This window comes from Achromobacter aegrifaciens, assembly GCF_902859965.1.
In the GTDB taxonomy this organism is placed as follows: domain Bacteria; phylum Pseudomonadota; class Gammaproteobacteria; order Burkholderiales; family Burkholderiaceae_B; genus Achromobacter; species Achromobacter aegrifaciens.
This window is the reverse complement of the sequence record NZ_CADIKO010000004.1, coordinates 1-57,671: the sequence shown is the minus strand read 5'-3', so window position 1 is coordinate 57,671 and position 57,671 is coordinate 1. Positions and strand designations below refer to the sequence as shown.

The window sequence follows — 57,671 nt, the reverse complement described above, 5'->3', positions numbered from 1 at the left end:
AATCGTCTGTGCCTGTTTGCACAGGCACTGCGCCAGCGGCTTGCGGCATTCGGGGCACATGCGGCCGCCGTCGGTGGAATAGACCAGGCCGCCTGTAGAACTGCTTTTCATGATGGACACGCGCAAAAGTCCCTATCTTAATCGCCGGCAGGCCAGCCAGTCCCGGCCTTACAGCAGACCGGCTTCGCGCGCCAGGGCCACGGCGCGGGTGCGGCTGTCGGCGCACAGTTTTACGTTCAGGTTGCGCAGATGGGTGCGCACGGTGCTTTCGGATACGAACAGGCGCTGGGCGATGGCGTTGTTGGAATGGCCGTCCGCGACCAGGCGCAGCACGTTCAGTTCCTTGGCCGTCAAGGCGTCGGCCGGCGCGCGCTCGGCGGCTGGCGCGGCCGGGCTGGCGTCCACGGGCATCCAGGCATGGCGTTGGAAACGGTTGAACCAGGCCTGGGCTGACGCGCAGCCATTCAACCATGCGCAGCCGACTGGCGAGGAGAAAAAGCGCGGCAATAGCGAGAGGAAGGCGCTGCCTTCGTCAGCCAGCACGCGGCATAGTCCCTCGCGCTGCGCCGTGTCCAGCAAGGTTGTCAGCTGCTGGTGGGCTTGCGCTTCATCGCCCGCGCGCGCCAGGGCGACGGCGCGGAATATCCCCAACTTGTAGGCGCGCCGGACGCGGCGGGCCGATACGGCGCGCGCAATGTCCGCATCCAGCTGGCGCAACGCATCCCCGGGCCTGCCCGTGTAGGACTGCACGCGCAGCATCCCCAGCCGCGGGTACAGCAAGTCGTTGGAAGGCAGGCGCAGCGTTTCGATGCGAGCCCACAGATCGTCGTCTTCCGCGCGCCTGAGCTCGTCGTGCGCGGCCTGCGGGTGTCCTTGCAGCAGCAGCACGCGCGCGCGCTCCACGCGGGCGCTGCCTGCAATCCGGGGCAGGCGGCGTTGATGGCCGAGGTACTCCAGTTCGCCCAGCAGATAAAAGGTCTGCACGATGTCGCCCGACAGAAAGGCGATGCGCGCCAGCATCACATAACCGAGTATCAGATGGTCCGGGTGTCCCGTGTCCCGCCCCAGCGGCACGTAGACGCGCAACAGCCGGGCAGCCTGCTCCAGATCGCCGGCTTCGTAGACCCCGGCCGCGTACAGCACGCCGGCCCAGGCGTTGCCGTTGGCCTGGCCGTACGCGCCTTTGCGGGTGGAGTGGACCGCCATGCGGAAATGCGCGCCAGCCTGACGCATGCGGCCCTCCTGCAGGTCGATGATGCCCTCCACCGCTTCGGAGTACATCTGATTGAAGGCGCTGGCGGCCAGGCTCTGCGCGCGGCGGGCGGCATCCAGCAGTTGTTGCGCTTCCTGGTAGCGGCCAAGCACGGCTGCGACGTTGGCCATGGCATTGGCCAAGGCAGTCGCGGCGAAGGTGGATGCGTTTGCCGCGGCGGCGATGCCGGGCATGCCGAGCGCGTAGGCCTCTTCGTGGCGATCGGTCATGGAGAGCAGCAAGGGCCGCAGGGCCTGCACGTGCGCGCGGACGTCGGGATCGGGGCTGCAAGCCAGCCTAAGCTCGTCCATCTGCAGCGATGCCTCGCTGGCGCCCCGCGTAAAACAGGTTGCCCACACCTGCACCGCCTGCAGCGACGGGCGGCGGGCCAGGACGGCCGCGGGCAATTGCGTGAACCAGCGGGAGAGCAGCCGCATGCGCCCCTCGGCCAGCAGCGCTTCCGCGTGTGTCGCCAGCAAGGCGAGGGCCTGATCGAAGTCGCCGCCTTCGATGGCATGATCGATGGCAGGAACAGGACGGCCCTGCTCGGCGTACCAGCGGGAGGCCGCCAGATGCAGCGCGGGAATGTCCGCTGGATCCTGCTGCCGCAGTCTGGATTGCAGATAGCTCGCGAACAGGCCGTGGTAACGGTATTGAGCCGCATCCGCGGAGGAGCGCGACAGCAGGATCTGCCCGTCTTCCAGTTCGCGCAGGATGCTGCCGCAGTCCAGGTCCGGCAGCAAAGCCTGGCATAGCGCCGCGTTCAGTTGCTTCAGGATGCTGGTGCGCAACAGAAAGCGCCGCAACTCGGGCGTCTGTCCGGCGAGCACATCCTGGGCCAGATAGTCGGAGACGGACTGGTCGCTGCCCGAAAAGCGTTCGATGAACGCCGAGGCGGAGTCCTGTCGCGCCAGCGAGGCGCAGGCCAGCCAGAGCGCGGCGATCCAGCCTTCGGTCTTGTGATGAAGCTGGCCGATTTCGGCGCGCGTGATCGCAGGGTTGCGCCGGGCGAAGAACAGGGTGGTCTCGTCCAGCGAAAAGCAAAGCTGGGCGGCGTCGATTTCCAGCAGCCGGCCGTCGGCCCGCAAGCGTCCCAGTTCCAGGCCGGTGGCGTGACGCGACCCGATCAGCAGCCGGCCCTGTGGCGGCAGGCGGTTGATCAGGTTCTGCACGAAGTCCAGCACGCCTGGCGCGACGATGGACTCGAACTCGTCCAGCACCAGCGCAAAGGGGGCGGTTTGCGTAGCGATGGCTTCGATGAGGGCGAGCGCCAGCGCGTCGTCGGCCTCCATGTTCGCCAGCGCCCCGGGCGGTGCGGCCAAGGGTTCCAGCGCGGCGGTCAGGCATCGCAGAAAGCGCGGCAGATCGTTATCGCCGCGGTCCAGCGTCAGCCACGCACCGCGCACGGATTGCGCGCTCAAGCGGGCCAGGCACTGGGCTAGCAGCGTGGTCTTGCCATAGCCGGCGGGGCCGCGCGCGAGGACGATCTTGGGACTGCCGGGCGCACAGACCAGCGCGCACAGCGATTCACGCGGGATGTGGTCGGCGTGGGCAGCGGGGATGCCGAGCTTGCCGCTGGCCAGCGCATGTCCGGGCGAAAACAGAGGGCGCATGATCTGCCTGTTGGGTGAGGAACGACTGCGCGCCGGCTCGGGGGAAACCCGCAAGCAACACGAAAATCGTCGCTTTGGACGAAGCTGAAAAATGCGTGCCTACGATACAAAAGGACTCGGGCCGGGGCAATAGGCCAGTTGCTGCGCAAATGGCGTTTACTCATAACGGAGACATATCGATGGCAATCGTGAAAACGGTGTACGCGTTGGCGGGCGCCGCTATCGTTGCGGCAGGCGCACAAGCGCAGCCAGCCGGCGGCCCAGTGAAGATCGGCGTAATGGCGGACATGAGCTCGGCGTATTCCGACATCGGCGGCAAGGGACTGGTAGAGGCCGCGCGCATGGCGGTGCAGGATTTCGGCGGCAGCGTGTTGGGCCAGCCGGTCGAGCTGGTGTACACCGATGGCCAGAACAAGGTCGACGTCGCCAGCGCGGCGACGCGGCGCTGGTTCGACCAGGATGGCGTGGACATGGTCACCGACTTGCCCACGTCGGCGCTGGCGCTGGCCATCAGCGAACTCGGCCGCGAAAAGAAAAAGATCGTCATGGTGACGAGCGCGTCGACCTCGGAATTGACCGCCAAGGCGTGTTCGCCCTACACCGTCCATTGGACCTACGATACCTACGCGCTGGCCAACGGCACGGGCGCGGCGGTGTCCGCTCAGGGCGGCAAGGAATGGTATTTCATGACCGCGGATTACTCGTTCGGCTACGCGTTGCAGGCCGACGCCTCCGCGGTCATCGAGAAGAACGGCGGCAAGGTGCTGGGGGCTGTGCGTTCGCCCCTGAATACGCCGGACTTCAGTTCCTATCTGCTGCAGGCGCAGACTTCCAAAGCGGGCATCATCGGCCTGGCGCTGGGCGGCAACGACGTGATCAGCGCGATCAAGCAGGCGGCGGACTTCGGTATCGGCCGGCCGGGCGGCCAGCAGAAGCTGGTGGCGCTGCTGGCGTTCCTCTCGGACGTGAAGTCCATCGGACTGCCCCTGGGCCAGGGGCTGCTGTTGACCGAGGCGTTCTATTGGGACCAGAACGACGCCACGCGGGCCTGGTCGCAACGCTTCCAGGACAAGGTCGGGCGCAAGCCGACCATGACCCAGGCCGGTACCTACGGCGCGGTGCTGCATTATTTGAACGCGGTCAAGGCGGCCGGCACCAAGGACGCCGACGCCGTGATGGCCAAGATGCGGGAGACGCCCATCAACGATTTCATGACGCGCAACGGACGACTGCGCGCGGACGGGCGGGTGGTGCGCGACATGTATCTGTTCGAAGTGAAGAAGCCGGAGGAATCCCGCGGCGAGTGGGATCTGTACAAACAGGTGGCGGTCATCCCGGGCGACGTCGCATTCCGGCCCGAAGACCGCGGCGGCTGCCCATTGATCAAGCAGGCGATGCGATGATCAGCTATGACGTAACCGACTTTGGTCAGCCGCTGGTTCCCATCGAGCGCCCGGCGCCCGAACCGCAAGGCGCGCAGGTGTTGCTGCGGGTGCTTGCCGCGGGCGTATGCCATACCGACGTGCATACGTGGGAGGGCTACTACGATCTGGGCGGCGACAAGCGCCTGCGCGTGGAGCAGCGCGGCGTCACGCTGCCGTTGACTCTGGGCCATGAGACAGCGGGCGTGGTGGTCGCCGCCGGGCCAGATGCAAATGGGGTTGTCGCGGGACAGCGCTTTCTGGTGTATCCATGGATCGGTTGCGGCGACTGCAAGGTCTGCCGGCGCGGTCGCGAAAACCTGTGCGCCGCACCGCGCTTCCTGGGGATCTTTCGGCCGGGCGGCTATAGCGACCATATTCTGGTGCCGGACGCCCGCTACCTGATCGATATCGGCGACCTGCGACCAGAGCAGGCCGCGCCCTACGCATGCTCGGGCCTGACGTCCTACAGCGCCATCCGCAAGATTGCGCCGGAGGTGCTGCAGGCGGAAACGGTCGTAGTGGTCGGCGCAGGCGGCCTGGGCCTCATGTGCGTGAGCTTGCTGCGCGCCTTGGGGTGTCCGCAGGTGATCGTGCTGGAACCCGATGGCGCGCGCCGGGGCGCCGCGCTGGCCGCCGGCGCCAGCCTTGCCGTGGACGCGCATGCCGCAAACGCGCTGGACGAGGTTCGACGCGCCGCTGGCGAGATCTGGGCGGTGATCGATTGCGTGGGCGCGGCGGGCACGGTGAAGCAGGGCATGGATCTGCTGGCCAAAGGCGGGCAATTGATTTTGATCGGGCTGTTCGGCGGGGAATTGCCGCTGTCGCCGGCCTTGGTGCCCATGCGTGCCATCAGCATCGAAGGGTCCTACATCGGCACGCTGGCCGAATTGCAGGAACTCATGACCTTGGTGCGGGAACGCGGGCCGCGCGCCATTCCGCTTTCCTGCCGCTGCCTGCAGGACGCCCAGGCAGCGCTACTCGATCTGGCGGCTGGCCGCGTGGTGGGGCGCCAGGTCCTTTGTCCCGAACAACCCAACGCGAAACAGGCATAGAACCATGCAGCTGAATCTGGATTCCGGTTACACCATGACGGTGGATGGCCGCGCGGAAACGTCGGTGCAAACCTTCGATGTGCTCAATCCCGCCACGGAGGAACGCATTGCCACCGTGCCGGACGCGTCGCTGGCGCAGTTGAACGAAGCAGTCGCGGCCGCGACGCGCGCATTTGCGCAATGGAGCGAGACGCCCTTGGAACGGCGCCAGGCAGCGCTTCTTGCCATGGCTGACAGACTGGAGGAATACACCGAAGGCTTCATGCGCCTGCTCACGCGCGAGCAGGGCAAGCCTCACGCCGACGCGCGTGCCGAGGTCGGCCGTTGCGTCGCCTGGCTGCGCGCGACCGCAGCGCGCGATCTGCCCGCCACGCGGCTGGACGACGGCGCCGGCCGCGTGTTCGAGACTCGCCATGTGCCTATCGGCGTGGTGGCGGCGATCGCGCCTTGGAATTTTCCGATGACGCTGGCCATCTGGAAGATCGCCCCGGCCTTGCTGGCGGGCAACACCGTCGTGTTGAAGCCGTCGCCATTCACGCCGCTGACTTCGCTCAAGATGGGCGAACTGTTTCGCGATCTGCTGCCGCCAGGCGTGCTGAACGTGGTGTGCGGCGGAGACCGGCTGGGGCCCTGGCTGACCGAGCATCCGGGCATCGACAAGATCGCCTTTACCGGCTCGACCGCGACGGGCAGGCGCGTCATGCAGAGCGCATCCGGCAGGCTCAAACGCATCACGCTGGAACTGGGCGGCAACGATGCCGCCATCGTGCTGCCGGACGTGGACGTGCGCGAGACGGCTGCCAAGCTGTTCTGGGGAGCGTTCCGAAATTCCTCGCAGTTTTGCCTGGCCACCAAACGGCTGTATGTGCATGAATCCATCTATGACGAGTTCGCCGCGGCGTTGGTGGAACACGCACGGGGCGTGGTCATGGGAGATGGCGCGCAGCCGGGGACAGGGCTGGGGCCGATCCAGAACCGCCCGCAGTACGAGCGGGTCAAGGATCTCATCGCGGATGCGCATCGCAACGGCGTGCGCTTTCTGGCCGGTGGCGACATTCCGCAAGGCAAGGGCTATTTCGTGCCGGTCGCCATCCTGGACAATCCGCCGGACGATGCGCGCAGCGTGGTGGAAGAGGCGTTCGGACCGGTGCTGCCCTTGCTGAAATACCGGGACATCGACGAGGTCGTCCAACGCGCCAATGACACAGACTATGGACTGGGCGGGTCGGTGTGGTCCAAGGACCTGGCGCTGGCGCGGTCCATCGCGCGGCGCCTGGAAACCGGCACGGTATGGATCAACCATATCCACGCCATGTCGCCGGACGTGCCGTTCGGCGGGCGCAAGCAGTCCGGGTTGGGCGTGGAGAATGGGCTGGAAGGGCTGCTGGAGTACACCAGCGTGCAGACAGTGGCGGTGTTGGGGGACGAGGCTGCTTGAGCGCCGTGGAAGACGGCCGGGACATGCGTACGCGTTCCGGCGGCGCCCGGGGACTTACTTGCCCCGCATCTGGTCTATCAGCCGCCGGTCGCGCTTGGTCGGGCGTCCGGCTTCTATGCCCAGCGCGGGCTCGGGCGCCAGGCGGCGCATTTCCGCTGCGCGCTCACGCGCCGACACGCTTTCGGGCGTTTCCTCGTAGAGCTGGCGCGCGACGGGGGCGGGGCCGCGCACGCCGCTGACGGCCATCACCCGTACATGCAGCGCCGGGTCCTCCTTGCGCACTGTGACCAGATCGCCTGGCGCGACTTCGCGCGCGGGCTTGGCGGGCTGATCGTTCACCAACACCCGGCCCTTGCCGATTTCCTGCACGGCCAGGCTGCGCGTCTTGTAGAAGCGCGCGGCCCATAGCCACTTGTCTAGCCGGATCTTGTCCATGGTTCCTTACCTGCCGGTATTGCTGCTCAGGCGCTCATGATAGCCGCCGTGGCCCGTCTTGCTGTCAGACGGCTTTCGATCGCCCCGCCGGAACGCTTAAGCCAGGCTTAAAACGGCTCCTGCGCCGGAACTCGATGCGTGCGTCTCGTCTAACCAGAAACGCGTATCGGAGGGCAATCGACTCATGGACCTGAACTGGCAGCAGCAACTGGCGGAAAGCGGGCTCTGGTTGGCGCGCGCGTTCGGCATTTCGGCCGTCGCGCTGGTGCTGGTCGGGGGCTTGCTTGCGCGCTACACGGACTGGGGACGCAAGTTCTGGCGGTTGGCGCGTCCGTATCTCGATCCCAGGCGCAGCTGGCGGCCCTTGTTGACGCTGGCGCTACTGTTGTTCCTGGCGATGTTCGCCGTGCGCATGACGGTGTTGTTTTCGTTTTGGTACAACGGCTTTTACAGCGCGTTGCAGGCATTGGATCAGAGCGCATTCTGGCGCTTTTTGGGCATCTTCTCGGTGCTGGCCTGTGTGCACGTGATGCGCACCCTGGCCGACAGTTATGCCGGGCAGGCTTTCGACATCCGTTGGCGCGTGTGGCTCAACGACAGGCTGACCCGCGACTGGCTGGGCGCGGGCGCCTACTACCGCGGCCATTTCGTCGACTCTCCGGTCGACAACCCCGATCAGCGCATCGAACAGGACATCGCCATGTTCGTGACGGGGTCGCGCACGCTGGCGATCGGCGCGCTGAGCGCGGTCGTCTCGCTGGTGGCGTTCACGTCCATCCTGTGGGGCCTGTCCGGCGCCTTGACGGTGGCGGGCGTGGAGATCCCGCGCGCCATGGTGTTCATGGTGTACCTGTATGTGATCGTGGCGACGCTGTTCGCGTTCAAGATCGGGCGTCCGTTGATCAAGCTGAATTTCCTGTCCGAGCGCCTGACGGCGAACTTCCGCTACGCGCTGGTGCGCCTGCGCGAGAACGCCGAGAACGTGGCGTTCTATCAGGGTGAGAACGTGGAGCGTGCCACCTTGTGGACGCGTTTCTCGGCCTACATCGCCAACTTGTGGGCGCGCGTGTACCGGGGGCTGAAGTTCGACGGCTTCAACCTGTCGGTGAGCCAGGTGGCCGTGGTGTTCCCATTCATCCTGCAGGCGCCGCGCTTTTTCAGCGGCGCGATCAAGCTGGGCGACGTGATCCAGACTTCGCAGGCCTTCGGGCAGGTGCAGGATTCCTTGTCGTTCTTCCGCACCTCCTACGACACCTTCGCGCAGTACCGCGCGACGCTGGACCGGTTGAACGGTTTTCTGGACGCCAACGAAGCTGCGCGCGTGTTGCCTTCGGTGCGGACGGAGAGCCTGCCGGACGGCCTGGATATCGAATCCGTCCAAGTGTCGCGCCCCGACGGCACGGTGCTGTTGCGCGACCTGAACCTGAACTTGCGGCCGGGCCAGGCCCTGCTGATCAAGGGACCGTCGGGCAGCGGCAAGACCACCTTGCTGCGCGCGCTGGCGGGCCTGTGGCCCTATGCGCAGGGTGCGGTGCGCCGGCCGCAGGGCGCCTCTGCCTTGTTCCTGTCGCAGCGGCCCTATCTGCCCCTGGGCGACTTGCGCGGCGCGGTCGCGTATCCGGGATTGGCGCAGCCCGAGGACGATGCGCGCCTGGCCGACGCGCTGCGGCTGGTCAACCTTGGACATCTGGCCGGGCGCCTGGATGAAGTCGCGGATTGGTCGCGCATGCTTTCCATCGGCGAACAGCAGCGCGTGGCGTTCGCGCGCGTGCTCTACAACCGGCCCGCCATCGTGTTCCTGGACGAGGCCACGTCCGCTACCGACGAAGGGTTGGAGCATGCGCTGTACAGTCTGCTGCGCGAGGCGCTGCCCTCATGCATGCTGGTCAGCGTGGGACATCGCAGCACGCTGGACGTGTTCCATACGCACAGGCTGGACCTGGATGGCGCCGGGAACTGGCGGGCGGGACCGATGGCGCGGGCGGGCGCTCCGGTAGAGCGCTTGCGCCCGGTGGACGGGCCGCGGCGGGCGGCGGCCTAGCGCGGCGCCCGCCGCGATTCAGGTACCCACGCGCAGCGGACCGGTCAGCTTGCGCAGCGCGGCGACCACGCTTTGCGCGGTGATGCGGCCGGTCTTGGGATTGGCCGAGGGGATGTTCTGGATTTCCATCGAGAACGAGGCCGAGTCGGACACGACTTCGACGCGGTGCAGATTGCGTTCCAGCGAGGGATCGGCCCAGATTTCCAGGGTGGTCTTGTCCGGGCCGATGCCGGCCAGCGACACGCTGACCGCCACGTTCAGGTTGGCCGGAAAGCCCACCGCCGCTTCCCGTGGCGAGCCGCGGAAGATCAGGCGCGGTTCGGTGATGTCCGCGATGTCGATGTTGTTGTCCGTCAGGTAGGGCGCGCCCAGCAGGCCGCGCACCGGCTTGCGGGTGATCATGGTGACGGAATGGATGACGCCTTCGGCGGCGGCCGTGATGGCATCCAGGCCCAGGATGGCGCCCGAAGGCACCAGGATCTGGCCGTGGTGCTGGCGGGCCAGTTCGATCAGGTCGTCATGGCGCAGCAGCGCGCCCGAGCTCAGCACCACCATCTTCTTGCCGGCGCGCAGCACGGGTTCGGCGATGTTGCGGAACACGGCGGCGGGGGCGCATTCCACGACCACGTCGCAGTGTTCGTGCAGCGCGTCGATGGTGGTGTAGGCGGGCGCGGCCTGGGTCCAGGCGAAGGCCGGCGGGGCCTTGGGATCGCGCACTGCGATGGCGGTGAGCGTCAGGCCGGGCACGCCGGCATCCAGGGATTGCGCCACGGCCTGGCCGATGGCGCCGAAGCCGGCGATGCCGACACGGTAGCTGTTCATAGGGGTCCAGAGTAGGGCCGCGGCGCGCCGCGGGCGGTTCGGAAAGGGGCTGGGCGCCGATGCGATGACGCGGCGCCGGGCTGCCGGCCACTGTAGCCACCGTGCCGGCAGGCGTCAATGCGGAATGGCGACTATGCCCGGCTACACTTTGCGCTTGAGCCTACAGGAGTCGAGGCATGCACATCCTTCCCGAAACACCGGACGACCGCGAGGCGATCTTCACGCTGACGCAGGCCGCCTTCAAAGACAATCCCCACAGCCAGCAGACCGAGGGCCACATCACCAACGCGCTGCGCGAGGCCGGCGCGCTGACGCTGTCGCTGGTGGCGCGGGTGGACGGGCGTGTCGCGGGCCATGTCGCGTTTTCTCCGGTGACGATCAGCGACGGTTCGGCGGACTGGTACGGCCTGGGGCCGGTCGCGGTGCTCCCGGAACTGCAAGGCCGGGGCATAGGCGCGGCCTTGATCCGGGACGGTCTGGCGCGCTTGAAGGCATTGGGTGCGGCGGGCTGCGTGGTGATGGGCGATCCGGCGTACTACACGCGATTCGGTTTTGCGCAGACGCCCGCGCTGACGTATCCCGGCGTGCCGCCGGAGTACTTCATGGCGCAGGTCTACACGGGTGCGGCGCATGGGGACGTTTCCTATCACCAGGCGTTCGAAGCGACCGCGTAGCCGGCGCGGGCAGGGGGCGGCAGCGTGAATTCCGGCCCCGCGTAGTCGGATGCAATGTCCAGGGTTCCCGCTGCGAGCCGGCCCGCCCACTCATCCAAAATACGGCGTTCTTCCGCGCCGACTTTCGTGCCCAGCACCAGCCGCAGCGACGCGGCTTCCTCCAGGCCGTAACGGGTCACGCGGCTCACCGCCAGCGCGCCCGCGGCATGGTCGGCGGCGGCGCGCTGCACGCACAGTCCCGAATCGGCCAGCGCCGATGCCAGATAGACCTGTGGGTCGCGCGCCACCCAGTCCAGCACATTGCCGATCTGCCACACGCCCGTTTCGCGGCACACGCGCGTCACGCCATCGCGGCCGCCGTCCATCATGGCAAACAGTACGCGGGCGTCGCGGGCGGACAGCGCGCGGGCCCATGCCGCGCCCAGCGCCGGGTCGTGCTGGTTGCCGCAGAAGGCGGTCAGCGGATCCTGGCCCGTGACGCGCCGCACGCCATCGGCATAGGCGGCGCGGCCCTTCAGGCCGGGCCGCACTTTTTCGCCGGACAGATGGGCGGCCCGCCCGTTGGCCGCGCGCAGGCCCGCCAACACCCCGGCAAGAAAAGCCGAGTGCTCTTGCTGGATCTCGTATGACGCGACGTTGGCGGCGGTGTGGTGCCCCTGCGTGATGGCGAACTGCGTGCGCGGATAGCGTGGCGCCACCTCGGCCACGGGCGCATCGCCCTGGCCGCCATGCACGATGACCAGGTCGGGAGCGGTGGCGCAAAGCTGTGCGAGGCGCTCGGCGCGCGCGGCGGCGTCGTGGTCGGCGATCCATTCCAGCTGCAAGGGCTGGCCCGCCTGCGCGGCGCGTTCCGCGCCACGCACGGCCGCTTCGTTGAAGCCGCCGCGGCCCGGATGGCCGAACAGCACAAGCGTGCGGCGGGCGCTCACAGGCTGGCTCCCGTGGCGCGCACCACCGGTCCCCAGGCTGCGGCTTGGCGGCGGACGAAGTCGGTGAACTCGGCGGGGGATTTTTGCGCCAGCACGAAGCCCTGTCCCTCCAGCCTGGCGCGGATGTCCGCGCTGGCCAGCGTCTGCGCAATGGCGTCGTTCAAGCGCTGCGAGACCGCGGCCGGCAAGCCGGCGGGACCGGACAGGCCGACGAAGTTCTCGGCGATCAGGCCCGGATACCCCAGCTCGCCCACTGCGGGGATGTCGGGCGCCTGCGGCACCGGCTTGCTTGTGGTGACCGCCAACAGGCGCAGTTGGCCGGATCGCAGGAAGGGCAGGTTCTGCGGCAACGCGTCCACCGCGAAGCGAATCTGGCCGCCCAGCAGATCGTTGCGCATGGCGCCAGATCCCTTGTACGGAATGTGCTGCAGGCGCGCGCCGGTTTGCCGGGCATACAGCTCGCCCACGATCTGGCCCACCGACGCCAGTCCGCCGCTGCCGTACTGCACCGGCTGGTCCTGCGCGCGGATCCAGGCGGTCAGCTCCGCAAAGCTGGATACCGGCACGGAAGGATGGACGACGAACACGGTGGGCACCGCGCCCAGGTACGCGATATGGTCGAAGCTGGCGAGCGCGTCGTATCCGCCTTGGGGCATCAGGGCGGGAGAAATGGACAGCGGCGCCGAGTTCGACATCAGCAGCGTGTAGCCGTCGTTGGGCGCCTGCGCGACCAGGCTCGCGCCTATGGTCGAGCCCGCGCCGGGCTTGTTTTCGATGACGATGGGCTGGCCCAGCCGTTCGGCCAGCGTGGGCGCGATGAGGCGCGCGGCGATGTCGCTCGCGCCGCCGGGCGGGAAGGTGACGATGAGCCGGATCGGACGCTCGGGCCAGGCGGATGCGCGCGCGATGCGCGGCCGCGCCAGCGGCAGCGCCAGTGCGCCGGCAAGCATGAAGGTTCGACGGGAGATCGGCATGGCGTGGCTTCTACGTGACTGCCGCGCGGGGCGGCAAAGGGGCGTACTGTAGAAAGCCGGGCCGGGCCTGACAAAGAATTTGTAGCCGTTTGCTTATGCCCGCCGCATCGCGCGGCGGGCATTTTTCAAACGCGCGCGGGGCGCGCGGATCAGCTGCCTTTCTGCGCCTGCGCCATGTAGTCCACGGTCAGGTTCGACAGCGCGCGCACGCCGTTGATGAGGCCGGACTCATCGACGTAGAAGCGCGGCGAATGGTTCGGCGCAGCCTTCTCGACGTCGGTGCCCTTGGGCGTCACGCCCAGGTAGAAGAACATGCCCGGCACCTTCTCTTGATAGAACGAGAAGTCCTCCGACGCGGTGGACTTGGGCTGCAGGCCGTAGTTGCCTTCGCCCGCCACCCGCCGCAGCGTCGGGCCCATCTGCTCGGTCAGCGCGGGATTGTTGACGGTGGCGTTGTACAGCTCCACCACGCGCACGTCCGCCTTGGCGCCCGCGCTCTGCGCGATCATGTCCGCGGTGCGCGCGATGCGTTGGTGGATGTCCTTCTTCATGCCTTCGTCATACGTGCGGATGGTGCCGGTCATGGCCACGTTGTCCGGCACGATGTTCATGCGGTTGCCGCCATGGATGGCGCCCACGGTGATGACCGCCGGCTCCAGCATGCTGTTGATCTGGCGGCTGGGGATGGTCTGCAGGCCCAGGATGATCTGCGAGCTGACCACGATGGGGTCGATGCCGGACCAGGGCCGCGCGCCGTGCGTCTGCTTGCCGGTGACGTCGATCCAGAACTGGTCGGCGGCGGCCATGGCGGGGCCGCTGCGCCAGCTGAGCTTGCCCGCGGGATAGGCGCTGGACACGTGCAGGCCGAAGATGGCGTCCACCTTGGGATTCTCCAGCACGCCTTCCTGCACCATCATCTTGGCGCCCCAGATCTTCTTGCCGTCGGGCTCGAAGTCGGCGGGGCTTTCCTCGGCGGGCTGGAAGATGAACTTGACGCTGCCGGGGAGCTGGTCCTTCATGCCGGCCAGGACTTCGGCCGTGGCCATCAGGATGGCGGTGTGGGTGTCGTGGCCGCAGGCATGCATCACGTCCACTTCCTTGCCCAGGTAGGTGCCCTTGGCCTTGGACGCGAAGGGCAGGTCCACCTGTTCCTTGACGGGCAGCGCGTCCATGTCGGCGCGCAGCGCCACCACCGGCCCGGGCTTGCCACCCTTGAGCACGGCGACCACGCCGGTGCCGGCAACGCCGGTTTTCACTTCCATGCCGAGCGCGCGGAGATGGTCGGCGACCAGCTTGGCGGTGCGGTTTTCCTGGTTGCCCAGTTCGGGATGTTCGTGGATATCTCGGCGCCAGGCGATGAGCTTGTCTTCGATGGCCTTGGCGCGTTGATCGATCTGCGCGGCCAATGCCGGATTCGGCGCGGGGACCAGCGGGCCTTGCGTGCCGGGCGCGCTTTGCGCGGCGGCCGGACCCGCCATCAGCAGGTGGGCGGCGAGCGCCAGCGGGGCCAGGCGGAACAGGGGTTTGCGGTAAGGCATGCTTTGCTCTCCTCGTGGTTGTTAACCTGTTATTGGACGAGGATCTTACCGAAGCGCAAGACGGCGCGAGCGTTTGTTACCAACGCTTAAAAACGGGCTGTTTTGATTCCGGCCGATGGAATTCCGCGCGCCGGAATCCGCGAGTCATGCGGCGTGCAGGACGTTCTTTGCGCCGCGCGCGAGGAACAGCAGCAACAGTGCCGCCAGCAACGATGCGGCGCCCGCGAAAAGCATGGCGGCATGGAAGCCGCCGGCCAGCGCGGCCGCGGCCAGTTCGGCCGCATTGGCGGGTTGCGCCGGCAGTTCATGCAAAGTGATGGCGGCGCGCGCCAAGGCCTGCGCGTCGGGCGCGCCTTGTTGCGAGAACGAAGCCGTCAGCGCTACGATCGCACGCCCGCTCATCAGTGCGCCCAGCAGCGCGATGCCTATCGTCATGCCGGTCTGGCGCAGCGCGTTCATGGTGGCCGAGGCCATGCCGGAACGCTCGCGCGGCACCGTGGCCATCACGGCCATGCTGGTCGATGGCACGGCCAGGCCGGTGCCCAGGCCCAACAGGACCAGCAGGGAGCCGGACACGAGGTAAGGCGTGTGCGCTTCGAAGCGCGTCATGCCCAGCATGGCCAGGCCGATGAAGGCGAAGCCCGCGATCATCAGGCGCGGCAGGCCAAAGCGCAGGTTGAGCCGGCCGAACACCAGCGACACCAGCCCGGCCGCGGCGAACTGCGGCGCCAACTGCCAGCCAGTGGCCAGCGGCGACAACCCCTGAACGTGTTGCAGATAGAGCGAAAAGAAGAACAGGCTGCTGTAGGCGGAAAAGCCCAGCACGAAGGAGGCGAAGTTGGTGATGGCGAAGCCTGCGTCGCGGAACAGCCCCAGCGGCAGGATGGGCCGCGCGGCGCGGTGCTCGACCCACAGGAAGGCGAGCAGCCCGGCGGCGGCGATGGCGAGCGCGACCGTGGCTTGCGGTGCAGCCCAGCCGTGTTCGCCGGCGGCGATCAGCCCATAGGTCAGCGCGCCCAGCCACAGCACGCTAAGCGCCTGGCCCGCGGGATCGAAGGCTGCGTGTTCGGGATGGGCGCTTTCCGTGATGCTCCAGGCGCCCAGCGCGATGGCCAGCGCGCCCACCGGCAGGTTGATGAGGAAGATGCTCTGCCAGTTGAAGTGGGCGACCAGCACGCCGCCCAGCATGGGCCCCACGATGAGCGAAATTGCGTTGCACGAGGCCCAGATGCCGATGGCCTGGGCGCGTTCCTTGGGATCGGGAAAAGCCTGGGTCAGGAGCGACAGCGCGCCTGGAACCAGCAGGGCGCCGGCCACGCCCTGCACGGCGCGGCCGATCAGCAGCGCTGTAAGGTTGTCCGCCAGCCCGCAAAGCGCGGAGCCCGCCGTGAACAGCAGCACGCCCGCCAGCCAGGAACGCTTGCGGCCATAGCGGTCGCCCAGAGGTCCCGCCGACAGCATGAAGGCCGACAGGAACAGGGCGTAGGCGTCCACCACCCATTGCAGCCCCGCCATGTCGATGCGCAGGGCCGCCTGCATGGTGGGCAGCGCCACGTTGACGATGCTGATGTCCAGGATGGTGATGAAGCTGCCCAGGTTGACGGCAAGGACCAGGGCGCGGCGGCGTGCGGGATGCATGGCGGGACGCAGAGTGGGGGAAGGGGTATTCTATGCATCGACCGACCGTCGGTCAATGAAAAGAAGAACGATTCTCAGCTTTTGATTCCGGCCCAGTGCCTCCTCTACACTGGCGCCTTGCTGCTGACCTGACCCCTGGACGATATGCCCGCTGCTCCCGACGACCCGCTTTCCCTGCCTGGCCCGGACGCCGCTCCCAAGCCCCGCACCAAGCCGGCCGCCGTGCGGCTGGACGAGTTGATGGCGGCCGCGCAAGCGCTCTTCATCCAGAAGGGCGTCGAGGCCACGACCATCAACGAGATCGTGGAACGCGCCGGCGTGGCCAAGGGCACCTTCTATCACTACTTCACGTCCAAGAACGACATGCTGGCGGCGCTGCGGGCCAAGTTCTCGCAAGGGTTCCTGGACCATATCGACCGCGAAGTGCAGGCCTGTGCGCCGGAGGACGGCGTGGCGCGGCTGCGCGCCTGGACTCGCGCCGGCGTCGAGGCTTACTTCGACGGCTACGAACTGCATGATGTGGTGTTCCACGACGCCCAGCATCCCGACCGCGGCGTGGCCGAAAAGAGCGCCGTGCTGGAACAGCTGGAAGCCATACTCGAGGCCGGCGCGCGCGCCGGCTGCTGGAAGCTGGACGACGCGGCGCTGGCCGCCATTGTCCTGTACCACGGCATGCATGGCGCGGTGGACGCTTCCATCGCTCAGGGCCGGCGGGACGCGCAAGCGCTGTCCGGCCCCTTGTCGGCGATGTTCCTGCGCACGCTGGGAGCGGGCTGAGGGGCGCGGCTTCAGACCCGCGCCGCCGCATGCGCCGCTATTGCAGCTTGATGCCCAGCTCCTTGATCAGCGGTCCCATGTCGGCGCGGTCGGCTTCGATGGTCGCGGCCAGTTCCTCTGGCGTGCTGCCGATGGGAATCATGCCCAGGGTTTCCATCTGCGCGCGCATCGCGGGTTCCTTCAGTATGTCCGCCACTGATTTCTGGATCAGCGCCACGCGGTCGTCCGGAATGCCGGCGGGCGCCATCAGTCCGATCCAGGGCTGCGGCGCGTAGTCCTTCAATCCGGATTCCTTCAGCGTGGGCGTGTCGGGCAGGCCGCCGAAGCGCTCCGGGCTGGTGATCGCCAGCGCGCGCAGGCGGCCGCTGTCGATCAGGCCCTTGGAACTCGAAGGCGCGTCCAGGCCCACGTCGAGCTGGCCGCCGATCAGGTCGTTCTGCGTCTTGCCCGACGAAGACGAGGGTACGTACAAGGCCTTGATGCCGGCGCGCCGCGCCGTCTGTTCCCAGACCAGGTGGAACGCCGTGCCGATGGAGAACGAACCCACGCTGAGGTTGCGCGTCTTGCTTTCGCGCACGAAGTCTTCCCAGCTTTTGAGCGGACTGTCCTTGGGCACGATGAAGATGAAGGGCGTGCGCGCCACCACCGAGATCGGCTTGAGGTCCTTCTGCGTATCGAATGGCAGGCTGTCCACCGCGAAGGGCACGATGGTGACGGACGAGGCCACGACCATGCCCAAGGTGTAGCCGTCGGGCGCGGACTTGACCAATGCGCCGGTGCTGATGATGCCGGACGCGCCCGGCTTGTTCTCCACCACCACGGGCTGGCCCCAGGCAGCGCCCAGTTTGCTGGCCAGCACGCGCAGCATGACGTCCACGGGACCGCCGGGCGGGTTGGACACGATGATCTTGACGGGTTTGTCGGGATAGGCGGCGGCAGCCGCCAGCGGCGCCAGCAGCGCCAGCGCGAGCGCGGTTTGCTTGAACATGGAATTCCCCTTGTTTTGGTGTGTTTGATGCGCGGGCAGCGTCCGCCCGCGGCCCCGCACATGCCGTCCCGGTTCAGGCCAGGATCTGCATGTGCGGGGCCGGCGGCCAGCCTGGCGCGTCGCCGCGGATGAACGCGATCCACGCCTGCTGCGTGGCGTGAGCAAGCTGCCGCGCCTGTTCCGCCGGCAGGCCGGCAAGCATGGGCGCGCCGGCGAATGCCGCCAATGTGTCGAAGACGAAGGGCAGCTCGATGCAATGGCAGGCGCCGAAGGCCGCCGTGGGCGCCACGTCAAAGCGCGCCAGCCAGGCTTGGCGGCCTTGGGCCGCGGCGTCGGCGGCCCACTGGCGCGAGGGCGCGCCGAATACCTCGTCGCCCAGGTCCTGGTCGGCAGCTGTGCGGCCATTGCCGGGAAAGGCGGCCATTTCGTCGCGCGTGTAGCAGACCAGCACGTCCGCGCGGGACGAGGCCCGCTTGAGCGCGGGGGCGATATCGTGCGGCAGTATTGCGCCGTCGAGCACCGGCGCGAACTGGCTGCGGCTGCTGCCTTCGGCGCGCAGCGTTTCGGCGACGGCGGGCGCCTGCTGCGCCGCCAGCAATGCCGCCACGGGCAGTTCGCGCGCGGCATCCAGGGAATCGGCGCCCGCGGCCGCGAGGAAGGCCTGTCCCAGCGCATCGGCCTGCTTTGCGCTGCGAAACCCCCGGCCCAGCGCCGCGCTTTGCAGGATGGCGCGGGAGAAGCGCGGCTGGCGCGCCAGCATGGCGCAGATCGAGGATGCGCCCGCCGACTGGCCCATGACGGTGACTTGCTCGGGATCGCCGCCCAGGTCCTGGATGTTGTCCAGCACCCAATCGATGGCGGCTTCCTGGTCCAGCAGGCCCGCGTTGGCCGTCTGGCCAGGCACGTACAGCCAGCCCAGCGCGGCCAGCCGGTAGTTGACCGCGACCACCACCATGTCGCCGCGCTGCGCGAGGTTCGCGCCGTCATACCAGTCCAGCGCGCCGCCGCCGCTTTGCCAGGCGCCGCCATGCAGCCACACCACCACCGGCCGCCGCCTGCCGTCGGCGGCGGGGGTCCATACGGTCAGGTGCAGGCAGTCCTCGGATTGTTCGGCGTCGAAGTCGCCCATGGCGCCGCGCAGGCGCGAGGGCAGTTGCGGCGCGACCGGTCCCGGCCGGGTGGCGTCAAGCTTGCCGCGCCATGCTGCGGGCTGCGGCGGTGCGAAGCGCAGGCGGCCAACGGGCGCCTGCGCGTACGGAATGGCGCTGTAGCGGCACACGCCGCTCTCCTGCACGCCGGTCAGCGTGCCTGCCTGCAGCGACGCTTCCACGAACTGACTCATATCCTGCCCCTTGTTTCTGGTCTGTAGCCCGGCCGCGGCAGGCGCCGCGGCGGTCGGACTATGGTAGGGAGGAATGGGCCGCGCCAGGCATGCAGGTTTTGAACATTGCCATGCGCAATCCGCATGGCTGGGGCCGGAGCGCCGGCTACTTGAGGATGCGCGCGTCCAGGCTGTTGTCCGCCAGGGCCTGGGCCTGCGCCCGCGACATGCCCAGATGCTCGTACAGCGCGTGGAAGTTCTCGTTGACGTAGCCGCCGAAATACGCGGGATCGTCGGAGTTGACGGTGACCTTCACGCCCGCGTCCAGCAGCGACAGGATGTTGTGGTCGCGCATGTGCTGGAACACGCGCAGCCGGGTGTTGGACAGCGGACAGACCGTCAGCGGGATCTGCTCGTCGATCAGGCGCGCAATCAATTTCGGGTCTTCGGCGGCGCGCACGCCGTGGTCGATGCGCAGCACCTTCAGCAGGTCCAGCGCTTCCCAGATGTATTCCGGCGGGCCTTCCTCGCCGGCGTGCGCAACGCCCGGCAGTCCCTCGGCGCGGGCGCGGTCGAACACGCGCTGGAACAGACGCGGCGGAAAGCCCATTTCGCTGCTGTCCAGGCCGACGGCGATGAACGCGTCGCGGTGGGGCAGGGCGGCTTCCAGGGTGCGCATGGCCTGCTCTTCGGGCAGATGACGCAGAAAGCTCAGGATCAGTCCGCTGCTTACGCCCAGCTGCTTGCGGCCGTCTTCGAGGGCCTGGTTGATGCCGGTCAGCACTACGTCGAACGGCACGCCGCGATCGGTATGGGTCTGCGGGTCGAAGAAGGGTTCGGTATGAACGACGTTCTGCTCGCGGCACTTGAGCAGATAGGCCCAGGTCAGGTCGTAGAAATCCTGCTCGGTGCGCAGCACGTCCGCGCCGCGGTAATAGAGGTCCAGGAATTCCTGGAGATTGCCGTAGTCGTAGGCCGCGCGCAGGGACTCGATGTCCGGCCACGGCAGCGCCACGCCGTTGCGCTGCGCCAGCCGGAACAGCAGCTCGGGTTCGAGCGAACCTTCCAGGTGCAGGTGCAATTCCGCCTTGGGCAGTGCGTTGAGCCAGTCGTACATGGGTGCTCCGATCAAAAAGTGTTGCCTGTCCAGAATAACGCGCAACGCGCCGGCAGGCTCAGGCCGTCAATGCGACGGCGTCGGCCTGGATGGCGAGCTGGAGCTGGGCGGCGAAGGCGCGCGCCTGCCGCGTGCTGGGGCGGTCGCGGCGCCAGATGGCCGCCAGCGGCGACTTGCGCAGGACCGGCCGGTCGGCCAGGACCACCAGCTCGCCGCGCGCCTGCCGGATAGCGGCCACGCTGCCGGGCAGCATCCACAGATACAGGCCGTCCAGCAGCATTTCGCGGCCGAATTCCAGCGACAGGGCGCCGATCATATCCGGAATCGCCAGCCCCGCCTGGCGCAGCGACATTTCCAGTTCGCCGCGGATGCGGCTGCCGGGCAGGGCGGTGATCCAGGGATAGGCCACGTAGTCGGCCAGCGTGGCGCCGGGCTGGCCGGCCAGCGGATGATGCGTCGCGCAGGCCAGCACTACCGGATCTTCCAGCAGCGTGGTGGAGCGGTAGACCTGCGGATTGACGGTGGACGAGAAGCGGCTGATCAGCACGTCCAGCGCGCCGGCGTCCAGGTCTTCGATCAGCCGTTCATGCGTGCCGATTTCGATGGTGAGCGTGATGCGCGGATAAGCCTGGCGGTAGGCGCGCGCGGCCTCGGGCACCGGCCAGCCCGCGAACATCGAAAAACAGCCTACCGTCAGGCTGCCCTCGTCGCCGCGCGAGACCGCGGCGAGATCGATCTCGGCCTTGCGGAAGTCGGTGAGCAGCAGGCGGGCATGGCGGCACATGGTTTCGCCCAGCGGCGTGCAGGTGGTGCCGCGGGCGGTGCGTTCGAACAGCCGCGCGCCGACCAGCTCTTCGATCTCGGCGATGGCGCGCGACAGCCCCGACTGTGTGCTGTGCAATTGCGTGGCGGCCTTGGACAGGTTGCCCAATTCGGCGACGGTCAGCACGATTTCCAGATGCCGGATGCGGAGCTTGCCTCGGAACGGTGTCATGGCGCGGGTCGGAGGGGAGTAGCCGATTATTCTCTCCCGGCGCGCGCTTGGCAACGCGGTGCGGGATTCGGCCGGCCGGGATTCGGCCGGCCGGGATTCGGATATAGTTCGCGCCAGACCGATAGTCGGACGCGCGGCCTGGGCCAGCGCGGCGGCCGGCAAGAGCAGAGGGCAGGCATGAAGGCAGCGGTGTGCGGCGCGTGGAGAGTGAGCAGGCTTGCAGCGGCGGCGCTGGCTGCGCTGGCCTTGAGCGGCTGCGGCGCATCCCGGGTCGACGGGGTGTCGGTTGCCTGGCCTCCGTTCCGGGACGGGACTCTTGCGGCGCTGCCATCGGATCCGGCCCAATGCCCGGATCTGGCCGGCGTCTATCGGGCGCAAGGCGAGTTCGTGTCTGGCGACCGCGAGGCCGGCGTATCGATGGACCTGCGCAAGTTCCTGCAGTATCCCCTGGACCTTCCGGGCATGTCCGACAACCCGTTGCCGGAATGGCGTTCCGGACCCGAGGCCACTGTGGCTTTCACGGCCGCCGCGGACGGATGGGAGATATTGGCGCTGGACGGGCAGGGCGCGCGCGCCTTGGGCCGCCTGCCGCAGTTGAACGGCGAGCAGGATCCTGCCGCCCTGCCTGGCGCGGCCCAGCCTTCCAGGCCGGATGGCATCCGGCGCCTTGGCGGTTGCACGCAGGGCCGGCTGTGGATCAGCGTGCGGCACGACTGGCGCCAGTACGAGTCCATGGGTGTGCGGCGCCACGTGGCGCTGCTGCGGCCCGAGGCGGGAGGCCTGCTGGTGACGGTGGGGCGGGAATCCGACACCATCGGCCTGTTGCCCTGGTATTCGAATGAGGGCAGCGTGTACCAGTATTGGTTCGCGCCCGCGGGCCGCTGAACGCGGGCCTGGCAATTCACCGCGCGGTCTGACCGCGCTCCATCCACGAGCCTCATGACCTCTGAAAACCTGTCCACCGCCGCATCCGACCCGCGCGCCCGCTTCGTCTCCGGGCCGATGGGCCCGCATGTGCTGGAAATGGTCCTGACCGGCTGGGCCAGCATGCTGGCCGTGTTCGCGGTGGAGTTCCTGTCGCTGCTGTACCTGGGCACGCTCAAGGACGAGGCGGTGCTGGGCGCGGTGGGCTTCGGATCGATGACGCAGTTCACCATCATCTCGGTCTGCATCGGCGTGAGCGTGGGCGGCACGGCCCTGGTGTCGCGCGCGCTGGGGGCGGGCGATGCGCCGCGCGCCCGCGCGCTGGCGGGCGCCTCGCTGGTGCTGATGGTTGCCGCCGCGCTCGTGTCCGGCGCGTTGTTCCTGGCCGTGATCGGCCCCTACACGGCAGCCATCGACCTGGCGGAGGACGTGCGCGCGCATCTGCTGTCCTATGTGCTCATCACGACCCCGTTCGCGGTCGTGATGGGCGTGGGCATGATGCTGTCCAACCTGTTGCGCGCCGCCGGCCATGGCCGCCAGTCCATGTGGGTGCTGCTGGCGGGGACGGCGGCGGTCGCGGCGCTGGATCCGCTGGTCATCTTCGTGCTGGACGGTGGCATGGAGGGCGTGGCCTGGGCCGGCGGCATGAGCCGCCTGGTCACAGTGGCGCTGGGCGCCTGGCTGGTGTTCGGCAAGCATCGCCTGGTGACTTGGCCCGCCGGCGCCGCGCTGCGTGCGCACCTGGCCGCAATTGGGCGGATCGCCTTGCCTGCCGCGCTGACCACGCTGGCCACGCCCGCGGCAGTCATCTTCACCCTGTCCACATACGCCGGCTTCGGCTCCAGCGTGATGGCGGGCGCCACCGTGGTGGACCGGGTGCTGCAACTGGCCTACGCGCTGTTCTTCGTACTGCCCGGCGCCATCGGGCCCATCCTGGGGCAGAACCTGGGCGCAGGGCAATGGGACCGCGTACAGGAGACGGCGCGCCTGACCGCGCGCTGGTCCTTGACGTATGGCTTCGGCGTGGCGGTCCTGCTGGCCTTGCTGGCGCCCTGGATGCCGGATCTGTTCCAGGTGACCGGACCTGGGCGCGACCTGATCGTTTTTTTCTGCCGCTACGGCAGTTTCGCCTGGGCGCTCAACAGCCTGTACTTCGTCGCCGTCGCGGTGTTCAACAACCTGGGCTATGCCACGTACTCCACCGCCATCGGCTGGCTGCGCGCCACTGTGGGCACCTTGCCCTTCGTCTGGCTGGGCGCGCATTACGGCGGCCCGGAAGGCGTGTTGGCGGGGCAGACCGTGGGCTTTGCCCTGTTCAGCCTGATCGCCATGCTGCTGTGCCGGCGCGTGCTGCGCGCGCCGCCCGCGAGCGCGGCGGCGCAAGCGCGGCAGGCTGCCTAATGCACTGTTTTCGGATCCCCTTCATGGGTAGATGCCGTGAGCCGGTGACCGGGCGGAGGGATCCGAAGCGCAGCCCCACCGGGGCGAGCATCGGAATCCCGCAGTCCGGACGCCGGCGGCTCAAGAACCGTGCTTCCCAAAACCGAAGTGCGGGTGGCAGGGATTCGAGCTTGCGGATGTCAGAGTCCTTTAGCCGCCGAGGCCACCCTGCGCCATTCCGATGCTCGCCCCGGTGGGGCTGCGCTTCGGATGGCTCCGGGCAGCCTCGGCTGAGAGTCGCCTAGGGCGCCGCGAAGTTGCTTCCAGCCTGCAAGGCGTTTGGGCGGCAATGCGGGCGGGCCTGCCCAGGAGGCCGTTCGATTTTGACGGCCGGTCGCGGTACGATCCCGGCTGACTTCGATTTTTCAGGATTGCCATGCGTCAGCGTTCCGTACGCCTTCGAATCGACACCTTCTCCCGTGTGCTGCTGGCCGCGGCTTTTGCCGCCGCCGCAGCCGGCGCCGCTCAGGCGCAGGGGCCTGCTTCAGCCACTGGATCGCGCGCCCAGCCGTCGGTGCCGGTGCAGACCCTGCCGGCCCTGACGCCCAAACGCAGCTTCGACGACGCTCCCGCGCCAGCCGCCACCGCGCCGGCGGCTCCGGCCGATGACCGGGCCGGCCAGGTGTTGCCTCCCAGGTCGGCTGCGCCCGCGCCGGCAAGCTTGCCCGCGCCCGCGACCTTGCCTGCGCCCGCGGCGGCTCCGGCCGCTGCCGTCCCGGCGGCGACCGCTGCGCCTGCCGCAACGGCTGCGCCGGCTGCCACCGCGGCGCCCGCCGCCACCGCCACCCCCGCGCCCACGGTCATCATCCCGACCGAACTCGACACCAAGGCCTGCATCGCCAAGCTGCGCAAGGGCGCCACGGCCAACGGCCTGACCGTGGCCGATTGGGACAAATACACCGCCAACGCCAAGCTGCTGCCCACCACGGTCGCATCGGCCAAGGGCCAGCCCGAGGGGCGCGAGGCCTGGTGGGACTACATCGCCAAGACCGTGGACGAAGAGCGCGTGCGCGACGGCCTGGGGGTGCTCGCCAAGTATGGTCCGCAACTGTCGGCCATCAGCCAGCAATACCAGGTGGATCCGGCCACGTTGGTCGCGATCTTCGGCATCGAGACCAACTACGGCCGCCAGGTCGGCAGGACCAATGTGCTGGACGCCTGGCTGACGCGCGCCTGCACCGAGAACAAGTCGCTGTGGGAAAAGAACGCCTACGCCTCGGTGCGCCTGCTGCGCGACGGCGTGGTGCCGGCGGACAGCTTCGTCGGTTCCTGGAGCGGCGCCTTCGGCATGACGCAGTTCATCCCGACCTCGTTCTATGAACTGGCCGCCGATGGCGACGGCAACGGCAAGATCGATCTCTACAACTCGCTGCCCGACGCGTTGGCGTCGACCGCCAATCACCTGCGCAAGCGCCGCGCCAAGTGGACGCACAGCCTGCCCGCCGTGATCGAAGTGCGTGTGCCGGCCGAGCTGGCCTCTGCCATTCCGGCCTCGCCCGAAGCCGAATACGTGGGCTCGCAGGACCGCCGCACGATAGCCCAGTGGGCCCAGGCCGGCGTGAAGCAGGGCAACGGCTCGGCCTTGAAGTTGGCGTCGGGCAACGACGAGCAGGCCTATCTGTTCGCGCCCACGGGTTCCGCTGGCCCGGTGTTCCTGGCGACCGTGAATTTCGACGCCATCCTGCATTACAACCAGTCGCGCCGCTATGGCTTGGCGGTGTCGATGCTGCTCAATCGCCTGCAAGGCGGTCCGGATCTCGTCGCGGCCTGGCCCACGGACGACCCCGGCCTGTCGCGCGCGCAGATCAAGGAGCTCCAGGAGATGCTCTACGGCCTGGGCTATGACGTAGGCGTGGCCGACGGCATTCCGGGCAGCAAGACCCGCGATGCCGTGCGCGAAGAACAGGTCAAGCGCAAGCTGCCGGAAGACGGCCGCGTGGGCAAGCGCATCTACGACGCCATCAAGGCCACCTGGCCGCCCGCGGCGATCCAGGCTCGGCCGGCAGCCCAGCAATGACAGGGGCTTCCGGCACGCAGGGCTACGGTGAAAACGCCGCGGCCCTGGCGGACCAGTACGAGAGCATCGCGTTCGCGGACGTGCACCGCAGTTGAAAGCCACGCCCCGGGGCCGGCCTCGGCCCGGGGGATTCGTCCGTTGGACGATGGGCCGGCGGGCCGTCCGCCGGTATCATTTCCGTCACGCCATTCCTTCCGCCCGCCATGTCCGCCGCACTGCTCCCCGACACTTTCCAGACCGCCCGGCTGCAAGCCCGGCGCATGGACGAAACTGATTTTTCCTTCATTGCCGCGATGCATGCGGACGAGCGCCTCATGGCCACCATGGGCGGCACCCGGACGGACTCGGCCAGCCGCCGCTATCTGTTGCAGAACGTCGAGCATTGGGCCGAGCTGGGCTACGGCATGTATGTGCTGGCCGACCGCGCCAGCGGCGCGCTGGCGGGCCGCGCGGGCTTGAAGCGCACCCAGTCGCGGGGCTGCGACGAGGTCGAGGTCGCCTATGCCTTCCTCCCCGCGAGCTGGGGCATGGGATATGCCACCGAAATCGCCCAGGCGCTGCTGTCGTTGGGATTCGGGCGCTTGCCGGTCGAGGCGCTGTCGGCCGTGGCGCTGGAAGAGAATGCCGCGTCCTGCCGGGTGCTGGAAAAATGCGGCATGCGCCAGATCGGCGGCGCGGGAGCGGGCGGCGCTGGCAAGCGTCGCTACGAAATCCGCCGCGCCGAATGGCCGCTGCCAGAGGCGGACGCGGCGGCTGGCGCAGGGCATCGGCGCTAAGATTCGGGTATGAGCACCAAGCAGATCCCCGACGACGACCCGCAACCCGTTCCGCCCGTCGCGCCCGAACCCGAAGAGTGTTGCAACAGCGGCTGCATCCCCTGTGTCTATGACACCTACAACGAAGCCATGGACGATTACCGGGAAGCGCTGAAAGCCTGGCGGGCCAGGCATCCGGAGCAATCCAAAGGCTAGGCGCCTGGCGGGGCGGGCAGGCGTCAGCCCGCCAGCTTCATGTGGATGATGGGACGAGGGCGACCCGCGTCGTCGTGCTCCGAGCGGCCCACGTCCTCGAACCCGTAGTGCTTGTAGAAGCCGTGGGCCTGGGGATTTTGTTCGTTGACGTCCACCACCAGGGTGCCGTGCAGCGAGCGCGCGAAGTTCAGCAGGCGCCGGCCAGCTCCCTTGCCGCGCTTGTTGGCATCCACGAACAGCATCTGGACCTTGTTGCCGTTCAGGCCCATGAAGCCAGCGACTTCGCCGGCATCGTCCTCACAGACCCAGACCCGCACCGAAGGCAGGTCGGTATTGAGCACCTGCGGGTACATGGCCTGGATTTCCTTTTCCGTCAGGAACGTGTGGGTGGCGCGTACCGAACGGAGCCAGATGTCCACCAGGGCCAGGTCATCGCCGTGGTTGCGTTCTCGGATATTCATTTTTCTAATGGTTTTACAGGTCGGGTGCCGGCGCGGTCCTTGGCTACGCCGGTCTTTTTGCCGCTAGAGCCCTGCGCGGTAGAGCTCGGTCGCCGCCAGGACGGTTTCCATCTGCACAGTATGCGCGAAAACGAAGCGCTCGCCGTAGACGGTTTCATCCGGAAACTCGGAAATCAACGCCATGGGCAGGTCTTCGCGGTCGCTTTCGCTGATCTGCACCGGGATGCCGTTAAGCACGTCGAATCCGGTTTCGAGCGCGTGCGCCTGGAATAGTTCAAGTTGTCGCGCATTGAACTCGACCAGGCCGGGAACGGTGCGGGCCAGCCTGGCGGTAACGCCCTCGATCAGGCGGTGGGCGCGGTCGCCCCAGCCCGGGTGATGGCGTAGCACCAGGAAGAAGCCCTTGGGGATGGTCCACAGCTCGAAATGGCGAGGCAGGTAGCCGGACAGCGGCCGGGTCCATTCATGGGCGGGATAGCCGTGCAGGTTGATGTGCAGCTGCGCGCCGCTGATCGCATGCGCCTGGTGGCGGCCTTCGCGTTCGAAGAACGGGGCGCGCTCGCGGTAGGCGATGTCGTCGCCCAGCGCGCTGTAGCGCGAGGCGTGCAGCATGTGGCGCGGGTGGTGCGCGCGCAGGCGGTTGAACAGCGCGTAGCCATCGGGATTTTCGGCGGCGATCAGGGCGAAGTGCGCGTCGCCGCGCTCGGCTAGCGTTTGCGCCGCGCGCAGGGCGCCGACGACGCCAGAGGTTTCGTTGGCGTGCTGCGCGCCCGAAATGAAGACCGCGGGGCCGGGGCCGCGCAGGTAGGTGCCCAGCACCGGACGGCCCTGGCGCGATACGGCCTGGAAGGAGTCTCCGCCGAACGCCGCCATGCAGCTGGCGATCTGGCCTGCCGACAGCGGTTCGCGGGCCTGGGCCAGCGGTGCAGCCAGCGGCGCGGGCGCAACGGGCGCCAGGGCGCCGAAATGCTCCAGCGAGATCTGCACGCGCGCCGCGCCGTCGTGGCGGCGGATGTCGGGAATGATCTGGCCGGGTTGCAGGCCGCGGTCGCCGGAGGGGCGGCCCGAGTGTTTCTGGAAGTGTTCCAGCAGCGAAAAATAGATGTCTTCGTGCAGCGCCTCGAAGGTGCTGACGATTTCCTCGTCCACCGGCAGGGCGAAGTCGATGCCCGGCAGATCCACGCGGATTTCCAGGCGTTCGAAATAGGGCTCGTGCGCGCCCCAGGCATGGTTGCGCACCGTGTCCAGGATGGCGCGGAACGCCTGCTGGTATTCGGTGGCCTGGGCGGCATCGGTCTGAAGCGCGCCTTCGGCGTCGCGCACGCGCAGCCAGCCGGTGGGCGACAGTTCGGGCGTGCCGTCCTGGGCGTACCCGACCTGGTTGGGCGCATAGACGCGGGTATCGAGTTCGCGGCCATCGGCGTAGCGCAGGCTGACGTCATAGTGCAGGTCATCGGCGCCGGGCTGCATGGCGACGTCCACGCCTTGCAGCAGCGCGATGAGCGGATAGGCTTCCAGCGTGAAGCGCTTGGCCTGTGCATGTTCGTGCAGCGGATAGCGCACCACGACGGACGCCAGCCCTTCGCGCTCGACCTCTTCCAGGAAGTAGTGCAGCAGCGGCTTGTAGGCGCTGCGAAAGCGCGCCGTGACGCCGGCTTGCGCCAGGCGTTCCTGGGCCGCGCGGCGCGCTTCCACGCCTTCGAACAGCCAGCCTTCCACGACCGCGCCGCGCCAGGCCGGCGCCATGTAGGCGTGGGTCCAGGCGTCCAGCGTGCGGTCGAATGTTTTTTCCAGCAAAGACATACTCGATATTCCTTTCAGGCGGACCGGGGCGGCTTCAGACCTTGCCGGTCGGATCCAGGCGGTCGCGCAGCCAGTCGCCCAGCAGGTTCAGGCCCAGCACCGTCAGCATGATGGCCAGGCCCGGGAAGACGCTGACCCACCAGGCCGTCTGCATATACGTGCGGCCGTCGGCAAGCATACCGCCCCAGCTCGGGATCATGGGGTCCACGCCCAGGCCCAGGAAGGTCAGGCTGCTTTCCAGCAGGATGTTGTTGGCGACGTTCAGCGTCATCAGGATGACCAGCGGACCCAGCAGATTGGGCACGATGTGGTGGCGGATCATGGCCAGGTCGCGCACGCCGAAGGCGCGGGCGGCCAGCACGAACTCACGCTCGCGCAGGGCCAGGACCTGGGCGCGCACCAGGCGCGCGTATTGCACCCACTGCGACACGATCATGAAGAAGATGACGTTGAACAGCCCGCCGCCCAGGATGGCGATGAAGGTGATGGCCACCAGGATGAACGGCAGCGCCAGCTGCACGTCGGCAAAGCGCATGACGATCATGTCCCAGAAGCCGCGGTAGTAGCCGGCGATCAGGCCCATGACGATGCCCAGCAGCGCGCCGCCGACGACCGAGGCGAAGCCCACCGTCAGCGAGATCTTGCCGCCGACGATGACGCGGGCCAGCACGTCGCGGCCCAGCGGGTCGGTGCCGAAGGGGTGGGCCGCAGAGGTAAAGGGAGCCATCAAGCGGGCGGCCAGGTCCATGGCTTCGCCGCCGTCGGGAAACAGCCAGCCGGAGGTCAGCACCAGCACGATCATGGTGCCGGTCAGCAGCGCGCCCAGCACGAATTCCAGCGAGCGGTAGCGGCTGCGGGGCTTGGCCGCCTTGGCAGCGGCGGCGGTGGGGGTAGTAGTCTGCATAAGGCTCAGCGCGTGCGGATGCGGGGGTCGACGATGCCGTAGGCGATGTCGACGATCAGGTTGACCAGGACGATGACGGAGGCCAGCACGGTGACCGTGCCCTGCAGCACCGGGTAGTCGCGGCCGGAGATGGCGTCGAACGCCAGCGTGCCCAGGCCGGGCCAGTTGAAGACCATTTCAATGACCACGATGCCGCCGATCAGGCCGCCGAACTGCAGGCCCAGGTAGGTGATGAGCGGAATCGCGCAGTTGCGCAGCGCGTGCTTGTACAGCACCACGCGTTCCTTCAGTCCCTTGCTGCGCGCCACCATGATGTATTGCGCCGATAGCGTTTCCAGCATGGTGGTGCGCACCAGGCGGATGTTGGTGGCGCTGAGGATGATGGCCATCGTCAGCGACGGCAGCACCAGGCTGGCCGGCCCGCTCCAGCCGGACGGCGGCAACAGCGGGAAGGTGATCGACAGCAGCAGCACCAGCATCAGCGCCAGCCAGAAATTGGGAAAGGACAGCCCCACCAGCGACAGGATGCGAATCGCCTGGTCCGTGGTCTTGCCGCGCTTGATCGCGGCCTGGATGCCCAGCGGCAGCGAGATCAGGATCGACGCCAGCAGCGAGGTGAACGCCAGCATCAGCGTGGCGGGCAACGCATCGCCGATCAGCTTGGCGACCGACGTGCCACCCATGAAGCTGCGGCCGAAATCGCCATGCAGCAGCCCCTGCATATAGGACAGGTACTGCTCGTAGAAGGGACGGTTCAGGCCCAGCGCCTCGCGGATATTGGCCAGGTCCTGCTCGGTGACGCTGCCCGAGCCCTGGCTGAGCATCAGCGCAGGATCGCCGGTCAGGCGCACGGCATAGGAGACAAGCAGTGTCACCGCGACAATCACGAAGACGGCCTGCAACACGCGTTTGATGAGAAATCCGGTCATAAATCGCCGTCCCGGCTTGCGCCGGAACGGGTCGGTAAGGTTAATGCCTCAAGGCAGCGCCAAAAGCATTCCAAAAAAGTGCCGGTTGTTCATAGCGTCATCACGCCAATAGCAACCGGTCCTCCCCAAGCGGGATGCCGCGGAGCCGGCTTTGCCGGTCCGCAGGCATGCCCCCTGGGGGGAAGCGCGCAGCGCTTCGGGGGGGGCGTCAGTCCACAGAGGCGTTCAGGAACCGGAAGCGGATATCGCCCGGAACCTCCAGATCCTTCACGCGCTTGTTCACCCCGACGATCGTGTTCAGGCTGTACAGCGGCATTTCCAGCGCCTGGTCGGCCACGTAGCCGGCGATCTCCTGCAGCATGGCTTCGCGCTTCTTCACGTCATAGACCGTGCGCTGCGCTTCCAGCATGCCGTTGAGCTTGGCGTCGTTGTCGTACGGGTTCCACTTCTGGCCCGTGTGGTACATCAGGTAGGCCGTGTTGTCGTAGTCGTAGGTCCAGCCGCCCCACTGGTTCTGCCACATTTCGCCGGTCTTGCCGCCGGGGATGATGTCGTTGAGCAGCACGCCGGTTTCATACGGCTTGATCGTGGCGCGCACGCCCACGCCTTGCAGATAGCCCGACACGGCCTGGGCCACTTCGCGGAAGTTCGAATCGCTGCCGCGGACGTCGATCTGCACGGTGGCGCCCGGCTTCACGCCGGCGGCGGCCAGCAGCTTCTTGGCTTCGGCGGGGTTGAAGGGCAGGGGCTTCTGCTCGGGGTTGTAGCCGAAGGACTGCGGACCCTGGAAGCTGGCGATGGTCTTGGCCTGGCCCAGCAGCAGTTGCTTGACGATGGCGTCGCGGTCCACGGCCATGATCAGCGCGCGGCGCACGTCGCGGTTCTGCGTGATGCCGCTCTTGGTGTTGTAGCGCAGCGCGAAAGCGACCGGGCCGCCGGTGGAGATGACATCGGCGTTGCCGGACTTCTTCACGGTTTCGATCAGGCCCAGCGGGATCAGGGTGGCGACGTCGATGCGGCCAGCCTGCAGCTCGGCGACTTGCGTGCCCGGCTCGCCGATGAAGCGGTAGACCACCTTGTCCAGCTTGGGCTTGCCGCCCCAGTAGTCGTCATTGCGCGCCAGCGTCACGTTGACCTTGGGCTGGTAGCTTTCGAACTTGAACGGGCCGGTGCCGACCGGGTTGGTGTTGAAGTTGTCTTCGCCCTTTTCCTTGATGTACTTGGGCGGCACGATCATGGCGCCATAGCCGGCCAGCTTGGTCAGCAGGACCGGATCGGGCTGCTTCAGGATGAAGTCCACGGTGTATTCGTCCACCACCTTGATCTCGCCGATCGAGTCGTAGTTGGACTTCTGCGGACCCTTGGCGCCTTCCGCGCCCAAGAGGCGCTCGAAGGTGAACTTCACGGCTTCGGCGTTGAAGGGTTCGCCGTTGTGGAACTTGACGCCTTCGCGCAGCTTGAAGCGCAGGCGCTTGTTGTCGTCCAGGTATTCCCAGCTGGTGGCCAGCCCCGGCTGCAGCTTCAGGTCGGCGCCGCGCATGGTCAGGCCGTCATACAGGTTGCTGCCCACCGAACCCCAGAAGGTCACGAAGGTGTCGATCGGGTCCCAGCTGCCCGGGTCCTGGTTGATGGCGACATTGAGCGTGCCGGCGGCGTGAGCGGTCGTGAAGACTGCGGGCAGCGCGCCGCCCAGCGCCAGAGCCAGGGCGGTGGCGGTGTAGGTTTTGCGTAGGGAGAGCATGTTCAACTCCAGGAACGGGAAGCCGGACGGACCGACGTGAAAAAGGATATGCGGCTCAAGCCGCGCGGGCCACCTGGTGGCCGGGCGCGAATTCAACCAGGGGAATGATGGCGGGTTCGTCGCCGACGCGCCGTACCGGGCTGGGAATCTCGCCTTCGATCAGCGAGGTGTCGATGTGGCGGCCGGGCTCGGCCACCGGCACGGCGGCCAGCAGCTTCTTCGTGTACGCGTGTTGCGGCGATTCGAAAATCTGGCGGCGGGTGCCGAGTTCGACGATCTGGCCCAGGTACAGGACCGCGACGCGATGGCTGACTTTCTCCACCACCGCCATGTCGTGCGTGATGAACAGATAGGACAGGCCGCGGTCCTTTTGCAGGTCCATCAGCAGGTTCAGGATCTGCGCCTGGATCGACACGTCCAGCGCCGACACGGATTCGTCCGCAATGATCAGTTTGGGATTGCTGGCCAGTGCGCGCGCAATGCAAACGCGCTGGCGCTGCCCGCCCGAAAATTCATGCGGGTAGCGCTTGGCGTGTTCGGGCTTCAGGCCGACCTGCTCCAGCAGTTCGCCGATGCGGCGGGCAATGGCGTCTTCGCTGGTCAACAGGCCGTGCGTGCGGATCGGTTCCGCGATGCTGAACGCCACCGTCTTGCGCGGATCCAGCGAGGCGTAGGGATCCTGGAAGATGTACTGGATCTCCTGGCGCAGGCGTTGGCGGCCGGCGCTGTCCATCGAGAAAATGTCCTGGCCGTTGTAGCGCACGGCGCCCGAGGTCGGCGCCACCAGCTGCTGCAGGGTCTTGCCGATGGTGGACTTGCCGCTGCCGGACTCGCCCACCAGCGCCAGCGTTTCGCCAGGGTAGACGTCGAAGCTCACTTCCTCGACGGCGTGCACGCGATGCGTGACACGGCCGAAGAAGTTGTGGCCCACGTCGAAGCGGGTGGTCAGTTTTTCCACGCGCAGCACGGGCTCGTCGTAGCGCGCGGTGTCCTGCTCGCGCGTCTCGCCCACTTCGCGCAGCGTGTCGCCTTCCAGCACGGTCTGCGGCGTGCGCAGCGGCAGGTCGCGGCCCGTCAGGCTGCCCAGGCGCGGCACCGCCGCCAGCAGCGCGCGGGTGTAGGGATGCTTGGGCGCGTTGAAGATCTCGTCCACGGTGCCTTGCTCGACCTTCTTGCCGCGCAGCATCACCACCACGTCGTCGGCCATTTCCGCGACCACGCCCATGTCATGGGTGATGAAGATCACCGCGGTGCCCAGGTCGCGCTGCAGTTCGCGGACGGTGTTCAGGATCTGCGCCTGGATGGTGACGTCCAGGGCCGTGGTCGGCTCGTCGGCGATCAGCAGGCGCGGCTGGCACGACAGCGCCATCGCGATCATCACGCGCTGGCGCATGCCGCCCGACAGCTGGTGCGGGTAGCGGTCCAGCATCTGTTCGGCGTCCGGCAGGCGCACCTTCTCCAGCAGTTTGCGCGCCGCCTGGCGCGCGGCCGAGCGCGACAGCTGCTGGTGCAGCATGATGGCCTCGACGATCTGGTCGCCGACGGTGAACACCGGGTTCAGCGAAGTCATCGGCTCCTGGAAGATCATCGCGATGTCGTTGCCGCGGATGGCGCGCATGTCTTCGTCGGAAGCCGCGGTCAGGTCGATCTCGCGGTCGGCGCTGTCGCGGAACAGGATCTGTCCCGTGGCGATGCGCCCGTTGGTGTAGTCCGTCAGGCGCATGATGGCCATGGACGTGACCGACTTGCCCGAGCCCGATTCGCCGACGATGGCCAGCGTCCTGCCGGGGCGCACCTCGAAATCCAGGTTGTCGACGGCGCGGAACACGCCGTTTTCGGTATTGAAGTCGACCGACACGCTGCGCACGGACAGCAGCGGGGCGGAAGTAGATGCGGTGGTGCTAGACAACGTGGATTCTCACAGGGAGGTGGCGGCGCGGGCGGCCTGGTCGTACAGGCCCGAGAGGGCGCGCAGAGTGTTGGCCAGCTGATGGCTGGCGTCGTCCGCCGCGGGGGAGTCGATGAAGGGTTTGACGAGGCATTGCTCGCGCACTTCGGCGTAGCGCTGGATGGCGGCCGCGCCGGCGTCGGTCGCCGTGTAGATCACTTCCTTGCCCGTCTTGGCGCTTTGCACCACGCCCAGGCGCTCGAGTTTCTTCAACGAGTAGTTCACCAGGTGGGTGTCCTCGACGTTGAGCGTGAAGCAGATGTCCGCCAGCTTCTTGCCCCGGCCGCGGTGGAACACGTGGTTGAGCACCAGGATGTCCAGTGAGGTCAGCTCGGGCAGTCCCGCACAGGCCATGCAGCGCACCATCCAGCGGTTGAACGCGTGCGAGGCGATGATCAGGCCGAATTCGACTTCGGAAAGCTCGGGGGCTGAAGAGGCCAGATGGGAGGAGGAAACAATGGCGTCCCGGACGGATACAGGCATGGGCGGGGAGGGGAAGGGGACGGATCGGCGATAAAACGTTGGCGAATTATTGACGATTTGTTGATATGCCCGTATCGGGGATAACCCGTGTTCAACCAACTGGTCCCAGGCTCTACCGCCGGTTTTCAGACTCGCCCTATTTTTTATTCGCAGCACCTCTCCACGTAAAAGATTCCACAGGGTCGCTTGCTCCGAGTCGCTTGCTGTTTGTTTCACATCAAATCGTCCTTGCTGTAGAGATGATAGTTCCGGACTGCGGAACTATGGTCTTTGTTCACCAATTTCCTATTCTTTATCCGCTAAATTCAACTAAGTACGCTAATTTTTGAATTTATACATTCAGATATCTATTGTTATTAATTGTGTTTTAAGGCAAACTCGAAAAACATTTAGTTTCATACAGCGATAACAAGGAGCGCCGCGCACGTCCGCAGGCGCCATACCGGCATGAATCACTATTGGCGCCTGCGCATGGCCGCGGGCATGTTGGCGGCTGGCTTTTTCCCGGCTGGGTCCGGTGCGCAGCCGCTGCCCGAAGCAGCGGTGCGCGCCACCGAAATCGAACGTCGCCAAGAACAGGAACTTGGAGCGCAGCGCGCCCGAGCGGCCGAACGGCCGGACGTGCTGTCGCCCGCCGCGCCCGCCGCCGGCGGCCTGGTCCTGCCGGTCGAAACGCCTTGCTTTGCCCTGAAGGAAGTCGTCTGGGACGGAGCGCAGCCGGCTGAATCGCTGGCGCGCGCAGCCGATGCCGTCGTTGGCCATTGCGTGGGCGGCCTGGGGTTGCGGGCCTTGCAGGAACATCTGATCGGCCTGCTGATCGATCGCGGACTCGTCACGGCGCGGGTGGTCGTGCCGGAACAATCCCTGGCCGCGGGCACGCTGACGCTGCGCTACCTGCCGGGCCGCATATCCGCCGTCAAGGGCGAGGGCGCCATCGGCTGGTGGCGCACGGCCTTGCCCACGGGGCCGGGCGGCGAAGTGAACCAGCGCGACCTGGACCAGGCGCTGGAAAACATTCGCAGGCTGGGCAGCCAGGCCGATGCGTCCATCGACGTCGCGCCCGGGCCGGAGCTGGGCGATTCCGACATCCTCATCCGTCCCGGCACCGGCAAGCGCTGGCATGGGTACATTGGCGGCGACAACGCCGGCATGGACGCCATCGGCAAGTACCAGGTCAACGCCGGCCTGACCCTGGACTCGCCCCTGTTCCTGTACGACCAGCTGTCGGTGTCGTGGAACAGCAATGCGCGCTGGCGTGACGCCGAGTCGAACACGCGCGCCGCCTCGCTGAACTACAGCATTCCCTTCGGCTACTGGACTTTCTTTGCCGGCGCCAGCAAATCCACCTACCGCCAGACCGTGGCCGGCTTCGATGAACCCATCATCTACGGCGGCACGACCAAGCAGGTGCAGGCAGGCGTCTCGGTGGTGCCGTATCGCAGCGCCACCTACAAGGGCACGGCATCGCTGACGCTGCTGCGCAAGCGCACCACCAGCACGCTCAACGACGTGGACATCGAGGTGCAGCGGCGCGACGTCACCGGCTACGAGTTCAACCTGGGGCATCGCCACTATCTGGGCCGCGCCGCGCTGGACGTCGGCGGGGGCGTGCGCGGCACGCTGACCGGGCTGTCCGACCAGCCGGGCTACGTCTATGGCGATCCGGATTGGAACGGCCGCAGCACCATACTTTCGGCCAATGCGGGCCTGTATCTGCCGTTCGAACTGGCGGAGCAGCCCTTGGCCTACCAGCTGAATTGGCAGATCCAGCACGCCAAGACGCCCATCGTGCCGTCCGACTACTTCACCATCGGCAACCGCTATGCGGTGCGGGGTTTCGACGGGCAGATGACGCTGGCCGCCGAGGACGGCTGGACCTTGCGCAACGACTTGTCGCTGGGCCTGGACAAGCTGCTGCGCGTGCCTGGCCACCAGTTGTACACGGGCCTGGACGTGGGCCGGGTGGGTGGTCCGTCGGCGGCGTCGCTATCCGGCCGCACGCTGGTCGGCGCCGTGGCTGGGCTGCGCGGACGGCTCGCCATGCCCTATGTCAACGCCAGCTATGACCTGTCTGCCGGCTGGCCGCTGAAAAAACCCGAGTCCCTGAAAACCGCCTCGACCATGTTCGCGGCGGTGCTGATGTTCGAGTTCTGATCCGGCGGCCTTGCGCCGCGAAACCGCAGTCCATCCTTAGTCCAACCGGATACGCATGATGTCCAAGCTTCGCTCCCTGATAGTCTGGTCCGTCGTCTTCACCCAGGTCTGGTCGCCAGTATTGGCGCAGACCTTGCCGATTTCGGTGGACAAGAGCGTGGCGGGAGCGAAGCCCTCCGTCGGCGTCAGCAACGGCGTGCCGGTCATCAACATCGCGCCGCCGTCGGCGGGCGGCGTGTCCAACAACCGCTACACGCAGTTCAACGTCGGCCCGTCCGGCGCGGTGCTCAACAACAGCGGCGGCGCCAGCCAGACCCAACTGGCGGGGCAGGTCGGCGGCAACCCCATGCTGGGCAATCAGCGCGCCAGCACCATTCTCAACCAGGTCACCGCGCCCAACCCGTCGCAACTGCTGGGCACCTTGGAAGTGGCCGGCAACCGCGCCAATGTGATCGTCGCCAACCCGGCGGGCATTACCTGCAACGGCTGCGGCTTTCTGAATGCGGACCGCGCCACCTTGACCACGGGCAAGCCCCAGGTCGGACCGGACGGCAGCATAGGCTTCGATATCGCTTCGGGCAAGATCCGCGTCGAAGGCGCCGGCCTGAACGGCTCCAACCTCAGCCAGGTGGACCTGCTGGCGCGCACGCTGGAGATCAACGCGGACGTGTGGGCCGACAAGCTCAACGTGACCGCAGGCGCGGCGCGCGTCGACTACGCCACGGGTGCCGTGTCCGCCCAGGCGGGCGAAGGCGCGGCGCCGGAGGTGGCGCTGGATACCGCGGCGCTGGGCGGCATGTATGCCAATAGCGTGCGCCTGATCGGCACCGAGGCCGGCGTGGGCGTGAACATCGGCGGCAACCTGGTGGCGCTGACCGGCGACCTGCAGGTCACGGCGGCGGGCGACGTCCGGATTGCGCCGCGCGGCACCGCGCAGGCGGCCGGCAATCTGCGCGTGGACAGCGGCGGCGATCTGTCTGTCCAAGGCGCGGCACAGGCCGGCGGGACTGCCGCGCTTGCGGCTACGCGCGACGTTTCCGTGCAGGGCGCGGTCGGCGCGGGCGGCGCCTTGACGCTCGATGCCGGTGGCGATGTGGCTGTCGGCGCGCAGGGCAGCCTGCGCACGCAAGGCGCCTTGCGCATGGCGGCGGGCAAGGATCTCTCCTTGTCGGGAGGCTTGCTGACTTCGGATCAGGACTTGCGTGCGCAAGCCGGACGCAATCTGAAGGTGGCGGGCCAGGCGGTCGCGCCGCAGCCGGGGCAAGGCGGGAACACGGGTGGCGGGACCGGCGGGGGGGCAGGAACCGACAATGGTTCGGGCTCCGGCGCCGGATCGGGAACTGGATCTGGATCGGCCACCGGCGGCGAGCCCGGCAAGACTCCCGACCCGTCCGCGCCGGGCGAGCCGAGCGGCGGCGTTTCCACGGCGGGTGGCGTGGTTTCCGCGAAGGAAGGCGCCACGCTGCAGGCGGGACGCGACATGCTGTTGTCGCGCCAGGTTTATGCGTCCGGCGTGTTGCAGGCGCAGGCGGGCGCGGACGCGGTGTCGGAGGCCGGCGCGCAGCTGCAGTCGGCAGGAGGCATGACCATACGCGCGGGTTCAGGCGTCACGCTGGCCGGCGCGGCCCTGACCGATGGCGCGATGCTGGTCGAATCCACGCGCGACCTGCGCCTGGACGGTAGCGCCTTGGCTTATGGAGGTGCGCTGGACCTGAAGAGTGGCGGCGATCTGCGCATGGGCGCGGCCAGCAAGGCGCAGGGCAAGCGTGTGGGAATCGATGCGGCGCGCGATCTGCGAGCAGATGGCGAACTGGTGTCGGAGACGGCAGCTGAACTGAAGGCCGGACGCGAAGCCGCGGTGGACGCCCGGGTGTTGGCGCGCGGCGATCTGGACCTGAACGCGCAAGGCGCCACGGCCGTCACCGGACAGGTGGAAGCGCTGGGCCGCGCGCGGCTGCAGTCCGGAGCAGGCATTTCGCTTGCGGGTAGCCTGAGCGGCAATCAGGGCGTGGACATGCGCGCGGCGGGCCCGCTCGCCATCAGCGGCGCGGTGGGCGCGGCAGCGGGTGAACTGACGCTGGCTTCCGGCGGCGACCTGTCGGTCAGCGGCAGCGCGCAGGCAGGCGGCCCGGTCAGGTTGAGCACGCAGGGCGCGCTGAACGTGGCGGGTACGGTCTCCTCGCTGGCCGGATTGACGGCCCAGGCCGCGCGCGATGCCGCGGTCGACGGCAAGCTGCTGGCTGGCGGTCCGCTGCTGCTGGAAGCGATAGGCCAGATGGCGGCGGGCGCGGACTCGCGTCTGCAATCGGACGGCGCCATGCAGCTGCGCGCTGGCCAGAGCATGCTTCTGGCCGGCGTGGCGGAAACCAATGCCGGCCTGACACTGGGCGCGGGCCGCGACCTGCGCGTGGACGGCGCGGCGCTGGCTTATGGCGGCGTCCTGTCGATGGATGCGGGCCAGGATCTGCGTTTGACCAATGCCAGCCGCACGCAGGGCGAGGGCGTGTCGGCGCGCGCGGGCGGTGACCTGCAGTCGGACGGCGCGATGGCCGCGCGCGGCGATATCGCGTTGACCGCGGGGCGCGATGCGCAGCTCGGCGGCAAGACGGTCGCCACCAACGATGTGACGCTGGCGGGAGGACGTAACCTGGCCATTGCGCAGGGCGCGCAGCTGGAAGCGGAACGCTCGGCGCAAATCCAGGCTGGGCAGGACGCCACGCTGGCTGGCGCTGTGCGCACCAATCAGGGCATACGCATCGACGCCGCTGGCAAGCTGCGGCTGGACGGAGAAACCTCCTCGGTCGCGGGCGCCATCGATTTGCTCGCGGGCGGCGATCTGTCCGTGGGCGCGCAGGGCAAGGCATACGCGGGCGGCGCGCTCAGCGGCGCAAGCGGCGGCGCGTTGCGCGTGGACGGCGAACTGGCCGGCCAGGGCGCGTTGACTTTCGTATCGGTGGGCGGCGCTACGGTGAACGGCAAGCTGCTGTCCGGCGACGCCCTGTCGCTGCGCGCGGGCACGGACCTGCGCACGAGCCAGGCGGCGCAACTGCAATCGTCCAAGAACATGACGCTGAGCGCGGGCCAGGACGCCAGCCTTGCGGGCGCTGCCTTGAGCGATGGCGGCATCGCGATCAACGCAACACGGGAGCTGCGCGTGGACGGCAGCGCGCTGGCCTACGGCGGCGGCCTGTCGATGAGTGCCGGTCGCGATCTGTGGCTGGGCGATATCAGCAAGACCCAGGGCAAAGGCATCAGCGTTCTGGCTGGGCGCGACTTGGGCGCTGGCGGCGAGATGGTGGCGCCGGGCTCCGTGACGCTCACCGCGGGCCGGGACGCGGTCATCGGTTCCAGGCTCAGCGCCGACGGCGGCATAACACTGCGTGCGCAAGACACGGCGCAAGTCACGGGCCAGCTGGAAGCGACCGGCGTGGCCAGCCTGCAAGCCGGCGGCGACATGACGTTGTCGGGCGGCGTGCTCAGCAACCAGGGCACGGAACTGCGTGCTGGGGGCGCGCTGGGCGTCAGCGGCACGGCGGGTGCAGCGCAGGGCGCATTGACCCTGGCCTCGGACGGCGACATGACGGTGGGCGGCAGCGCCCAATCCGGCGGTCCCTTGTCCATGGTCGCGAAGGGCGCGCTGAACGTGGCGGGCACGGTGTCCTCGCTGTCCGGTTTGACGGCTCAGGCCGCCGGCGACGCGACGGTCAATGGCAAGCTGCTGGCCGGCGGTCCGCTGCTGCTGGAAACGCTGGGCCGGTTGGTGGCAGGCGCGGATGCGCGCTTGCAATCGGAAGACGCCATGCAGTTGCGCGCGGGCCAGGATCTGGTCCTGGCAGGCGAGGCGGAAGCCAACAAGAGTCTGACGTTGGACGCCGCGCGCGAGATGCGCGTGGATGGTGCGGCATTGGCCTACGGCGGCCAACTGTCGATGGACGCTGGCAATGATCTGCGCTTGGGCGACGCCAGCCGCACGCAGGGCGAGGGCGTAGCCGCGCGCGCCGGCGGCGATCTGCTGGCAGAGGGAACCATGGCTTCGCGCGGCGATATCGCACTGGTCGCGGGCCGCGATGCCAGCCTCGGCGGCAAGACCGTGTCCGCAGGCGACCTGAAGCTGGATGGCGGGCGCAATCTGGCCATCGCCCAAGCCGCGCAACTGGACGCGGAAGGCAAGGCGCAACTCAAGGCGGGGCAGGATGCGATGCTGGCGGGTGCTGTGCGCAGCAACTTGGGCAACCGCATCGAGGCAGCCGGTGCGCTGCGCTTGGACGGTACGACTTCCGCGGTATCGGGCGCAATCGAGCTGCTCGCCGGCGGCGACCTGACGGTGGGCAGCGCCGGCAAGGCGCTGGCGGGCGGCGCGCTGCGCGGCGAGAGCGGCGGCGCGTTGTCGGTCGCGGGCGAACTGGCCGGCCAGGGCGCGTTGACTTTCGTATCGGTGGACGGCGCTACGGTGGACGGCAAGCTGCTGTCCGGCGACGCCTTGTCGCTGCGGGCAGGCAAGGACCTGCGCACGGGACAGGCCGCGCAACTGCAATCGTCCAAGAACATGACGCTGAGCGCGGGCCAGGACGCCAGCCTCGCGGGCGCTGCCCTGAGTGATGGCGGTATCGCGATCGACGCGGCGCGCGAGCTGCGCGTGGACGGCGGCGCGCTGGCCTACGGCGGCGAATTGTCCATGACTGCCGGCAGCGACCTGCTGCTGGGCGCAGCCAGCAAGACGCAGGGCAAGGGCGTCACGGTCCAGGCGGCGCGCGACCTTGTCACGGCCGGCGAAATGGTGGCCGCCGGATCGGCCGCCCTGACGGCGGGCCGCGATGCGGTGTTCGGCGCCAAGCTCGGCGCCGACGGCGACCTGACGCTGCGCGCACAGGACACGGCGAGGGTCACGGGCGACCTGCAAACCACGGGCGCGGCCAGCCTGCAAGCTGGCGGAGACGTGGCGCTGTCGGGCAGCCTGCTCAGCAACCAGGGCACGGAGTTGCGCGCGGGAGGCGCGCTGGACGTCAGCGGCACGGCCGGCGCAGCCTCGGGCGCATTGACCCTGGCCTCGGACGGCGACATGACGGTGGGCGGCAGCGCCCAATCCGGCGGTCCCTTGTCCATGGTCGCGAAGGGCGCGCTGAACGTGGCGGGCACGGTGTCTTCGCTGGCCGGCTTGACGGCGCAAGCGGGAACCGATGCGTCGGTGACGGGCAAGCTGCTGGCTGGCGGCCCGCTGCTGCTGGAGGCGATAGGTCAGTTGCAGGCCGGCGCGGATGCGCGCCTGCAATCGGAAGGCGCCATGGCCTTGCGCGCCGGCCAGGATCTGGTGCTGGCCGGAGAGGCGGAGACCAACAAGGGCCTGACGCTGGATGCCGGGCGCGACGTAAAGGTGGACGGCGCGGCGCTGGCCTACGGCGGCCAACTGGCCATGAACGCGGGCAAGGACCTCCGCTTGGGCGACGCCAGCCGCACGCAGGGCGTGGGCGTGGAGGCGCGCGCCATGGGCGATCTGCTGGCGGGCGGCGTGATGGCCGCGCGTGGCGACATCCTCTTGAACGCGGGACGCGATGCGCGCATCGATAGCAAGGCTGCAGCCACCGGCAACACGTCGCTGATTGCAGTGCGTGACCTTGCCATGGGCAAGACGGCGCAATGGGACGCCGAAGGCGCGTCGCGCGCCCAGGCCGGCCAGGACATGACGCTGGCCGGCGTCTGGCGCGGCAACGGCGACATGAACGTCGATGCCGCGGGCAAGCTGTCCGTGGACGGCACGCTTGCCGCCAGCGCCGGCGGCCTGAGCTTGAACGCCGGCGGCGACCTGTCGATGGGCGACATGGCGCGGGTCGCGGCCAAGGGCGCGGTCAACGTCACCACGCTGGGCGATCTCCGCGTGGCGGGGGCGCTCAGTTCGCTGGACGCCCTGACGCTACAGGCCGCGCGCAACGCGGCAGTGGCGGGACAAGTCTACGCGGCACGCGGCCTGGACCTGAAGGCAGGTCAGGCGTTGACGGCGGCAGGCGGCTCGCACCTGCAGTCCGACGCATCGATGACGCTTGCGGCCGGGCAGGATCTGACGCTCGCAGGCACGGCGCTCGCCGAAGGCCGCATGTCGCTGGACGCGTCGCGCGACCTGCGCGTGGACGGCAATGCGCTCGCCTATGGCGGGGCGCTGCAGCTCAAGAGCGGCAATGACCTGCTGCTGGGCGCGGGCAGCCAGCTGCAAGGCAAGGGCGTGCAGGCTGACGCCGGGCGCGACCTGGCGCTGGGCGGCGTTCTGGTGTCCACCGCGGACGCGGAACTCCAGGCGGTGCGCGATGCGCGCGTGGACGGCAAGCTGGGCGCCGACGGCGCGCTGGATCTCGGCGCAGGGGGCAATCTGCGCATCGGCGCGGCGGCGCAACTGGACGCCGCGGACCAGGCGCGGATCGCGGCTGCGGGCAATCTGGAGATGGCCGGCGTCGTGCGTGGCGACAAGGGGGCAAGCCTGGACGCCGGGGGGCGACTGGATATGTCCGGCACGGCGGCATCCGCCAACGGCGCCCTGAATCTGAAAGCGGGTGAAGACCTGGTCTTGACGGCCGGCAGCCGGGCGCTGTCCGGCGGCGCGCTGCAAGCGCGGGCGGGCGGTTCGCTGACGGCGGCAGGTACGATTTCCTCGCTGGCCGATCTGATCCTGGAGTCGGTTGGCAACATCAGCCTCGACGGCCAGAACCTGGCGGCCGGCAATCTGGCGCTACAGGCCGGCGGCGCGCTGGCCACTGGCGCGAACGCGCGCCTGCAGGCCGATGGCTCGGTCGATGTGCAGGCCGACAGCGCCGCCTTGGCGGGCACGCTGGTGGCCGGGCAAGCGGCGACGCTGCGGATCGACAAGGATCTGGCGGTGGACGGCACGGTCCTGGCCGATGCGGGCGCGCTCAAGGTGGACAGCGGCGGCGCCATGACGCTGGGCGCCTCAAGCGCGCTGCAAGCAGGCGGACTGCTGCAAGCACAGGCCGGCGGCAAGCTGCTGGCAAACGGCACGATTTCGGGCGAGCAGGACATCACGCTGAAGGCCGGCACGGACGCCGAACTGAACGGCAAGACCGTCGCCAACGGCACGCTGCGCGCGGACGCGGCCGGGAACCTGAGCATCGGCCAGGCCGGCCTGGCCCAGGGCAGCAGCAAGCTGCTGCTGGGCGCGGGCCAGGACCTGCGCATCGCAGGCACGGCGGGCACCGCCACGGGCGCGGGCGCCGCGGGCGGCGTCTTGCAGGCGCAGGCGGGCCGCGACCTCTTCATCACGGGCACGGCGACCGCCGGTTCCCCCATCGTCCTGGGCGCGCAGCGCGACATCCGCATCGACGGCATCGCCACTGCGCTGGAAGGCGGCCTGACCGCTGACGCAGGCGCGAACCTGCTCGTCGGCGCGGGCGGCAGGATACAGGCCTTCGACGGCCTGAGCGCGCGCGCGGGCGGCAACCTGGGATCAGACGGGGTCATTGCCGCGGGCGGCGGCCTGACGCTCGCCGCAACTGGAGACGTCCTTTTGGGCGGCCTTGCTGCCGCCCTGGGCGAACGCGCGGCGGGCAATGCCTCGATCACCGCGGGACGCGATCTCGTCGTCAAACAGAACGGCCAACTGCAAGCCGCAGGCACGCTGACTGCCCGCGCGGATCGCGACCTGTACGCAACGGGCGCCCTGAGTTCGGTGGGCGACATGCTGCTGGCCGCCGCGCGCGACGCGCGAGTGGACGGCACTGCCGCCACCGATGCCAATCTGACGCTGACGGGCCGCGACGTGACCGTCGGCACGGCCGGGTTGGCGCAGGCCGGCCGTACGTTGACCGCCACCGCGCAAGGCGCGTTGCAGGCGGCCGGGCGCATGCTGGCCGGTGGCTCGCAGGCCTTGACCGCGGGCGACAAGATCACGGTCGACGGCACGGTCGCCGCCTTGCAAGGCGACCTGTCGCTCACCGCGCAGCGCGGCGATATCGCATTAGGCGCGGCGTCGCGCTTGCAGGCAGGGGGCGCGCTGACCGCGCAGGCAAACGGCGCGTTGACCGCGCTCGGCTCGGCTGCGGCGGAACAAGGCATGACCTTGCGGGCCGGCACGGACGCGACGCTGGGCGGCATCGCCGCCACGCAGACTGGCAACCTGGTCGCCAGCGCCGGCGGCAAACTCACCATCACGGCGGACGGCCGCTTGCAGTCCGGCGCGGCGCTGGACCTGAGCGCGGGCGGCGCGCTGCTCAACGCGGGCATCGCGTCCGCGGGTACGAACGCCAAGCTGTGGGCGGGATCCACGCTGGACAACACCGGCTCAGTGCTGGCTGGCGGCGATCTCATCGCCACCGCCTTGGGCCAGCTTTCCAATGCCGGCCGCTTCGTGGCGGGCGTGGGCGCCGACGGCTCGCTCAGCCAGCCGGGCAGCATCAGATTGACCGGGGGTTCCATCGTTCATGGCGGCACCAGTCTCGCCGGCCGCGATCTGAGCCTGTCGGCAGGCAGCCTGAACCTGGCGGGCGGCAAACTGTCTGCCATCGGCAAGGTCACGCTGGCCACGGCGGGCGACGTCGACAGCCGCAACGCGGTCGTGCAGGGCGGCACCCTGGACATCAGCGCCGCCAATCTCTACAACCAGGGCGGCAAACTGACGTCGACGGGCGATGCCGCGATCAAGCTGGGCGGCGGCCTGAACAACACCGGCGGGGTGATCGCAGCCGCAGGCAATGCGAGCATCGAAGCCGCAAGCATCGTCAACCGCGACGGCACGCTGGCCGCGCGCGACCTGACCATCACCGCCACGGGCGCGGTGGACAACCGCGGCGGCCTGATCCAGGCCGACAACGTGCTGACGCTGAACGCCGCCAGCCTGGACAACAGCGGCACGCTGACCGCGGCCGGCACGCCGCCCAAGGGCGTGCTGGGCAAGGTCGTCTCCATCATGGCGGACCGCGTCAACAACCAGGGCGGCTCCATCGAAGCGATCGAGGACCTGACCCTTACCACCAAGGAACTGGACAACACGGGCGGCGCCGTCGCTTCCCAAGGCAACGCGCGCATCGTCGCGGACACGCTCAAGAACACCCAAGGCACGCTGCAGGCGGGCAAGAGCCTGACCGTCATCGCGCAGGCGCTGCAAGGGCTGGGCGTGCTGCAATCCGCGGGCGACCTGTCGTTCGCCTATGCCGGTCCGCTGAACCAGCAGGGCGACATCTCCAGCGGCCGCGACCTCAACCTGTCGGTCGGCGGCGCGATGGACAACCGCGCCAAGATCAGCGCCGGCCGCGACCTGAGCATCTCGGCGGACTCGCTGAATAACCAGGCCTCCGGCCAATTGCTGGCCGGAGGCCAGAACCGCATCACGGTGACGCAGGGCCTGACCAATGCCGGCCTCATCGACGGCGGTTCCACCCGCATCACCGCAGGCCGCGTCGACAACACCGGCCGCATCTACGGCGATGCCGTGTCGATCCAGGCAGGCGCTCTGGTCAACGGCGCGGGCGCGGGCGGCGGCGCCGTCATCGCGTCGCGCGGGAACATGGACCTGGGCGTGGGATCGCTCATCAACCGCGACCACGCGCTGATCTACGCAGGCGCCGACCTGCGCATCGGCGGCGCGCTGGATGCCGCCGGCCGTGCCATCGGCCAGGCCGGCTCGCTCCTGAACGCCTCTGCGACCATTGAGGCTGCAGGCAATGCCGACATCTCGGCCGCGTCCATCCGCAACCAGAACGACCGCTACACCAGCGAAACGGTGCAGGTGTCCAGCACGTCCAAGGTGTACTTCACCCCGGCCGGCACCACCGACATGTACGACGCCGAGACCAATTGGCTGTGCGACGAAGTGACGCCGATGTGCAGCAAGGATCCGGCCTGGCTGAACGACGATCCGGAACGCATGTTCCTGTTGCCGTCCACCAAGTATCCGGCGTCGCGTTATGGGCCGCCGTTTGATTACGCGCCTAGTCTGAAAGGCAAGGGCGGCACGACTTCGCCCATCACTCCTACCTACACGCCGGTCACCATGGTGTGTGACGGTCCCGGCGGCGATGCGGGTGCGACCTGCTCGGACGTTCCGGAAAAATTCCGGTACGGCGCCCAGGAGCGCATCTGGTCCGTCTTCGGCGTGACGCCGCCGTCCGGCCCCATGCCGGTCTGGACGGAGCCTGAGCGGGCCTGCTACAACCGCGCCACCTGCGACGCCGAGAAAGCGCGTCGCCAGGCCTACGAAGAAGCCTATGCTGCGTACAAGGCGCCGCACATGGTGCTGGATGCGCGCATCCGGGAATTCAACGCCGACTTCAATAGTCGCCTGGTCGGCACGTTCGTGTACTACCGGGTGCAGGAGACCGTCACCGAGACCCGCACCCTGTCCTCCGATCCCGGCAAAATCCTGTCGGGCGGGTCCATGACGCTCACCGGCGACGTCACCAACGATAAGAGCCAGATCGCCGCGGGCGGCGCGCTCACAGTGGCGGGCCCTGCCATCAACAACATCGGCGCGGGCGGCGTGCGCACCATCACGCGGACCGGGACCATGACGGAAACCCAGGCGCGTTCGCGCGACCGCAAGGAGTATTCCAGCGCTTACAACGCCACCCTGGCCGGCCAGCCCATCGAACTGCCAGTCGGCACGTCCGGCGGCAACGTCGCTGTCCAGCTCAACGGCTCCAAGCCCGGCGCCAGCAATGGCGGCGCCGCGCCCGGGCCGGTGCTTGTCGCCAGCGTCGGCCTGCCCGGCGGCACGGTGGTGCGCACCGTCTCCAATCCTGCCGGCATTCCGGACAGCCAGCTCTACACAGTCAACGGCAGGCCGGATGCGCCCTACGTCGTCGCCACCGATCCGCGCTTCGTCGGCCAGCGTCCGACCGTCTCCAGCGACTACCTGTTGGACCTGCTGAGCCAGCCGGGCGCGCTGCCCGGCACCACCATCGGCAACGGCGCCGGCTCGGGCGGCGGCCTGGCGGGCCAACGCAACGACCAGCCCGGCACGGCCGGCACGGTCAATGCCGGCGTCGGCGCAGGTTCGGTCTCGACCCCGGGCCAAGGCGGCGCGTCCGTTGGTGCCAGCAGCGGCCTTGAAGGCCAGCGTATGGACGGCCAAGGCGGCTCCGGCCCCGTCAATGCCGGCGTCGGTTCGGGTTCGGTCTCGAATGCCGTCCAGGCCGGCGCCACGGTCGGCGCCAGCGGCGGCCTGGACGGCCAGCGCCTGGACGCGCAGGGCGCATCCGGACCCGCCGGCGCCACGCTCGGCACGGGCGGCTCTCTGTCCGCCAGCGGCGCCACCGCCGCGGCCGACGGCCAGAACCTGTCCGGCGCGCGCCTGGGCAGCTGGGATTCCCTGGCGCCCGCGGGCGCCAAGTTCCTGACGCCCTCGGGCCAGCCCAAGCGCCTGGGCGACGGCTTCTATGAACAGAAGCTCGTGTCCGATCAGATCCTGGCCACCACCGGCCAACGCTTCCTCGACAAGTACAGCGACAACGACAGCCAGTACAAGGCCCTGCTTGCCGCCGGCGCGCAATTCGCCCGCGACAACGGCGTCCAGCTCGGCGTCGCGCTGACCGAGGCGCAGCAGCGCCAGCTGACCACCGACCTGGTCTGGTTGGTCGAGCAGACCGTCACGCTGCCCGACGGCACCACCGAGACCGTGCTGGTCCCGCAGGTCTACCTGCTGGTGCGCGCAGGCGACCTGAAGGGCGACGGCACTCTCATGGCCGGCCGCAACGTCAAGCTGGAAGCCGAAGGCGACATCGTCAACAGCGGCACCATCGGCGCGCGCGAAGCCACCGTCATGACCGCCGGCAACATCGTCAACCAGGGCGGCGGCCTGATCCAGGGCGCCACCGTCGACCTCGCCGCGCGCGAGGACCTGACCAACCTGGTGTCGCTGATCAAGGGCGACAACGTCGCCCTGAAGGCAGGACGAGATATCGCCCTGACATCGACCGCGGCCTCCGAGAATTTCGGCAGCACCTGGGGCACGCACGTCAGCGGCGTGGCCCGCGTCGATGCCGACAACCTCAACATGCAGGCCGGACGCGATATCACCCTGACTGCGGCGCAAGTCTCGGTCAAGGACGATGCACGCCTGCAGGCCGGGCGCGATATCGCGCTGGAAACGCTTACGGAGAGCCATGGCGAAACGCTGGTTCTGAACAAGAAAAATCGCCACGATCTGAGCACAAGTTCGGAAGTCGGCTCGAGCATCGCCGCGGGCGGAAATCTCGCGCTGGTCGCGGGGCAGGACGTCAATGCGCGTGCGGCCGAAGTCAACTCGGAACAGACCTTGGCCGTCGTGGCGGGCCGCGATATCAACATCAGTGCAGGAGAGGCATCGACCTACGCGCGCGACGAAGTCTCATTCAAGACGCGCAGTTTCCTCTCCAGCAAGAGTACGCACAGGATCGACTCGCAGTCGTCCACGCAAGCGCAGGCATCGACGTTCAGCGGTGATGAGGCCATTTTCCAGGCCGGGAGGGATTTCTCTCTCTCGGCCTCGCAGGTTCTTGCCAACAAGGATCTGACGATCGATGCAGGCCGCGACATCGTGGTCGCCGCTGGAACCAATACCTACGCGGAAAGCCACTACGAACGGATCAAGAAAAGTGGCTTCTCTGTAGGCGGCTTGGGAATTTCCTACAAGACCAGCGACGCGCAATCCAAACAGACGGTCGATGGCGCTACACAGAGCGACGCGAGAAGCCTGTTGGGAACCACGGGCGGCAACGTCATCCTGACCGCTGGACGGGATGTATTAGTTGCCGGCAGCGACCTAGTTGCGGGCAAGGCGGAAAAAGACCTGGCCGGCGAGACTGGAAACATCGACATCCAGGGAGAGAACGTCGCGATCATCGCGGGCCGCGACGTTGAAAACACGCACAGCGAGTATTCGCTCAAGCAAAGCAGCTTTGGCGTGGCGGTGGTCGGGACGGTGATCGACACCTTCAAGAACCTGGCTGCAGCGGGTTCCACCAAAGGCAAGGTCCAGGAACTCGCGCACAGCGGCGCCACCAATCCGGGCGTGACATTCTCGTTCAACAGCAGCAAGAGCAGCGGTTCGTTCGACTCATATAGCCAAGTCAGTAGCGGTTCCTCGCTCAGCGCGGCAGGCGACATCCGCATTCGCGCCACGGGAAGCGGCGAGCGGGATGGCTCCGGACGCGCGCTGGATGGCGATGTCGTCATTTCCGGCTCCACATTGCGCGCCCAGGAGGGCGTGGTGCTGGACGCCCAGCGCAACATTGCGGTCGTCGGTTCGGACAACCGCCAGACGCAAAACAACAAGGAATCCAGCAAGAGCACCAGCTTCTCGTTCGGAAGCATGAGCCTGGGTGATATCGGGCGTGCCGTCGATGGAGGACCGAACTCCGGCGGGGTCAAGATGTTCCCCTACGGAAGTGAATCTGCCCGTTCCAAGGAATTGACGTCGGGCACATGGCAGACGTCCTCGCTCATCACCGGCAACACTGTAAGCTTGAATAGCCGTGATGGCGATATCCGCATTGCCGGCTCCGCCATCGACGCGGTCAACAACGTTGGCCTCACTGCGCGGCAGGGATCGGTCGTCGTCGATACCGGGAGCGCCACGCGCGAACACAGCAGCAGCTACAGCAGCAAATCAGTGGGCGACCTGGGCCGCGAAGGCAGCGGCTTCACGGTGGGCGTGCGCAGCAGTAGCGGCAGCCTGGACGAACGCAGCAGCACGCCCAGCGCCGCGGGCAGCACGATTACCAGTCGGCAGGGCGACGTCTCCATCATCGCCCAAGATGACTTGTTGATACGTGGTAGCGACATTCGCGCGGGCCGCGACATGTTGTTGGGCGGGCAGACTGTCACGATTGACGGCAGCTACGACACCAGCGTCTATCGCCGGTTCCAGGAGACCAGTCAGATCGGCGTGACTGTCAGCGCCAGCAACCCGGTTGTCAGCGCGGTGCAGAGCACCAACCGCATGCGCGAGGCTGCCCAGGAAAGCAATAATGGGCGCTTGCAGGCCATCGCCGCCGTCGCGGCGGGCCTCGCGGCGAAGAATGCGTATGACGCCGTGGCCAAGGATCCCGCCAGGGCAGGCGGCATCAGCATCAACGTGGACCTGGGCGCCAGCAGCGCCAGTCAGACCAGCACCGGACAAAGCAGCACCGCCAGCGGCGCAGCCATTGCAGCCGGCCGTGACCTGACGATCATTGCGGCAGGCAAAGGCGAACAGTCCGACATCATCGTGGCCGGCTCCGACCTCGCGGCAGGCCGCAACGTGCTGCTGGACGCGCAAGGCGATCTGCTGCTTATCGCGCAGCGGAACACATCCAGCCAGAAAACCGACGGCAAGAGCAGCAACGCCAGCATAGGCGTGGGCTTCTCCCTGGGCGGAAGCCAGCAAGGCTTCAGCATCAACCTCGGCGCGGGCGGCAGCAAGAGCAAGTCGGATGGACAAGCCTCGACCTGGAACAACACCCATGTCCAGGCTGGAAACACGCTGACCATGAACTCCGGCGGCGACACCGTGCTGCGCGGCGCGCAGGCAAGCGGCGATCGCATCCTGGCAACCGTGGGCGGCAATCTGCTCGTCGAGAGCCTGCAGGACATCAATAGCTTTACTGCTCGTGACCGCAGCGTGGGCGTGCAGGTCAGCCTGTGCATTCCGCCCATCTGCTATGGCGCCAGCTCGGTAAGCGGCAACTATGGCAAGACCAACATCGACAGCAAGTACGCCAGCGTCACCGAACAGACCGGGCTATGGGCGGGCGATGGCGGCTTCCAGCTGGACGTTGCCAAGAACACCGGCCTGATCGGCGCAGTGATCGCCAGCAGCGACAAGGCTGTAGCCGACGCCAGGAACGTCTTGATCACCGGCACGCTGACCAGCCGCGACATCGAGAACCGCGCCCGCTATGAAGGCCAGTCCCTGCAATTGGGCGGGGGCGTGAGCTTTGGCGGCGGCAAGGAGGACGGCAAGGACAAGAACAACGTCGGCACGGATGGCAAGGGCGAAGCCGCGGGCGGCTCCAAGGCGACGCCGAATTCGAACCTGCCTGCCATCAACGGCGTCAGCGCGGTCCCGCCTGTGCCGATGGGCGCCAAGGGCGAATCCAGCTCCACGACGCTCAGCGGCATCAGCGGCGGCAAGATTGTCATCCGCGACGAGACGGGCCAGAAGGCGCAGACGGGCCAGACGGCAGCAGAGGCAATCGCTAGCCTGAATCGCGACACCAAGGACACGCTGAACAGCCTGGACCCGATCTTTGACGAGAAGGAAGTGCGGGCCGGCTTCGAGATCGTTGGAGAGACTGGACGCCAGATGGGGCAGTTTTTGGCGAATCGGGCGGCGGAAGCCAAGGCGCTCTCTGACGAGTTGACCGCTGAACTGAAGAAGCCCGGTGGAGGGGACTCCGCACGTATTGCGCAGCTAACTGATGATCTGGGCGATGCGGCAAAGTGGGAGCCCGGCGGCCAATACCGTCTGATCGCCACCGCGATTCTGGGCGGTGTGACAGGCAATGTTACCGGTGGTGTTTCTGAAGTGGCGAAAGCCAGCGCAGTCAACTACCTCCAGGGGTTGACCGCGCAACAGGTCAAGCTTTACTCGGATGCGTTGGGCGACGGTGCGGAAGCACAAGCTGCACGCGCCGCGCTGCACACGTTGGTGGGATGTGCTGGAGGCTCGGCGCGCGGTGAGGGTTGCGGGGCTTCCGCGCTAGGCGCGGGAGCTGCCTCCGTGGTGAACGCCTTGTTGGATGCCGCCAGCGGCAAGTCTGGTTCGGCCTTGTCACCGGAAGACAAGGAGGCTCGTAGCAATCTGGTGTCCTCGCTGTTGGCAGGCGTCGCTGTCGGGCTAGGAGCGGATGCGAGTGCGGTGGTTAACAGCGGCAGACTGGAAACGGAGAACAACGCGGTAGCGACCCTGCTGAAGCGCGGTGGTATGGCGGCGCTAGGGGCTTGCTTCCGGTCACCGGCATGCGAAGAGAAGGTGATCGGGCCAATCGCATTCGCAGCGATCACAGCGATGACCGCAGACTTGATGGGCAAGACGCCTGGCTTGTCGGAGGACCAAGCGCTGTTGCTGGCGGTTGTTCAGTACATTGCAACAGGCGGCGAACCCCAGAGTATTCCAGGGAAACCCGGAGACCCGGTGCCGCCGGTAGGTGTGCCGCCGGGTGGTGGTGGAACGGTGCCGGACACGCAGTTGCCTGGTAAGTCGGGGGATGTGCCTGAGATTGGAGGGGTGCCGGGACAGGAGAACAAGGGGCCGGCGGGGGGGACAACTACTATTACTCCCATTCCCAGCACTGCTGAGGCAACAGTAATATTCCAACATGGAGACGGGCAGCGAACTGGGCGGCCATATGTTTCCTCAGGCGCAGAAGTAACTCCGGAGATTGTCGAGGTGGCTTTACGAGGTGACCCGGCCTTTGGAGTGCAGGGAGCCGTTTCCCTGCCCGCCATCCAGCGCTATGTAGATCGTCTGCTAGCAGGGGAGATGCCGCCGCCGATCAGGATGGATGGGGATTTGATCGTCGACGGAAATCATCGGTACATTGCAGCACGAATATTAGGGCGCAACGTTGAAGTGATTCAGTGGGCGTCGCCGGGATCGTTGCAGAGTAAGCGAAGTTCTATCTCTAATATATCAATCGATCTGACGGATTGGGGGAATCATTGATTACTCTTAGATATCAAACAGGCGAATTGTTTACGGTTAATCTGAATAGTTTGATTGGGGCGAATTTTCGTAATGCAAACTTTCATCGGATAATTTTCGATGAAATGAACTTGCGAGATGCTGATTTTTCGGGTGCGATATTGAGAAACGCCGGATTTGTTGGGGCTGAAATTTCTGGTGCAAAAATGCAAGACGCTTCGCTTATGAATGCATACTTCATGGGGGCGAAAATGCTTGGTGCGAAACTGAATAACGCAATTTTGGTTGGAGCTGACTTCACGGGAGCCGATTTGACGGGGGCGACATGCTTTAACGCCAACGCACGATTCTCGTGTTTTCATAGGGCGAAAATAGTTGGTGCTGATATGAGGGTTGAGAATGCTGAGCAGGCTCAGTGGGTAGACGCAACTTATGATGCAAAGACACTGTGGCCAATGGGGTTTGATCCCGAAAAATATGGTGCCATACAGATATAGAAAACGTGTCAAAAATAAGTTATCAGACTCTGAGGTTTTCCCAGGAACTTCCAAGGAAATCCATTTTAATTCAGAGGCTTGAGGTGCGAGGCGAAGTCTGAAGACTCGCTCGTATGTGAACAGGGCGTGCATTGTCAAAAAAGATACCGTCTTGCCCGTCAAGAGATTAGGCGTAATCGGGGCGATAGGATGAACGCGTTTTGAGCACACCGAAGCAGAGATGAGCAAGCTTTCTCATTGCAGCGCCGAGCGCGGACATCTTGCTTTTACCGGCGTCTAGCAGTCGGGCGTAGAGGGCTTGAATATGCGGGTTATAGCGCGTGGCCACAATCGCGGCCATGTACAGCGTTGCTCTCACTCTTGGCGGCCGGCCTTGGATAGACAAGGTCGGCCATTGAGGCTGGTTCCGGATTGCCGCTGTACGGGAATCAGCCCCAGATATGCCGCCAGGCCCTCCGCTGAGTTGATTCGCCTGTTGTGCATGATCGATAGGATCGCGTTCGCTGCTTGCGGTCCGATGGCAGGGCCTAAAATAAGGTGTCAGACTACATTTTCCAAATATGAAAATGTAGTCTGACACCTTTTTTTCCGCGAATTGGATCGACGGTTTTTACAGAAGTACCTAATTCGGGAAATGCTGCCATTTTCCAGGGGGGCAACGGATGACCAAGTTCGGCAATATTTTATGGAGTTGTCTGGTGCCACTGACATGCCTGCTGCTACGAATATTCCTGGGCGAGGAAATATTTATGTGATCAATACACCACAAGGGAATTTTACTTTGCGAGACTTTTCCAGCTCGTCGAGCCAAACCGGGGCAGCATGGACGATTGATTTGCCGGGTGCTTCTGTGGGTAAGAATTTCAATCCTGAAATAAAATTCTTGAGATGATCATGCTTGTAAGAAATGAGAAAGAAATTGTCAGGGATTCATTAGGTTTGTGGATATCTGGATTGTTTAGTGCTGTGTGTGGGTGGAACAAAAATGCATCTTTTATCGAAAAAAAAGAGTTTTTCTTTTTAATTCTGGAAAGGTTGCTTATAGAGAGAAAAGTGATTTTTATTTTGCCGGGGGCTGATTGCTATGTTTCACCGACCAATCCAAATCCCAAGCTGACAGTCGAAAATGTGGGAGCTCAATGGCGCGCGCCTGTATCGGAAATAATAAGTTTCTTGCGGAGTCGGTTGCCAGATTCGGTTAATGATGAAAATGACGAAAATTTAAAATATTATTTCTATGAATTGCCGGGATTGATATGGGTCGAGGAGGATGGGCGGCTCGTGGCATCTTGAGGAAATTTTTTTCTATTTTTATATAGAAAAAAGGTGTCAGACTGGAGTTACCAGGGTTCAGTGGGCAGGAGTAGCATCTGAACCGATTGGGGATGATCTATGTCCAAAAAATATGGTGTCAGACTACATTTTCCATAGCCGAAAATGTAGTCTGACACCATTTTTTGCGGGGGCATCATCCGAGCAGGTTGCTCGTCAACTCCATCAAATGCGTCGAGACTTGGGCGTTCAGTACAAGGATCTGACACCTGCGCCAGAGCTTGAGGTGATATACGCTAGAAATCTCAAGACCTATGGCGATAAGCTGGGGCCAACAATTGATTGGCTTAGGGCTAAAGGTAAGAGTTGGGAGCAAATTATTGAATCCTCAAGTCGACCTGGGGGTAAGGATTTAGGGTTGTAATAATGAGTATGAACATAGAAAAAATAATTCTCGGTGATGAGTATGATGATGCGCTCAGAGATGCTCTTCGTATTGTTCTTGTAAAGAGTGGAGCGGTCGGTGTTGATAAAACTTGGGGTGTTGGCGGATCTCAAGAGATTGAAGCTTTGGTGGTTAGGCTTGGTAGTGATTTGATAACGGTAGAGGCAGAGACTTTTGTCGGTCTAACCGTCAGTGGGCCGAGTGAGATTGTGAAAGATATTGCTCTGAAAGTAAGGATGCAGTTGAGACTTTAGTTCCTAAGCTGCAAAAGGGGCTGGGACAGGAAAAAAAAGGTGTCAGACTACATTTTTCACACCTGAAAATGTAGTTTGACACCTTTTTTTCCGAGTGCGGTGGTTAACAGCGGCAGACTGGAAACGGAGAACAACGGGGTAGCAACCCTGCTCAAGCGCGGTGGGATGGCGGCGCTAGGGGCTTGCTTCCATTCGCCGGCATGCGAAGAGAAGGTGATCGGGCCAATTGCATTCGCAGTGATCACAGCGATGACCGCAGACTTGATGGGCAAGACGCCTGGCTTATCGGAGGACCAAGCGCTGTTGTTGGCGGTTGTTCAGTACATCGCCACCGGTGGCGAGCCACAGAACATTCCAGGGAAACCCGGAGACCCGGTGCCACCGGGTGGGCGTGCCGCCGGGTGGTGGTGTGGGAACGGTGCCGGATACGCAGTTGCCTGGTAAGTCGGGGATGTGCCTGAGAGTGGTGGGGTGCCGGGAAAGGAGAATAAGGGGCCGTGGGTGGGGGTCACGACCACTACGTCGTTGCCGGATGAGCCCGGGCCATGGTTAATATTTGATAAAGGCGATCTTGGTGGCTCAGAGTATGAAGAACGAGCGCTACCGGGGATTGGTCGACCGTTTCGTGAGCCAAATCCTGATTTTCCACCTAACCATAATGTTGTGGAAGCGATGAGTGATCCGCAGGTGCAGAAGATGGTGAAGGATGTTACGTGCGCAGATTGCTCGGACATTGCGGCCTACTTGTATAAGGAGGCGGGACAAAAGGGGGCAATATTGAATGTTAAACCCGCTCTGCGAAATAACCTGAACGTTCTGGAAAATGGAGTATTAGAAAAAAGGCAAACTTACCATCAAGTTTACTCCGATGGGCAGTACGTATACGATCCACGAGTGTCGTCACGACCGGTGCCGCAAGGTGATTGGCTTCAATTGATGAAAGGGACCAATCCTGACGGAATTTCAATTTCAAAGATTAAGTAGGGGGCGGCATGAATAAGAGTCTGGCTGATGGTGATGAACTATATAAAGTAATAGAAGAGTTTTCCGATTTGGAATGGAGAAAGTTCCAGACGAGAATGGTAATGGTTAGATTGAAAGGGGGAGGGGTCTATCAGAGAGATAATTCCAAAGCCCCTCCGTTTACAACAATTAGATTTAGGAGTGAAAATCGAGAATTTGTCGAAGAACTGCGAAAGGCAGTAGAAGGCTACGAGGGAGATATGGTTTGGAAGATGTTTCCGCACCAAAGATTGATGTTTCCGGATGTCAATTGGGTGATTCGTCCTGCTTTTGTTGACGAAGCGGTTGCAATGGCGGGAGAGGATGTAGGGAATTCACAAGATTTTATGTCGGAGCATTATCCTGACTTTGCGTTGAAAGCGTATAAAGATATGTTGGGATTGGCCGAACATGTTCGCAAAGAGCTTGAGAAAAAATATAAGATATGAGATTAAGGCGTCAGGCTGGAATTGCCAGGGAGTATGGTGTCAGGATGGGAAAAATATGCCGTCTTGTCCGTCGAGATATTAGGCGTGAGAAAAGGTGTCAGACTACATTTTCCAAATCTGAAAATGTAGTCTGAGCTAACCCGGGTTTTCCGGACACCCGAAGAAGTAGACAATACTTGAAGGAGGTGTCCCATGGATAAATCCAAACCCGAAGGCAAGCCGCTTGAAGCCAAACGCCCGTATCACAGTCGAGAGTTCAAGATCGAGGCGGTCAGACAACTGGAGGAAGGCAAGGTCAGCGGCACGCAACTATCGCTGATGCTGGGCCTGAAGCGGTCGATTATTTACCG

At 66.3% G+C, this 57,671-nt stretch carries 38 protein-coding genes and 1 pseudogene (1 of these 39 running past the window's edge); 19 read left to right on the top strand and 20 right to left on the bottom strand.

The features are described from left to right. Positions 1 to 111, bottom strand: the beginning of a protein-coding gene (locus HV793_RS24810) for a translation initiation factor Sui1 (protein WP_054453658.1). 249 nt of this gene lie to the left of the window's left edge; only the first 111 of its 360 coding nucleotides appear in the window; its start codon is at positions 109 to 111; its stop codon lies beyond the left edge, outside the window. A gap of 57 nt (positions 112 to 168) precedes the next feature. Continuing rightward, positions 169 to 2,865: a winged helix-turn-helix domain-containing protein gene (locus tag HV793_RS24805; RefSeq protein ID WP_244958696.1), complete on the bottom strand. Its 2,697-nt coding sequence runs from the start codon at positions 2,863 to 2,865 to the stop codon at positions 169 to 171. Between the two features lie 179 nt (positions 2,866 to 3,044). Here HV793_RS24805 and HV793_RS24800 point away from each other — a divergent pair, with 179 nt between their 5' ends. Genes HV793_RS24800 through HV793_RS24790 form a run of 3 tightly spaced genes read left to right on the top strand, consistent with a single transcriptional unit; the run spans position 3,045 to position 6,779 of the window. After that, complete coding sequence (locus tag HV793_RS24800) at positions 3,045 to 4,268, top strand: ABC transporter substrate-binding protein (RefSeq protein WP_054452695.1); 1,224 nt, start codon at positions 3,045 to 3,047, stop codon at positions 4,266 to 4,268. Next, positions 4,265 to 5,341, top strand: coding sequence for an alcohol dehydrogenase catalytic domain-containing protein (locus tag HV793_RS24795; protein WP_175214088.1), 1,077 nt, complete (start codon positions 4,265 to 4,267; stop codon positions 5,339 to 5,341). Before HV793_RS24800 ends, HV793_RS24795 begins: the two co-directional genes overlap by 4 nt. Positions 5,342 to 5,345: 4 nt before the next feature. Continuing rightward, positions 5,346 to 6,779 (top strand): aldehyde dehydrogenase family protein, encoded by a 1,434-nt coding sequence (locus tag HV793_RS24790; RefSeq protein ID WP_175164248.1) that lies wholly within the window; start codon positions 5,346 to 5,348, stop codon positions 6,777 to 6,779. A 54-nt stretch (positions 6,780 to 6,833) separates the two neighbouring features. On the opposite strand, the gene HV793_RS24785 is transcribed toward HV793_RS24790, so the two are convergent. Then, on the bottom strand, positions 6,834 to 7,214 hold the full coding sequence (locus tag HV793_RS24785) for an RNA-binding S4 domain-containing protein (protein WP_175164246.1): 381 nt from the start codon (positions 7,212 to 7,214) through the stop codon (positions 6,834 to 6,836). 184 nt (positions 7,215 to 7,398) lie between these two features. On the opposite strand from HV793_RS24785, the gene HV793_RS24780 reads away from it, so the two are divergent. Next, on the top strand, positions 7,399 to 9,255 hold the full coding sequence (locus tag HV793_RS24780) for an ABC transporter ATP-binding protein/permease (RefSeq protein ID WP_054452686.1): 1,857 nt from the start codon (positions 7,399 to 7,401) through the stop codon (positions 9,253 to 9,255). Positions 9,256 to 9,273: 18 nt separating this feature from the next. On the opposite strand, the gene HV793_RS24775 is transcribed toward HV793_RS24780, so the two are convergent. Then, positions 9,274 to 10,077 (bottom strand): aspartate dehydrogenase, encoded by an 804-nt coding sequence (locus HV793_RS24775; protein ID WP_175214087.1) that lies wholly within the window; start codon positions 10,075 to 10,077, stop codon positions 9,274 to 9,276. Between the two features lie 176 nt (positions 10,078 to 10,253). Here HV793_RS24775 and HV793_RS24770 point away from each other — a divergent pair, with 176 nt between their 5' ends. Continuing rightward, positions 10,254 to 10,751, top strand: a complete 498-nt coding sequence (locus HV793_RS24770; protein ID WP_175181826.1) for a GNAT family N-acetyltransferase — start codon at positions 10,254 to 10,256, stop codon at positions 10,749 to 10,751. Here HV793_RS24770 and HV793_RS24765 read toward each other — a convergent pair. The 4 genes from HV793_RS24765 to HV793_RS24750 form a co-directional block, all read right to left on the bottom strand. Further along, positions 10,724 to 11,680, bottom strand: coding sequence for a BMP family ABC transporter substrate-binding protein (locus tag HV793_RS24765; RefSeq protein WP_054452675.1), 957 nt, complete (start codon positions 11,678 to 11,680; stop codon positions 10,724 to 10,726). The two genes, HV793_RS24770 and HV793_RS24765, sit on opposite strands and share 28 nt — an antisense overlap. Beyond that, entirely contained in the window at positions 11,677 to 12,654 is a 978-nt protein-coding gene (locus HV793_RS24760) for a Bug family tripartite tricarboxylate transporter substrate binding protein (protein WP_054452673.1), read from the bottom strand. Before HV793_RS24760 ends, HV793_RS24765 begins: the two co-directional genes overlap by 4 nt. A gap of 149 nt (positions 12,655 to 12,803) precedes the next feature. Then, entirely contained in the window at positions 12,804 to 14,192 is a 1,389-nt protein-coding gene (locus HV793_RS24755; protein ID WP_088156934.1) for an amidohydrolase, read from the bottom strand. Between the two features lie 144 nt (positions 14,193 to 14,336). Next, positions 14,337 to 15,830 carry an MFS transporter gene (locus HV793_RS24750; protein WP_054452668.1) on the bottom strand — a complete coding sequence of 498 codons (1,494 nt, stop codon included), beginning with the start codon at positions 15,828 to 15,830 and terminating at the stop codon, positions 14,337 to 14,339. 144 nt (positions 15,831 to 15,974) lie between these two features. Here HV793_RS24750 and HV793_RS24745 point away from each other — a divergent pair, with 144 nt between their 5' ends. Further along, positions 15,975 to 16,607, top strand: a complete 633-nt coding sequence (locus tag HV793_RS24745) for a TetR/AcrR family transcriptional regulator (RefSeq protein ID WP_119449941.1) — start codon at positions 15,975 to 15,977, stop codon at positions 16,605 to 16,607. Positions 16,608 to 16,644: 37 nt separating this feature from the next. Here the strand turns inward: HV793_RS24745 and HV793_RS24740 are convergent, their stop codons facing one another. The 4 genes from HV793_RS24740 to HV793_RS24725 all read right to left on the bottom strand — a co-directional run bounded on the left by HV793_RS24740 (position 16,645) and on the right by HV793_RS24725 (position 21,027). Further along, on the bottom strand, positions 16,645 to 17,595 hold the full coding sequence (locus HV793_RS24740) for a Bug family tripartite tricarboxylate transporter substrate binding protein (RefSeq protein WP_175214086.1): 951 nt from the start codon (positions 17,593 to 17,595) through the stop codon (positions 16,645 to 16,647). Positions 17,596 to 17,668: 73 nt separating this feature from the next. Then, positions 17,669 to 18,937: a carboxylesterase family protein gene (locus HV793_RS24735; protein WP_175214085.1), complete on the bottom strand. Its 1,269-nt coding sequence runs from the start codon at positions 18,935 to 18,937 to the stop codon at positions 17,669 to 17,671. Positions 18,938 to 19,082: 145 nt separating this feature from the next. Further along, positions 19,083 to 20,033 carry an adenosine deaminase gene (locus HV793_RS24730; RefSeq protein ID WP_054452656.1) on the bottom strand — a complete coding sequence of 317 codons (951 nt, stop codon included), beginning with the start codon at positions 20,031 to 20,033 and terminating at the stop codon, positions 19,083 to 19,085. Between the two features lie 58 nt (positions 20,034 to 20,091). Then, entirely contained in the window at positions 20,092 to 21,027 is a 936-nt protein-coding gene (locus HV793_RS24725; RefSeq protein WP_175214084.1) for a LysR family transcriptional regulator, read from the bottom strand. Between the two features lie 207 nt (positions 21,028 to 21,234). On the opposite strand from HV793_RS24725, the gene HV793_RS24720 reads away from it, so the two are divergent. From HV793_RS24720 to HV793_RS24695, 5 genes are all read left to right on the top strand, one after another. Next, entirely contained in the window at positions 21,235 to 21,912 is a 678-nt protein-coding gene (locus tag HV793_RS24720; protein WP_244958695.1) for a hypothetical protein, read from the top strand. A 54-nt stretch (positions 21,913 to 21,966) separates the two neighbouring features. Next, positions 21,967 to 23,352: an MATE family efflux transporter gene (locus tag HV793_RS24715; RefSeq protein WP_175214083.1), complete on the top strand. Its 1,386-nt coding sequence runs from the start codon at positions 21,967 to 21,969 to the stop codon at positions 23,350 to 23,352. 415 nt (positions 23,353 to 23,767) lie between these two features. Continuing rightward, the gene (locus HV793_RS24710; protein WP_175214082.1) at positions 23,768 to 25,408 is read left to right on the top strand and encodes a lytic murein transglycosylase; all 1,641 of its coding nucleotides are present in this window, start codon (positions 23,768 to 23,770) and stop codon (positions 25,406 to 25,408) included. A gap of 203 nt (positions 25,409 to 25,611) precedes the next feature. Next, positions 25,612 to 26,184: a GNAT family N-acetyltransferase gene (locus HV793_RS24700; protein WP_054452642.1), complete on the top strand. Its 573-nt coding sequence runs from the start codon at positions 25,612 to 25,614 to the stop codon at positions 26,182 to 26,184. Positions 26,185 to 26,193: 9 nt separating this feature from the next. Continuing rightward, positions 26,194 to 26,379 (top strand): oxidoreductase-like domain-containing protein, encoded by a 186-nt coding sequence (locus tag HV793_RS24695; RefSeq protein ID WP_054452636.1) that lies wholly within the window; start codon positions 26,194 to 26,196, stop codon positions 26,377 to 26,379. 23 nt (positions 26,380 to 26,402) lie between these two features. Here HV793_RS24695 and HV793_RS24690 read toward each other — a convergent pair whose 3' ends face one another. The 7 genes from HV793_RS24690 to HV793_RS24660 form a co-directional block, all read right to left on the bottom strand. Next, positions 26,403 to 26,840 (bottom strand): acetyltransferase, encoded by a 438-nt coding sequence (locus HV793_RS24690; protein WP_054452633.1) that lies wholly within the window; start codon positions 26,838 to 26,840, stop codon positions 26,403 to 26,405. Positions 26,841 to 26,903: 63 nt separating this feature from the next. Beyond that, a complete protein-coding gene (locus HV793_RS24685) occupies positions 26,904 to 28,643 on the bottom strand; it encodes a M14 family metallopeptidase (protein WP_175214081.1) in 1,740 nt (579 codons plus the stop codon). Positions 28,644 to 28,677: 34 nt separating this feature from the next. Continuing rightward, complete coding sequence (locus tag HV793_RS24680; protein ID WP_054452624.1) at positions 28,678 to 29,547, bottom strand: ABC transporter permease; 870 nt, start codon at positions 29,545 to 29,547, stop codon at positions 28,678 to 28,680. 5 nt (positions 29,548 to 29,552) lie between these two features. Then, complete coding sequence (locus HV793_RS24675) at positions 29,553 to 30,476, bottom strand: ABC transporter permease (protein ID WP_125472618.1); 924 nt, start codon at positions 30,474 to 30,476, stop codon at positions 29,553 to 29,555. Positions 30,477 to 30,684: 208 nt separating this feature from the next. Beyond that, a complete protein-coding gene (locus HV793_RS24670; RefSeq protein WP_125472617.1) occupies positions 30,685 to 32,217 on the bottom strand; it encodes an ABC transporter substrate-binding protein in 1,533 nt (510 codons plus the stop codon). Positions 32,218 to 32,272: 55 nt separating this feature from the next. Continuing rightward, positions 32,273 to 34,126 carry an ABC transporter ATP-binding protein gene (locus tag HV793_RS24665; protein ID WP_342357267.1) on the bottom strand — a complete coding sequence of 618 codons (1,854 nt, stop codon included), beginning with the start codon at positions 34,124 to 34,126 and terminating at the stop codon, positions 32,273 to 32,275. A 9-nt stretch (positions 34,127 to 34,135) separates the two neighbouring features. After that, the gene (locus HV793_RS24660) at positions 34,136 to 34,648 is read right to left on the bottom strand and encodes a winged helix DNA-binding protein (protein ID WP_035360603.1); all 513 of its coding nucleotides are present in this window, start codon (positions 34,646 to 34,648) and stop codon (positions 34,136 to 34,138) included. Positions 34,649 to 35,095: 447 nt separating this feature from the next. Here HV793_RS24660 and HV793_RS24655 point away from each other — a divergent pair, with 447 nt between their 5' ends. From HV793_RS24655 to HV793_RS24645, 3 genes are read left to right on the top strand one after another with little or no spacing between them, the layout of a single operon-like run. Then, positions 35,096 to 36,802, top strand: a complete 1,707-nt coding sequence (locus tag HV793_RS24655; protein ID WP_175214080.1) for a ShlB/FhaC/HecB family hemolysin secretion/activation protein — start codon at positions 35,096 to 35,098, stop codon at positions 36,800 to 36,802. A 58-nt stretch (positions 36,803 to 36,860) separates the two neighbouring features. Continuing rightward, positions 36,861 to 53,423, top strand: a complete 16,563-nt coding sequence (locus HV793_RS24650) for a hemagglutinin repeat-containing protein (protein ID WP_175214079.1) — start codon at positions 36,861 to 36,863, stop codon at positions 53,421 to 53,423. Beyond that, complete coding sequence (locus tag HV793_RS24645; protein WP_166738406.1) at positions 53,420 to 53,899, top strand: pentapeptide repeat-containing protein; 480 nt, start codon at positions 53,420 to 53,422, stop codon at positions 53,897 to 53,899. The genes HV793_RS24650 and HV793_RS24645 overlap by 4 nt, the downstream gene beginning before the upstream one ends. A 166-nt stretch (positions 53,900 to 54,065) precedes the next feature. Here the strand turns inward: HV793_RS24645 and HV793_RS31270 are convergent. Next, positions 54,066 to 54,424, bottom strand: a pseudogene (locus HV793_RS31270) (transposase); the annotation flags it as partial. Between the two features lie 109 nt (positions 54,425 to 54,533). On the opposite strand from HV793_RS31270, the gene HV793_RS24635 reads away from it, so the two are divergent. The 5 genes from HV793_RS24635 (at position 54,534) to HV793_RS24615 (ending at position 57,321) form a co-directional block, all read left to right on the top strand. After that, a complete protein-coding gene (locus HV793_RS24635; RefSeq protein ID WP_217481788.1) occupies positions 54,534 to 54,791 on the top strand; it encodes a hypothetical protein in 258 nt (85 codons plus the stop codon). Between the two features lie 2 nt (positions 54,792 to 54,793). Beyond that, on the top strand, positions 54,794 to 55,192 hold the full coding sequence (locus HV793_RS24630; RefSeq protein ID WP_175214078.1) for a hypothetical protein: 399 nt from the start codon (positions 54,794 to 54,796) through the stop codon (positions 55,190 to 55,192). Between the two features lie 405 nt (positions 55,193 to 55,597). Continuing rightward, on the top strand, positions 55,598 to 55,870 hold the full coding sequence (locus HV793_RS24625; RefSeq protein WP_125472611.1) for a hypothetical protein: 273 nt from the start codon (positions 55,598 to 55,600) through the stop codon (positions 55,868 to 55,870). 501 nt (positions 55,871 to 56,371) lie between these two features. Next, on the top strand, positions 56,372 to 56,854 hold the full coding sequence (locus tag HV793_RS24620) for a hypothetical protein (protein WP_175214077.1): 483 nt from the start codon (positions 56,372 to 56,374) through the stop codon (positions 56,852 to 56,854). 8 nt (positions 56,855 to 56,862) lie between these two features. Then, positions 56,863 to 57,321, top strand: a complete 459-nt coding sequence (locus HV793_RS24615; RefSeq protein ID WP_175214076.1) for a hypothetical protein — start codon at positions 56,863 to 56,865, stop codon at positions 57,319 to 57,321. The last annotated feature ends 350 nt before the right edge of the window (positions 57,322 to 57,671 follow it).

What these genes read in the sequence shown, in the direction of transcription:
- HV793_RS24805 (WP_244958696.1), bottom strand. Translation starts at nt 2,865, where the DNA reads ATGCGCCCTCTGTTTTCGCCCGGACATGCGCTGGCCAGCGGCAAGCTC.
- HV793_RS24800 (WP_054452695.1), top strand. Translation starts at nt 3,045, where the DNA reads ATGGCAATCGTGAAAACGGTGTACGCGTTGGCGGGCGCCGCTATCGTT.
- HV793_RS24795 (WP_175214088.1), top strand. Translation starts at nt 4,265, where the DNA reads ATGATCAGCTATGACGTAACCGACTTTGGTCAGCCGCTGGTTCCCATC.
- HV793_RS24790 (WP_175164248.1), top strand. Translation starts at nt 5,346, where the DNA reads ATGCAGCTGAATCTGGATTCCGGTTACACCATGACGGTGGATGGCCGC.
- HV793_RS24785 (WP_175164246.1), bottom strand. Translation starts at nt 7,214, where the DNA reads ATGGACAAGATCCGGCTAGACAAGTGGCTATGGGCCGCGCGCTTCTAC.
- HV793_RS24780 (WP_054452686.1), top strand. Translation starts at nt 7,399, where the DNA reads ATGGACCTGAACTGGCAGCAGCAACTGGCGGAAAGCGGGCTCTGGTTG.
- HV793_RS24775 (WP_175214087.1), bottom strand. Translation starts at nt 10,077, where the DNA reads ATGAACAGCTACCGTGTCGGCATCGCCGGCTTCGGCGCCATCGGCCAG.
- HV793_RS24770 (WP_175181826.1), top strand. Translation starts at nt 10,254, where the DNA reads ATGCACATCCTTCCCGAAACACCGGACGACCGCGAGGCGATCTTCACG.
- HV793_RS24760 (WP_054452673.1), bottom strand. Translation starts at nt 12,654, where the DNA reads ATGCCGATCTCCCGTCGAACCTTCATGCTTGCCGGCGCACTGGCGCTG.
- HV793_RS24755 (WP_088156934.1), bottom strand. Translation starts at nt 14,192, where the DNA reads ATGCCTTACCGCAAACCCCTGTTCCGCCTGGCCCCGCTGGCGCTCGCC.
- HV793_RS24750 (WP_054452668.1), bottom strand. Translation starts at nt 15,830, where the DNA reads ATGCATCCCGCACGCCGCCGCGCCCTGGTCCTTGCCGTCAACCTGGGC.
- HV793_RS24745 (WP_119449941.1), top strand. Translation starts at nt 15,975, where the DNA reads ATGCCCGCTGCTCCCGACGACCCGCTTTCCCTGCCTGGCCCGGACGCC.
- HV793_RS24740 (WP_175214086.1), bottom strand. Translation starts at nt 17,595, where the DNA reads ATGTTCAAGCAAACCGCGCTCGCGCTGGCGCTGCTGGCGCCGCTGGCG.
- HV793_RS24735 (WP_175214085.1), bottom strand. Translation starts at nt 18,937, where the DNA reads ATGAGTCAGTTCGTGGAAGCGTCGCTGCAGGCAGGCACGCTGACCGGC.
- HV793_RS24730 (WP_054452656.1), bottom strand. Translation starts at nt 20,033, where the DNA reads ATGTACGACTGGCTCAACGCACTGCCCAAGGCGGAATTGCACCTGCAC.
- HV793_RS24725 (WP_175214084.1), bottom strand. Translation starts at nt 21,027, where the DNA reads ATGACACCGTTCCGAGGCAAGCTCCGCATCCGGCATCTGGAAATCGTG.
- HV793_RS24715 (WP_175214083.1), top strand. Translation starts at nt 21,967, where the DNA reads ATGACCTCTGAAAACCTGTCCACCGCCGCATCCGACCCGCGCGCCCGC.
- HV793_RS24710 (WP_175214082.1), top strand. Translation starts at nt 23,768, where the DNA reads ATGCGTCAGCGTTCCGTACGCCTTCGAATCGACACCTTCTCCCGTGTG.
- HV793_RS24700 (WP_054452642.1), top strand. Translation starts at nt 25,612, where the DNA reads ATGTCCGCCGCACTGCTCCCCGACACTTTCCAGACCGCCCGGCTGCAA.
- HV793_RS24695 (WP_054452636.1), top strand. Translation starts at nt 26,194, where the DNA reads ATGAGCACCAAGCAGATCCCCGACGACGACCCGCAACCCGTTCCGCCC.
- HV793_RS24690 (WP_054452633.1), bottom strand. Translation starts at nt 26,840, where the DNA reads ATGAATATCCGAGAACGCAACCACGGCGATGACCTGGCCCTGGTGGAC.
- HV793_RS24685 (WP_175214081.1), bottom strand. Translation starts at nt 28,643, where the DNA reads ATGTCTTTGCTGGAAAAAACATTCGACCGCACGCTGGACGCCTGGACC.
- HV793_RS24680 (WP_054452624.1), bottom strand. Translation starts at nt 29,547, where the DNA reads ATGCAGACTACTACCCCCACCGCCGCCGCTGCCAAGGCGGCCAAGCCC.
- HV793_RS24675 (WP_125472618.1), bottom strand. Translation starts at nt 30,476, where the DNA reads ATGACCGGATTTCTCATCAAACGCGTGTTGCAGGCCGTCTTCGTGATT.
- HV793_RS24670 (WP_125472617.1), bottom strand. Translation starts at nt 32,217, where the DNA reads ATGCTCTCCCTACGCAAAACCTACACCGCCACCGCCCTGGCTCTGGCG.
- HV793_RS24660 (WP_035360603.1), bottom strand. Translation starts at nt 34,648, where the DNA reads ATGCCTGTATCCGTCCGGGACGCCATTGTTTCCTCCTCCCATCTGGCC.
- HV793_RS24655 (WP_175214080.1), top strand. Translation starts at nt 35,096, where the DNA reads ATGAATCACTATTGGCGCCTGCGCATGGCCGCGGGCATGTTGGCGGCT.
- HV793_RS24650 (WP_175214079.1), top strand. Translation starts at nt 36,861, where the DNA reads ATGTCCAAGCTTCGCTCCCTGATAGTCTGGTCCGTCGTCTTCACCCAG.
- HV793_RS24635 (WP_217481788.1), top strand. Translation starts at nt 54,534, where the DNA reads ATGCTGCCATTTTCCAGGGGGGCAACGGATGACCAAGTTCGGCAATAT.
- HV793_RS24630 (WP_175214078.1), top strand. Translation starts at nt 54,794, where the DNA reads ATGCTTGTAAGAAATGAGAAAGAAATTGTCAGGGATTCATTAGGTTTG.
- HV793_RS24625 (WP_125472611.1), top strand. Translation starts at nt 55,598, where the DNA reads ATGAGTATGAACATAGAAAAAATAATTCTCGGTGATGAGTATGATGAT.
- HV793_RS24615 (WP_175214076.1), top strand. Translation starts at nt 56,863, where the DNA reads ATGAATAAGAGTCTGGCTGATGGTGATGAACTATATAAAGTAATAGAA.